The organism is Streptomyces sp. CB02959 (assembly GCF_002803155.1).
Taxonomy (GTDB): Bacteria; Actinomycetota; Actinomycetes; order Streptomycetales; family Streptomycetaceae; genus Streptomyces.
On record NZ_NNBP01000042.1, the window covers coordinates 1 to 57,367 of the forward strand.

The 57,367-nt window shown below is 71.7% G+C and carries 49 protein-coding genes and 3 pseudogenes (1 of these 52 cut by a window edge); 32 read left to right on the forward strand and 20 right to left on the reverse strand.

Features of this window, described 5'->3' with window-relative positions; translation table 11 throughout:
* The 7 genes from CG747_RS42025 to CG747_RS42055 all read left to right on the forward strand — a co-directional run.
* Positions 1-1,184, forward strand: a 1,184-nt coding sequence (locus CG747_RS42025; protein ID WP_257981092.1) for a glycosyltransferase, incomplete at its 5' end; no start/stop codon positions are given.
* A gap of 384 nt (positions 1,185-1,568) precedes the next feature.
* Positions 1,569-2,210 carry a dTDP-4-dehydrorhamnose 3,5-epimerase family protein gene (locus tag CG747_RS42030; RefSeq protein WP_100607173.1) on the forward strand — a complete coding sequence of 214 codons (642 nt, stop codon included), beginning with the start codon at positions 1,569-1,571 and terminating at the stop codon, positions 2,208-2,210.
* A complete protein-coding gene (gene rfbA / locus CG747_RS42035; protein ID WP_100607174.1) occupies positions 2,207-3,124 on the forward strand; it encodes a glucose-1-phosphate thymidylyltransferase RfbA in 918 nt (305 codons plus the stop codon). The genes CG747_RS42030 and rfbA overlap by 4 nt, the downstream gene beginning before the upstream one ends.
* Positions 3,125-3,180: 56 nt before the next feature.
* Positions 3,181-4,176, forward strand: a complete 996-nt coding sequence (locus CG747_RS42040) for an NAD(P)-dependent oxidoreductase (protein WP_100607175.1) — start codon at positions 3,181-3,183, stop codon at positions 4,174-4,176.
* Between the two features lie 39 nt (positions 4,177-4,215).
* A complete protein-coding gene (locus CG747_RS42045; RefSeq protein WP_100607176.1) occupies positions 4,216-4,992 on the forward strand; it encodes a class I SAM-dependent methyltransferase in 777 nt (258 codons plus the stop codon).
* 95 nt (positions 4,993-5,087) lie between these two features.
* Positions 5,088-6,332, forward strand: coding sequence for a class I SAM-dependent methyltransferase (locus CG747_RS42050; RefSeq protein ID WP_100607177.1), 1,245 nt, complete (start codon positions 5,088-5,090; stop codon positions 6,330-6,332).
* Positions 6,333-6,577: 245 nt separating this feature from the next.
* Positions 6,578-8,371: a carbamoyltransferase C-terminal domain-containing protein gene (locus CG747_RS42055; protein ID WP_100607178.1), complete on the forward strand. Its 1,794-nt coding sequence runs from the start codon at positions 6,578-6,580 to the stop codon at positions 8,369-8,371.
* A 57-nt stretch (positions 8,372-8,428) separates the two neighbouring features.
* On the opposite strand, the gene CG747_RS42060 is transcribed toward CG747_RS42055, so the two are convergent.
* Together CG747_RS42060 and CG747_RS42065 are read right to left on the reverse strand one after the other, a co-directional pair.
* Positions 8,429-9,163, reverse strand: coding sequence for a carbonic anhydrase (locus CG747_RS42060; RefSeq protein WP_180985954.1), 735 nt, complete (start codon positions 9,161-9,163; stop codon positions 8,429-8,431).
* Positions 9,164-9,312: 149 nt separating this feature from the next.
* Positions 9,313-9,951: a LysE family translocator gene (locus tag CG747_RS42065; RefSeq protein ID WP_100607226.1), complete on the reverse strand. Its 639-nt coding sequence runs from the start codon at positions 9,949-9,951 to the stop codon at positions 9,313-9,315.
* 275 nt (positions 9,952-10,226) lie between these two features.
* Between CG747_RS42065 and ribA the strand changes: the two genes are divergently transcribed.
* Together ribA and CG747_RS42075 are read left to right on the forward strand one after the other, a co-directional pair.
* A complete protein-coding gene (gene ribA / locus CG747_RS42070) occupies positions 10,227-10,925 on the forward strand; it encodes a GTP cyclohydrolase II (protein WP_100607179.1) in 699 nt (232 codons plus the stop codon).
* Positions 10,915-11,613 carry a dihydrofolate reductase family protein gene (locus CG747_RS42075; RefSeq protein ID WP_100607180.1) on the forward strand — a complete coding sequence of 233 codons (699 nt, stop codon included), beginning with the start codon at positions 10,915-10,917 and terminating at the stop codon, positions 11,611-11,613. The genes ribA and CG747_RS42075 overlap by 11 nt, the downstream gene beginning before the upstream one ends.
* A 67-nt stretch (positions 11,614-11,680) precedes the next feature.
* Here the strand turns inward: CG747_RS42075 and CG747_RS42080 are convergent, their stop codons facing one another.
* Positions 11,681-12,727 carry an alpha/beta hydrolase gene (locus CG747_RS42080; protein ID WP_100607181.1) on the reverse strand — a complete coding sequence of 349 codons (1,047 nt, stop codon included), beginning with the start codon at positions 12,725-12,727 and terminating at the stop codon, positions 11,681-11,683.
* 359 nt (positions 12,728-13,086) lie between these two features.
* Between CG747_RS42080 and CG747_RS42085 the strand changes: the two genes are divergently transcribed.
* From CG747_RS42085 to CG747_RS42115, 6 genes are all read left to right on the forward strand, one after another.
* The gene (locus CG747_RS42085; RefSeq protein ID WP_100607182.1) at positions 13,087-13,446 is read left to right on the forward strand and encodes a cupin domain-containing protein; all 360 of its coding nucleotides are present in this window, start codon (positions 13,087-13,089) and stop codon (positions 13,444-13,446) included.
* Positions 13,447-13,834: 388 nt separating this feature from the next.
* Positions 13,835-15,769 carry an ABC transporter ATP-binding protein gene (locus CG747_RS42095; RefSeq protein ID WP_100607184.1) on the forward strand — a complete coding sequence of 645 codons (1,935 nt, stop codon included), beginning with the start codon at positions 13,835-13,837 and terminating at the stop codon, positions 15,767-15,769.
* A gap of 147 nt (positions 15,770-15,916) precedes the next feature.
* Complete coding sequence (locus CG747_RS42100; RefSeq protein WP_257981093.1) at positions 15,917-16,576, forward strand: RNA polymerase sigma factor; 660 nt, start codon at positions 15,917-15,919, stop codon at positions 16,574-16,576.
* Complete coding sequence (locus CG747_RS42105) at positions 16,569-17,318, forward strand: zf-HC2 domain-containing protein (RefSeq protein WP_100607185.1); 750 nt, start codon at positions 16,569-16,571, stop codon at positions 17,316-17,318. Before CG747_RS42100 ends, CG747_RS42105 begins: the two co-directional genes overlap by 8 nt.
* A 225-nt stretch (positions 17,319-17,543) precedes the next feature.
* Positions 17,544-18,209, forward strand: coding sequence for a class I SAM-dependent methyltransferase (locus CG747_RS42110; RefSeq protein WP_257981094.1), 666 nt, complete (start codon positions 17,544-17,546; stop codon positions 18,207-18,209).
* Between the two features lie 322 nt (positions 18,210-18,531).
* Positions 18,532-19,233 (forward strand): metal-dependent hydrolase, encoded by a 702-nt coding sequence (locus CG747_RS42115; protein WP_100607187.1) that lies wholly within the window; start codon positions 18,532-18,534, stop codon positions 19,231-19,233.
* 31 nt (positions 19,234-19,264) lie between these two features.
* On the opposite strand, the pseudogene CG747_RS42120 reads toward CG747_RS42115, so the two are convergent.
* Positions 19,265-19,486 (reverse strand): annotated as a pseudogene (locus tag CG747_RS42120) (GNAT family N-acetyltransferase); the annotation flags it as partial.
* Here CG747_RS42120 and CG747_RS42125 point away from each other — a divergent pair.
* A complete protein-coding gene (locus CG747_RS42125; RefSeq protein WP_180985960.1) occupies positions 19,467-19,730 on the forward strand; it encodes a hypothetical protein in 264 nt (87 codons plus the stop codon). The pseudogene CG747_RS42120 and the gene CG747_RS42125 sit on opposite strands and share 20 nt — an antisense overlap.
* 20 nt (positions 19,731-19,750) lie before the next feature.
* Here CG747_RS42125 and CG747_RS42130 read toward each other — a convergent pair whose 3' ends face one another.
* Positions 19,751-20,794 (reverse strand): chitinase, encoded by a 1,044-nt coding sequence (locus tag CG747_RS42130; protein WP_257981095.1) that lies wholly within the window; start codon positions 20,792-20,794, stop codon positions 19,751-19,753.
* Between the two features lie 331 nt (positions 20,795-21,125).
* Here CG747_RS42130 and CG747_RS42135 point away from each other — a divergent pair, with 331 nt between their 5' ends.
* Both CG747_RS42135 and CG747_RS42140 read left to right on the forward strand, forming a co-directional pair.
* Complete coding sequence (locus tag CG747_RS42135) at positions 21,126-22,754, forward strand: helix-turn-helix transcriptional regulator (protein WP_100607188.1); 1,629 nt, start codon at positions 21,126-21,128, stop codon at positions 22,752-22,754.
* Positions 22,754-23,341 (forward strand): transcriptional regulator, encoded by a 588-nt coding sequence (locus tag CG747_RS42140; RefSeq protein WP_100607189.1) that lies wholly within the window; start codon positions 22,754-22,756, stop codon positions 23,339-23,341. Before CG747_RS42135 ends, CG747_RS42140 begins: the two co-directional genes overlap by 1 nt.
* A gap of 93 nt (positions 23,342-23,434) precedes the next feature.
* On the opposite strand, the gene CG747_RS42145 is transcribed toward CG747_RS42140, so the two are convergent.
* From CG747_RS42145 to CG747_RS42155, 3 genes are all read right to left on the reverse strand, one after another.
* Complete coding sequence (locus CG747_RS42145) at positions 23,435-24,196, reverse strand: pirin-like bicupin family protein (protein WP_100607190.1); 762 nt, start codon at positions 24,194-24,196, stop codon at positions 23,435-23,437.
* A 296-nt stretch (positions 24,197-24,492) separates the two neighbouring features.
* Positions 24,493-25,944: a carboxylesterase/lipase family protein gene (locus tag CG747_RS42150; RefSeq protein ID WP_100607191.1), complete on the reverse strand. Its 1,452-nt coding sequence runs from the start codon at positions 25,942-25,944 to the stop codon at positions 24,493-24,495.
* Between the two features lie 71 nt (positions 25,945-26,015).
* Positions 26,016-26,918, reverse strand: coding sequence for an MBL fold metallo-hydrolase (locus CG747_RS42155; RefSeq protein WP_100607192.1), 903 nt, complete (start codon positions 26,916-26,918; stop codon positions 26,016-26,018).
* A gap of 156 nt (positions 26,919-27,074) precedes the next feature.
* Here CG747_RS42155 and CG747_RS42160 point away from each other — a divergent pair, with 156 nt between their 5' ends.
* Positions 27,075-27,947, forward strand: coding sequence for a helix-turn-helix domain-containing protein (locus tag CG747_RS42160; RefSeq protein WP_100607193.1), 873 nt, complete (start codon positions 27,075-27,077; stop codon positions 27,945-27,947).
* A 128-nt stretch (positions 27,948-28,075) separates the two neighbouring features.
* Here the strand turns inward: CG747_RS42160 and CG747_RS42165 are convergent, their stop codons facing one another.
* The gene (locus CG747_RS42165) at positions 28,076-28,810 is read right to left on the reverse strand and encodes a trypsin-like serine protease (protein WP_100607194.1); all 735 of its coding nucleotides are present in this window, start codon (positions 28,808-28,810) and stop codon (positions 28,076-28,078) included.
* 144 nt (positions 28,811-28,954) lie between these two features.
* Between CG747_RS42165 and CG747_RS42170 the strand changes: the two genes are divergently transcribed.
* Positions 28,955-29,353: a DUF4232 domain-containing protein gene (locus CG747_RS42170; protein WP_257981096.1), complete on the forward strand. Its 399-nt coding sequence runs from the start codon at positions 28,955-28,957 to the stop codon at positions 29,351-29,353.
* Between the two features lie 61 nt (positions 29,354-29,414).
* Here the strand turns inward: CG747_RS42170 and mdlC are convergent, their stop codons facing one another.
* Both mdlC and CG747_RS42180 read right to left on the reverse strand, forming a co-directional pair.
* The gene (mdlC, locus tag CG747_RS42175; protein WP_100607196.1) at positions 29,415-31,013 is read right to left on the reverse strand and encodes a benzoylformate decarboxylase; all 1,599 of its coding nucleotides are present in this window, start codon (positions 31,011-31,013) and stop codon (positions 29,415-29,417) included.
* A 205-nt stretch (positions 31,014-31,218) separates the two neighbouring features.
* The gene (locus tag CG747_RS42180; protein ID WP_100607197.1) at positions 31,219-31,974 is read right to left on the reverse strand and encodes an alpha/beta fold hydrolase; all 756 of its coding nucleotides are present in this window, start codon (positions 31,972-31,974) and stop codon (positions 31,219-31,221) included.
* Between the two features lie 228 nt (positions 31,975-32,202).
* Between CG747_RS42180 and CG747_RS42185 the strand changes: the two genes are divergently transcribed.
* Positions 32,203-32,718, forward strand: a complete 516-nt coding sequence (locus CG747_RS42185) for a 2,4'-dihydroxyacetophenone dioxygenase family protein (RefSeq protein ID WP_100607198.1) — start codon at positions 32,203-32,205, stop codon at positions 32,716-32,718.
* Positions 32,719-32,862: 144 nt separating this feature from the next.
* Here the strand turns inward: CG747_RS42185 and CG747_RS42190 are convergent, their stop codons facing one another.
* Positions 32,863-33,435 (reverse strand): TetR/AcrR family transcriptional regulator, encoded by a 573-nt coding sequence (locus CG747_RS42190; RefSeq protein ID WP_100607199.1) that lies wholly within the window; start codon positions 33,433-33,435, stop codon positions 32,863-32,865.
* 139 nt (positions 33,436-33,574) lie between these two features.
* Between CG747_RS42190 and CG747_RS42195 the strand changes: the two genes are divergently transcribed.
* Complete coding sequence (locus tag CG747_RS42195) at positions 33,575-34,312, forward strand: SDR family oxidoreductase (RefSeq protein ID WP_100607200.1); 738 nt, start codon at positions 33,575-33,577, stop codon at positions 34,310-34,312.
* Positions 34,313-34,648: 336 nt separating this feature from the next.
* On the opposite strand, the gene CG747_RS42200 is transcribed toward CG747_RS42195, so the two are convergent.
* On the reverse strand, positions 34,649-35,413 hold the full coding sequence (locus CG747_RS42200) for an SDR family NAD(P)-dependent oxidoreductase (protein ID WP_100607201.1): 765 nt from the start codon (positions 35,411-35,413) through the stop codon (positions 34,649-34,651).
* Positions 35,414-35,877: 464 nt separating this feature from the next.
* Here CG747_RS42200 and CG747_RS42205 point away from each other — a divergent pair, with 464 nt between their 5' ends.
* Together CG747_RS42205 and CG747_RS42210 are read left to right on the forward strand one after the other, a co-directional pair.
* Positions 35,878-37,380, forward strand: a complete 1,503-nt coding sequence (locus tag CG747_RS42205) for a family 43 glycosylhydrolase (RefSeq protein WP_100607202.1) — start codon at positions 35,878-35,880, stop codon at positions 37,378-37,380.
* A 178-nt stretch (positions 37,381-37,558) separates the two neighbouring features.
* Positions 37,559-38,500 (forward strand): phosphotransferase enzyme family protein, encoded by a 942-nt coding sequence (locus CG747_RS42210; protein WP_100607203.1) that lies wholly within the window; start codon positions 37,559-37,561, stop codon positions 38,498-38,500.
* 118 nt (positions 38,501-38,618) lie between these two features.
* Here CG747_RS42210 and CG747_RS42215 read toward each other — a convergent pair whose 3' ends face one another.
* Both CG747_RS42215 and CG747_RS42220 read right to left on the reverse strand, forming a co-directional pair.
* Complete coding sequence (locus CG747_RS42215; RefSeq protein ID WP_100607204.1) at positions 38,619-47,018, reverse strand: type I polyketide synthase; 8,400 nt, start codon at positions 47,016-47,018, stop codon at positions 38,619-38,621.
* Positions 47,019-47,146: 128 nt separating this feature from the next.
* Positions 47,147-47,629: a MarR family winged helix-turn-helix transcriptional regulator gene (locus CG747_RS42220; RefSeq protein ID WP_257981097.1), complete on the reverse strand. Its 483-nt coding sequence runs from the start codon at positions 47,627-47,629 to the stop codon at positions 47,147-47,149.
* 43 nt (positions 47,630-47,672) lie between these two features.
* Here CG747_RS42220 and CG747_RS42225 point away from each other — a divergent pair, with 43 nt between their 5' ends.
* From CG747_RS42225 to CG747_RS50315, 5 genes and pseudogenes are all read left to right on the forward strand, one after another.
* Complete coding sequence (locus CG747_RS42225; RefSeq protein WP_100607206.1) at positions 47,673-48,614, forward strand: alpha/beta hydrolase; 942 nt, start codon at positions 47,673-47,675, stop codon at positions 48,612-48,614.
* A 424-nt stretch (positions 48,615-49,038) separates the two neighbouring features.
* On the forward strand, positions 49,039-49,203 hold the full coding sequence (locus CG747_RS48570; RefSeq protein WP_180985956.1) for a hypothetical protein: 165 nt from the start codon (positions 49,039-49,041) through the stop codon (positions 49,201-49,203).
* A gap of 121 nt (positions 49,204-49,324) precedes the next feature.
* The gene (locus tag CG747_RS42230) at positions 49,325-49,846 is read left to right on the forward strand and encodes a hypothetical protein (protein ID WP_180985957.1); all 522 of its coding nucleotides are present in this window, start codon (positions 49,325-49,327) and stop codon (positions 49,844-49,846) included.
* Positions 49,847-50,211: 365 nt separating this feature from the next.
* Positions 50,212-50,439 (forward strand): hypothetical protein, encoded by a 228-nt coding sequence (locus CG747_RS50310; RefSeq protein ID WP_257981098.1) that lies wholly within the window; start codon positions 50,212-50,214, stop codon positions 50,437-50,439.
* A 185-nt stretch (positions 50,440-50,624) separates the two neighbouring features.
* Positions 50,625-50,735, forward strand: a pseudogene (locus CG747_RS50315) (dTDP-4-dehydrorhamnose reductase); the annotation flags it as partial.
* 200 nt (positions 50,736-50,935) lie between these two features.
* Here CG747_RS50315 and CG747_RS42245 read toward each other — a convergent pair.
* From CG747_RS42245 to CG747_RS42255, 3 genes are all read right to left on the reverse strand, one after another.
* Entirely contained in the window at positions 50,936-51,979 is a 1,044-nt protein-coding gene (locus CG747_RS42245; RefSeq protein ID WP_100607207.1) for a PP2C family protein-serine/threonine phosphatase, read from the reverse strand.
* A 245-nt stretch (positions 51,980-52,224) separates the two neighbouring features.
* Positions 52,225-52,536: a hypothetical protein gene (locus CG747_RS42250; protein ID WP_100607208.1), complete on the reverse strand. Its 312-nt coding sequence runs from the start codon at positions 52,534-52,536 to the stop codon at positions 52,225-52,227.
* A gap of 201 nt (positions 52,537-52,737) precedes the next feature.
* A complete protein-coding gene (locus CG747_RS42255; protein ID WP_100607209.1) occupies positions 52,738-53,466 on the reverse strand; it encodes a helix-turn-helix transcriptional regulator in 729 nt (242 codons plus the stop codon).
* A gap of 107 nt (positions 53,467-53,573) precedes the next feature.
* On the opposite strand from CG747_RS42255, the gene CG747_RS42260 reads away from it, so the two are divergent.
* A complete protein-coding gene (locus CG747_RS42260; protein ID WP_257981099.1) occupies positions 53,574-54,134 on the forward strand; it encodes a GNAT family N-acetyltransferase in 561 nt (186 codons plus the stop codon).
* 172 nt (positions 54,135-54,306) lie between these two features.
* On the opposite strand, the pseudogene CG747_RS42265 reads toward CG747_RS42260, so the two are convergent.
* Positions 54,307-54,720, reverse strand: a pseudogene (locus CG747_RS42265) (RNA polymerase subunit sigma-70); the annotation flags it as partial.
* 106 nt (positions 54,721-54,826) lie between these two features.
* Positions 54,827-55,465: a glyoxalase gene (locus tag CG747_RS42270; protein ID WP_100607210.1), complete on the reverse strand. Its 639-nt coding sequence runs from the start codon at positions 55,463-55,465 to the stop codon at positions 54,827-54,829.
* A 234-nt stretch (positions 55,466-55,699) separates the two neighbouring features.
* Between CG747_RS42270 and CG747_RS42275 the strand changes: the two genes are divergently transcribed.
* Both CG747_RS42275 and CG747_RS42280 read left to right on the forward strand, forming a co-directional pair.
* A complete protein-coding gene (locus tag CG747_RS42275) occupies positions 55,700-56,716 on the forward strand; it encodes a hypothetical protein (RefSeq protein ID WP_100607211.1) in 1,017 nt (338 codons plus the stop codon).
* Positions 56,717-56,992: 276 nt separating this feature from the next.
* Positions 56,993-57,367, forward strand: partial view of a hypothetical protein gene (locus tag CG747_RS42280; RefSeq protein WP_100607212.1) — the 5' portion only. The gene runs 48 nt beyond the window's last position; only the first 375 of its 423 coding nucleotides appear in the window; it begins with the start codon at positions 56,993-56,995; the stop codon falls past the right edge of the window.

Here is a 57,367-nt window from a genome sequence, read left to right on the forward strand (position 1 = left end):
CACCCCACCACCCCACCACCCGTGAAGAAGGACCGATGAAAATCCTGTTCATCACCGGCGGCGGGCCGGCCACCGTCTTCGCCCTGGCCCCCCTGGCCACCGCCGCCCGAGGCGCCGGCCACGACGTCTTCATGGCCGGCAACGCCGACCTCCTGCCCGCCATCAACGCCTCGGCGCTCCCGGCGATCTCCACCACCGACCTGCCCATCCAGCACTTCACCACCCAAGACCGCACCGGCCGCCCGGTCGACTCACCCCTGGGCAAACCCCTGGCCGAACAAGGCCACTTCACCGGCCGCTGGTTCGGCCGCCTGGCCGCCGCAAGCCTGACCCCCCTGCGCCAGTTCACCCGACACTGGCGCCCGGACCTCATCGTGGGCGGCACCACCACCTACGCCGCCGCCCTCCTGGCCGCCCACCTCGACATCCCCTACGTCCGCCAAGCCTGGGACGCCATCGACGCCCGCCACATCCACCCCGGCGCAAACGAAGAACTCCAGCCCGAACTCACCGAGTTGGGACTGGACCGACTCCCCGAACCGGACCTGTTCCTCGACGTGTGCCCACCCAGCCTCCGACCCCACCAAGCCGCCCCCGCCACCCCCCTGCAATTCATCCTCGGCAACCAACACCGCCCCCTGCAGCCGTGGATGTACACCCGCACCCGCCGCCCCCGCATCTGCCTGACCGCCGGCAGCCAAGTCACCCGCGACGCCCGCCACCGCCTCTACGAATTCCTCACCCGCGCCATCACCGAACTCACCCCCCTTGACGCCGACCTCCTCATCGCCGCCCCCGACGCCCTCGCCCCCGACCTCCACGCCCAACACCCCCACGTCCACGCCGGCTGGGTCCCCCTGGACGTCGTCGCCACCACCTGCGACCTGCTCGTCCACCACGGCGGCGGCGTGACCAGCCTGACCGGCATGCGCGCCGGCACCCCCCAAGTCATCGTGCCCGGCGCCGAAATGCTCGCCGGCGCCGCCCGCACCCTGGCCGACCACGGCGCCGCCCTGACCCTGCCCACCGGCGACGACACCCCCGAACACCTCGCCCGCGCCTGCCACCAGGCCCTGACCGACGACACCTACCGCAAGCGCGCCCAAGCCCTCCGCGACGAAATCAACGCCATGCCCACCCCCGCCGACACCGTCCACACCCTCGAAGACCTCACCCACCACTGACCCACCCCCACCACCCCACCCGGCCACCACCCCCACCCCTTTGACATTCCTCTGACACCGCCTGACCTTCCCCTCACACCGCCTGACCTTCCCCTGACACCGGCCTGGGAATTCCCTGAAATCAACGCCGTTGACCCCGTACGCCCCCGAAGATAGATTTCCTAGCGTTCGCGGTATTCCACGCTCATCACCGAATACCGCACCGCGCAGTGCCCAGCACCGCGCCCGGCCGGCCGCGACGGACACCCACACGCCGCCCCGCCCCGGCCCACACCCCGCGCACCCACCACCGGCACCGCCACGCCACCCGCAGCGCGACCTTGGGGCCGTACACCGCATGCATCAGGGCCTTCAAGCCCCCATCCCGTAATCCGGAGGGACACCTTGCAAGCGCGAAAGCTCGCTGTACAAGGCGCATTCGAATTCACCTCGCAGACGTTCTCCGACGACCGCGGGGTCTTCGTCGCACCATTCCAACAAGACACCTTCCACGCCGCCAAGGGCGGACCACTGTTCTCCGTGGCCCAGAGCAACCACAGCGTCTCCCGACGCGGCGTCGTCCGCGGCATCCACTACACCGTCGCACCACCGGGCGCCGCCAAGTACGTCTACTGCGCCAGCGGCCGCTCCCTGGACATCGTCGTCGACATCCGCCAAGGCTCACCCACCTACGGCACCTGGGACGCCGTCCTCCTGGACCAGACCGGCTTCCGCTCGGTGTACCTGCCCGTCGGCGTCGGCCACGCCTTCATCGCCCTGACCGACCACACCGTCATGGCCTACCTGACCTCCGCCCCCTACGTCGCCGAACAGGAACTGGCCATCTCCCCCCTCGACCCGGCCCTGGCCCTGCCCCTGCCCGACGACATCGACCCGATCCTCTCCGAACGCGACAGCGCCGCCCTCACCCTCGCCCAGGCAGCCGAGGGCGGACTGCTCCCCGACTACCAGCTCTGCCAGGAACTCGAAGCCCGCCTGGGCACCCCCGCCCAGGCACAGCACGACCTGACCGGAACCCGGGCATGAAGGGCATCCTGCTGGCCGGCGGAAGCGGCACCCGCCTGCGCCCCCTGACCTCCGTCGTCTCCAAGCAGATCCTGCCCGTCTACAACAAACCGATGGTCTACTACCCCCTGTCGGTCCTCATGCTCGCCGGCATCCGCGAGATCCTGATCATCTCCTCGCCCGCCCACACCGAAAACTTCCGCAGCCTGCTCGGCGACGGCTCCGACCTCGGCCTGACCCTGGACTACGCCGAACAAAAAGAACCCAACGGCATCGCCGAAGCCTTCCTCATCGGCGCCGACCACATCGGCACCGACGACGTCGCCCTCATCCTGGGCGACAACATCTTCCACGGCCACGGCTTCTCCGACCTGCTGCGCACCACCGCCACCCACCTCGACGGCTGCGCCCTGTTCGGCTACCCCGTCAAGGACCCCTGGCGCTACGGCGTCGCCGAACTCGACGCCGACCGCCGCCTGACCGCCCTCGCCGAAAAGCCCCACCAACCCCGCTCCAACATCGCCGTCACCGGCCTCTACATGTACGACCACACCGTCGTCCAACTGGCCCAGGACCTGATCCCCTCCGACCGCGGCGAGTTGGAGATCACCGACATCAACAAGGCCTACCTCGAACAGGGCCGCGCCCACCTGGCCGAACTGGGCCGCGGCTTCGTCTGGCTCGACATGGGCACCCACGACTCGCTCCTGGAAGCCGGCCAGTACGTGCAGATGCTCGAACAGCGCCAAGGCATCCGCATCGGCTGCGTCGAAGAAGTCGCCTACCTCATGGGCTACATCACCGCCGAACAGTGCCACCGCCTGGGCCGGGAACGAACCGGCACCGACTACGGGGACTACCTGGTCAACCTCGCCGAGGAAGGCGGAGCCCTCTCCCGCACCGTCGGCGCCACCTGCTACCCCCGCACCGCCTGACACCACCACCCCACCGCCATCGCCCTCCCGCCCCGCCCACCCCACCCGGAGGACCCATGCACGACCGCTCACCGGCCCCGCCACCGGACCCCGAAGCCCCCGGCGTCGTCGTCCTGGGCGGCAGCGGCTGCATCGGACGGCACATCTGCGCAGCCTTCGCCCACCACGGCTACCGCGTCACCGTCGTGGCCCGCACCCCCGCCCCCCACCTCGCCCAACACGCCTTCCACCCCCTGGACCTGCTCACCAACCCCACCGACGCCCTCACCGACCTGCTGACCGAAACCGGCGCGCACGTCGTGGTCAACGCCACCGACATGGCCGGCGCCACCGACGTCACCAGCGCCGCCGACGGCGGCGCACAACGCGCCACCGAACTCCTGGCCGCCAACGCCGGCCTGTCCCACACCCTGATCCAGGCACTCCAGCAGTGCCCCAAGCCACCCCGCCTGGTCCACATCGGCACCATCCACGAGTACGGCCCCGGCCAACCGGGCATCCCCCTGGCCGAAGACCACACCCCCCGCCCCACCAACGCCTACGCCCGCGCCAAACTCGCCGGCTCACAAGCCGTCCTGGCCGCCGCCCACACCGGCACCCTCGACGCCGCCGTACTGCGCCTGGTCAACACCGCCGGCCCCTACCCGACACCGGCCAGCTTCCCCGGCAAACTCCTGCCCCGACTACGCGCCGCCGCCCACACCGGCGCCCCCCTCACCCTCGACGTCGCCCCCGCCATGCGCGACTGGGTCGACGTCCGCGACGTCGCCGAAGCCGCCGTCCAGGCCGCCCGACGCCCCCTGCCCAAACGCGTCTTCAACATCGGCAGCGGCATCGCCGTCCCCATGCGGGAACTGGTCACCCACCTCCTGGCCGCCGCCGGCCTCCCCGCCACCGCCATCAGCGAAGACCCCGGCACCGTCCACAGCCTGGGCGCCAACTGGGTCCAGGCCGACATCCGCCGCGCCCGCACCCTCCTGCACTGGCAACCGCGCATCCCCCTCCGACAGACCCTCAAAGACCTCTGGGACGCCGGCCACACCAGCCGCTGACCCCCCCCGCACCCACCGCCACCACCCGAAAGGACCACCATGACCGACACCCCCTACAAGGACCCGCGCGTCGTCCCGCACGAGTCCGAGCAGGAACGCGACTCCCGACTGCGCCTGACCGACCTCCTCGCCCACACCCCCATCCCACCCGAGTACCTGATCGACAACCTCCCCGTCTACCTGCGCCGCCCCCAACTCGCCGACCTCCTGGCGATGGACGCCCTCTACCGCAAGATCGTCGACGTCCCCGGCGTCATCATGGAATTCGGCGTCCTGCACGGCCGCCACCTCGCCGCCTTCACCGCCCTGCGCAGCATCTACGAGCCCTACAACTCGCTGCGCCGCGTCATCGGCTTCGACACCTTCACCGGCTTCCCCGACATCGCCGACGTCGACCGCGCCACCCCCAGCGCCGTCGAAGGCCGCTTCGCCGTCCCCGCCGACGAAGTCGACCACCTGCGCGCCGTCCTGGCCGCACACGAAGCCAACGAACCCTACGGACACACCCAGCGCAGCTTCGTCGTCCAAGGCGACGTCCGCAAAACCGTCCCCCAGTACCTCGACGAGAACCCCGAGACGATCGTCGCCCTGGCCTACATCGACCTCGACCTCTACGAACCCTCCCTGGAAACCCTGCACGCCATCCGCCCGCACCTGACCAAGGGCAGCATCATCGCCTTCGACGAACTCGCCCACCCCAAGTGGCCCGGCGAGACCAAGGCACTGACCGAATTCCTGGAACTGGGCAGCGTCAAACTCCACCAGCTGCCCCACCGCGAGTCCCCGATCATCTACCTGGTCTGGGGCGAGGACTGACCCCCGCACCCCGCACCCCGCGTCCCACCCCACCAGCGCCCCGCCGGAACCCCGACCCACCGCCCGTCGCCGGCCGAGCTCGACTTGGAGAACCCATGCCCATCGACACCTGCCGCGCCTGCGGCAACAGCGAACTGCTGCCCGTGCTGGATCTGGGCCCGCAGGCCCTCACCGGCGTCTTCCCCCGCAGCCGGGAGGAACACGTTCCCCAGGTCCCCCTCGAACTCGTCAAATGCTCACCCGCAGGCTGCGGCCTGGTCCAGCTGCGCCACACCGCCGACTTCTCCCTGATGTACGGCGAGGGCTACGGCTACCGCTCCGGCATCCGCGAGTTCATGATCAACCACCTGCACGGCAAGGTCGCCCAGCTCACCGAACTGGTCCAGCCCACCACCGGAGACCTGGTCCTGGACATCGGCAGCAACGACTCCACCCTCCTGCGCGGCTACGCAAGCGGCCCCACCCTGGTCGGCATCGACCCCACCGGCGAGAAGTTCCGCTCGTACTACCCCGCCCACATCGACCTCATCCCCGACTTCTTCTCCCGCCAGCTGTTCCAGGAACGCTTCGGCTCCCGCCGCGCCAAGATCGTCACCTCCATCGCCATGTTCTACGACCTGCCGCGGCCCCTGGAGTTCATGCAGGACGTCCACGACATCCTCGACGACGACGGCGTATGGCTGATGGAACAGAGCTACCTGCCGGCGATGCTGGAGGCCACCGCCTACGACGTGGTCTGCCACGAACACCTGGAGTACTACGCACTCCAGCAGATCGAATGGATGGCCCACCGCGTCGGCCTGAAGGTCATCCGCGCCGAACTCACCGCCGTCTACGGCGGCAGCATCAGCATCACCCTGGCCCGCCGCGACAGCCGGCACCGCGTCGACGAAGCGGCCCTGGCCCGCATCCGCACCCGCGAAGCGGAACTGGGCCTGGCCACCATGGCCCCCTTCGAGGCGTTCGCCAAGCGCTCCCACGCTGCCCGCGACCAGCTGCGGGACTTCCTCGCCCAGTCCCGCAAGGACGGCAAACTCACCCTGGGCTACGGCGCCTCCACCAAGGGCAACGTCATCCTCCAGTTCTGCGGCCTCACCGAGGAAGACCTGCCCTGCATCGGCGAGGTCAGCCCCGAGAAGGCCGGCGCCTTCACCCCCGGCACCACCATCCCCATCGTCTCCGAGGAACACGCCAAGTCCCACCGCCCCGACCAACTCCTGGTCCTGCCCTGGATCTACCGCGAGGGGTTCCTCGAACGCGAAGCCGACTTCATGACCGCCGGCGGCCAACTCGTCTTCCCCCTCCCGGAGTTGACCGTCGTACCCAGCCGCGGAAAGTAACCCCGCCCAGATCGCGCCCGCAGGCCGACACCCTCGGCCCACGGCCGGGGTCCTTCGCGACACACCCGTCCCGGTCACCGGTGGCACCGGCACCACCCGGCACCACCACCGCCCATCCGCCACTGCCCGACAGCCAAGGTCGACGTCGTTCCCCACCGGACGGAACGACGTCACCTCGCCTGCCCCGCAGGAGTCCCACCGCCCCTCCCGGCAACAGCACCGGGGGCATCCACGGAGGAATCCCGATGATCATCCTGGGCTACAACGGCTTCTCCCAGGTCGCCGACCTCTTCGCCCGGCTCTACGGCCACACCCCCGACGGCGTCGACCGACACAACCTCATCGGCCACGACGCGGCCGCCGCCCTGATCATCGACGGCGAACTGGTGGCCGCCGTCGAAGAAGAACGCCTCAACCGCAACAAGAAAACCAGCGCCTTCCCCCTCAACGCCATCCGCTGGTGCCTGGAACAGGCCGGCCTGACCTACGACGACGTCGACCACTTCGCCTTCGGCTGGAACCACGACAACACCTACGCCGACACCACCGTCACCGCCGTCGCGGGCGCCCCCCTGACCGCCGAGGAAAAACTCACCATCCTCTCCACCTTCGGCGAGCTCTACCTCGGAGCCCTGGGCCGCACCGCACTCATCGAGGACTTCACCCGCCACACCGGCTACGCCCTGCCCGACCACAAACTGGTCACCGTCCCCCACCACCGCGCCCACCTGGCCTGCGGCCGCACCTTCTCCGGCCTGACCGACGCCGCCTTCCTCATCAACGACGGCCAGGCCGAACGCGACAGCGCCATCATGGGCGAGATCCGCAACGGGAAAGTCGAAGTCTTCGACCGCTTCACCATCGACTTCGGCAACTCCATCGCCCAACTCTTCGGCGAAATCACCCGCTACCTCGGCTTCGTCCCCAACAACGACGAATACAAGGTCATGGGCCTGGCCGGCTTCGGCACACCCCCCGCCCCCGAGGACAACCCCCTGCTCGGCAACGTCGTCACCCTCGAAGAAGACGGCCGCTACTCCCTGGCCCTGGCCCACGACCGCCGCGGCCCCCGCGCCTACGCCGAACTCCTCGACAAGCTCTTCGACGGCCACGACGACAACCGCGAAACCTTCGACTTCCGCGTCCGCCTGGCCACCGCCGCCCAACAGATGATCGAAACCGTCACCGCCCACCAACTGCGCGCCCTGGCCGCCGCCACCGACCTCCGCGACCTGATCTTCGAAGGCGGCCTGGCCCTCAACTGCGTCAACAACACCAAACTCCTCCAGGACCTGCCCTTCGAACGCCTCGAAGTCAGCTTCGGCGCCAGCGACCCCGGCGTCTCCATCGGAGCCGCCGCCCACGTCGCCCACACCCACGCCGAACCCCTGACCACCACCGGATCCCCCTACCTCGGCCCCGCATACGACACCGAACAGATCCGCACCGCCCTGACCGCCTACACCTCCACCGTCACCTGGGAAGAACTCCCCACCGACCAGATCGTGGAGAAGACCGCCGAACTCCTGTCCGGCAAGACCGTCATCGGCTGGTTCCAGGGCCGCACCGAATACGGCCCGCGGGCGCTGGGCAACCGCAGCATCCTCGCCAACCCCTCCTACCCGGACATGAAGGACACCATCAACAACCGGGTCAAGCACCGCGAACCCTTCCGCCCCTTCGCCCCCCTGGTCCTGGAAGAAGACGCCCCCACCGTCTTCGACATGGGCAAGAAGCACCGCTCGCCCTACATGACCTTCGTCTTCCCCGTCCGCCCCGCCTACCAGGACAAGATCGCCGCGGCCACCCACGTCGACGCCACCTCACGCATCCAGACCGTCACCGACGACAGCAACCCCCTCCTGGCCCGCCTGCTGCGCGCCTTCACCGCCCGCACCGGCGTCCCCTGCCTGGTCAACACCTCCTTCAACGTCGCCGGCGAACCCATCGTCTGCGCCCCCAAGGACGCCATCGAATGCTTCCTGGGCACCGACATCGACCACCTGGTCATCGGCAACTTCCTGGTCACCAAGCGCTGACCGACAAACGGCCCGCCACCCCGGCGGGCCGTTTTTCCCCTTTCCAGACGGCGCCCGTCAGGACGGCGCACCGCCCAGAACCTCCACCGCGCCGGTGTCGAGCGAGTAGTAGGCACCGACCACGGCAAGCGCACCCCTGCTCACCAAGGGCCCCAGATCCCCATTGGCACGCAGCGCGGACGCGGTCAACGTGACCTGGGCACGCGCCATGGTCTCGACCGGGTCGGCACCGCCCTTGCGGACCGCCAGCTCATACGCCGGCCGCAGCGCCTGGACGATCGCCTGCAGATTGCCCGGCAGCGACCTCCCGTCCCGCAGGGACCTGTGCGCCGCCTCGACGGCACCGCAACGCTGATGCCCCAGGACCACGATCAGCGGAGTACCACTGGTCATCGGCCCGTACTCCACCGAACCGGTGACCACCGGATCGATCGCCTCGCCACCGGTACGCATCACATACAGGTCACCCAGCCCGGTGTCGAAGAGCAGCTCCGGCGGCACACGGGAGTCGATGCACGACAGGACCGCCCCGAACGGCTCCTGCTGCTGGGCCACCAGCTGACGCCGGTTCGGATCCCGATCGGGATGGTGCAGCGCACCACTGACCCACCGCTTGTTGCCCTCCATCAGCCGCGCGAACGCCGCACCCGGCGTGCTCGGCCGCGCCCGCGCCAAGGCGGTGGCCGCCGACGGCACAGCCCCCTTCGAGGAACACCCCGCAAGCGCGACCGCGGCACCGGCCACTCCACCGACCAGCAGAGCCCTGCGCTCCAGCCGTCCTGCCTCGTCCATCGCCGTTCCCCTCGCCGACACCCGGCCACGCCTACGCCGTGACCGGGCAATTGTTCAGCGCAAAGCGGGCAAGGAGGCCGGAGGCACGGGCCGGCACGGCCTACTTTGCCACCGACGGCCCAACGCGGCGGCCCCGCACCCCCGCACCCTCAGTCACTGCGGCCCGTCGCGGCGACGACGACACCCAGACCGATCATCGACAGGCCACCCACCCCACCGACCAGGGAAAGACGCCGCGGCGAGCGGGCGAACCAGGTCCGCGCGGCGGACGCGGTCAGCCCCCACACACTGTCGCAAACCACCGCGATGACGTTGAACACCAAGCCCAGCAGCAGCATCTGCAGCACGACATGCCCCCGAGCCCGGTCGACGAACTGCGGCAGGACCGCGGCGAAGAACACCATCGTCTTCGGATTGGCCACACCGACCGCGAAACCCTCCCACAGCGTCCGCACCCCACCGTGAGCAGGCCCCCGGCCCGCGAACGAAGCCCGCAACGCCCCGCGCCGACGCACCGCCTTGATGCCGAGGTACACCAGATATCCCGCGCCCAGCAGCTTGAGCGTGGTGAACACGATCGCGGAGCGCTCCACAACGGAACCCACCCCCAGCGCGACGGCCACCACCAGAACAAAAGCCCCCAGCGTATTGCCCACCACGGTGGTCAACGCCGCGCGGCGCCCCTGCGCCAAGGCCCGCCCGATCACGAACAGCACACTGGGACCGGGAACCACGATCAACAGCAACGACATGGCGCAGAACGCCAGGAGACGGTCGGTGGACAACATACCGATCAGGTAAGCACGCGGCCCGGCCACCGCTCAGGCTTTCCGCGCACCTGGCCGAAACGCCACCGCCAGAGCGCACACGGACCGCGATCCGCCACCGGCCTTCCCCGGGCCGAACACCGCACGTCCCGGCCAACCGCCCCCGCCCGAACGGCTTGACGGCTCGATACGGCGTGCGGAAGTGTGGCGCCCGGATCAAGGGCCTGCGGCAGGCGCGGTAGGTAGCGAGAAAAGCGGTTCCGGCAAGACGGGCAAGCCAACTTCGGATGGCGGGGATGTCATTGGAAAACCGTTCTTCCTACCCCCTCGGCAGGAACCAGGCACTCGACCGACCAGCGGGACGACAACCGGAACCGCCCCGGGTCCGCACCCGGGTCCGCATTCCACTGACAACAGCCGACGGCACCCCCGCACCGAGCGAAGTCATCACCTTCGACGGACTCGACGACGGACGCGAACACCTCATGGTCGTCTTCGGCGCCGCCCTGACCCAACCCGTACCGCTGGTCAGACTCCACTCCGAATGCCTGACCGGCGACGTACTCGGCTCCACCCGCTGCGACTGCGGACCACAACTGCGCGAAGCCATGACCCTGCTGCACGAAAAAGGCGGCCTCCTGCTCTACCTCCGCCAAGAAGGCCGGGACATCGGGCTGTACAACAAGATCGATGCCTACGCGCTCCAGGACACCGGCATGGACACCTTCGAGGCCAACCGCGCACTGAACTTCCTCGACGACCAGCGCACCTACTCCGCAGCCGCGCAGATGCTCCTCGCCATCGGCCTCGAAGAAATCGAGATCCTCTCCAACAACCCGGAAAAGACCCGACAGTTGGAAGCCGCCGGCATCACCGTCCACAGCCAACGGCGCACCGCCGTCCACGTCACCGAAGCCAACCGCACATACCTCCGGGCGAAAGCCCTGCACGCCGGCCACTCCCTCGACATCGACCGGGCCGCCGATGCCGACTGACCGCACCCCGGCCGGCACCCGCCCCTACGTGCTGATCAGCGCCGCGATATCCCTCGACGGATACCTGGACGACACCAGCAACCAGCGCCTGCGCCTGTCCAACCCCGACGACTTCGACCGCGTCGACGCCGTCCGCGCCGACTGCGACGCCATCCTCGTCGGCGCCACCACCATCCGCCGCGACAACCCCCGCCTCCTGATCGCCTCACCCACCCGAAGAGCCCACCGCGCCGCCCAAGGACGCCCCGAACACCCCACGAAGATCACCCTCACCACCAAGGGCCTCGACCCCTCCCTGGCCTTCTTCACCACCGCAGGGGACAAAATCGTCTACTGCCCCCAACCAGCCCTGCCCGCCCTGAAGAAGGAACTCGCCGACGTCGCGGACGTGACCACCACCGGCAACCCCCTGGACCTCGGCCTGATCCTCGACGACCTCGCCGGCCGCGGCATCCGCACCCTCATGGTCGAAGGCGGCGGAACCATCCACACCCAGTTCCTCACCCAGGACCTCGTCGACGAAATCCACCTCGCCATCGCCCCCTTCTTCGTCGGCGAACCAGGCGCCCCACGCTTCGTGGGCCACGGCACCTTCCCCCACAACCCCGCCCGCCGCATGCACATCGCCGAAGTCAGACAAATAGGCGACATCGCGCTCGTGCGCTACCTCGCCGCACACCGAAGATGACACCCGACCGCACGACACACCGGCGCCCACCCCGCGCCCGCACCCGGCACGCTTCAGCCCGCACCGCTCAACCGACAGCCCCCTTGCGCACACCGGACTGCGCCAGCAGACGCCGGAGCCAGCGCGTACGGGCATCGCGCGCATCCCGACTGAGAGCCGCCTGCGGCGCCAAACCGTCGAAACCGTGGTAGGCACCGGGCCACACATGCAGTTCAGCCTGCCCACCGGCCTGCCAGATCGCGTTCGCGTAAGCCACCGCCTCGTCCCGGAACATCTCGGCCGACCCGACCTCGACAAAGGCCGCAGGAAGCCCGGAAAGATCCGCGGCACGGGAAGGAGCCGCATAGGGCGGCAGATCCGCCGCACCGTAGCGGTCACCCAACAGCGCCTGCCACGCGGTCGCGTTGGAGGTCAGATCCCACACCCCCAGGCCCGACATCTGACGACCGGAGAAGGTGGCGCCGCGATCGTCGAGCATCGGGCACAGCAGCAACTGCCCCAGCGGCCGGGGACCACCGCGGTCACGGACCAGCAGGGCCAGCGCCGCGGCCAGCCCACCGCCCGCACTCTTTCCCCCGATGACGATGCGGTCCGCATCGATGCCCAGTTCGGCCGCGTGCCCGGCCGCCCAGACCAGCCCGGCGTAGCAGTCCTCCAGCGGCTCCGGGTACTGCGCCCGCGGCGCCAACCGGTACTCGACCGAAAAGACCGCCATCCCCAGCGGCAGCGCCCACTCGCGCAGGATCCGCGGCAGCACCGACCACGCGTTCCCCATGATCATCGCGCCCCCGTGCAGGTAGTACAGCACCGGCAGCGGCCCGACGAGCCCGGACGGCCGCGCGCCCACGAGCGTGACCTCCGGACCGCCCGGCGGCCCCGGCACACGCCACTCCGTCACCTCGAAACGGCCGTCGGCGCGCAGGTCCTGGACCGTCGGCCGGGGCCGGGACGCGGCATCCCGCTCCTGCCGGGCCGCAAGATTCTCCGGGGTCACCGGCTCCCTCGACTCCGCGCTCAACGCCGCCAACGCGACGCCCAGTTCGGGATCGAAGGGCGGCGCCGCCCCCGGCTCCGGGACCCCACCGGCCTGCGACGGCACACCAGCAGCACTCATCGACAACCCCCCGATCGGACAGCGGGAAACCGCCCGGCACCCCCGCCGGAACCACCGGGCCGCACACACCCGCACCCGGGGAACACACACCTGGAACCCATACGCCGTAGCCAACCACACCTGTTGGGCGCCACCACTGCCCGCACCAGCCGACCCCGCCCACCGCAGACAACGCCACAACCCACCCCCACCACACCCACGACCAAGCAGAACACCCCGCCCACCACCACAGGAAGGTTTTGCCCAACGGTCGACCAGCAGCCCGCCCCCGTGCCGTAGCGTCACCGCATCCCTTGATCACGATCGCGGACCCGCCGGCGGCACCTCGCCCCGGCGACCGGCCCGCCAGGAGGCATGCCATGAACGCCGTCGACATACGGAGCACCGCCGCAGGACTTCCCCACGCCTGGCACTCACTCCCGCTCGGACAGGTCGGGAAGGCGACGGTGAAAGTCCTGCGGATGGACGGACGCCCCATGGCAACCGAAACCCATGACACGCCGGAAGCCCTGATGGTGATCGACGGCACCCTGCACCTGCGGGCCGACGACATCGAAGTCGACGTACACGCGGGGCAGATGTACCTCGTCGAGGCGGGCATAGCGCACGCCGTACGCCCCGGCAGCCACGGCACCCTCGTCATCGTCGACATCGGCGGACACCCCCCGACACGGCCCGAGACGACCACCGGACACCCCGAGCACAGCTGCGCACCGTAGCCACCCGAGCCGGCGCGGAACCACCGCCGGACACCGGATCGGATCATCGGGTGCAGGACCCCTCATCAGTCCAATCCTTTTCGCGCTTCCTTCCGTATATGTCAGTGATGGATGGACGGGGGCCAGGAGGAAGGGGCGAGCATGGGAATCTTCACGAACCTGACGCCCGCGCTGGGCCGCAGCCGTCATGACCGCTCGACGGACAGGCGCGGGGACAGGGGCGGACACGACCACGACGGCCGTGGGCGCGAGGGCCATGACCGCGACCACGACCGGGACCGTGACGATGACCGCGATCGGGACCGGGACCGTGGAGGGAGGCACTGACACACCTCGCGTGTGCCAGCGGCCGGGCTTCCTGCCCGGCCGCAACGATCGGTGAGGCGACATGAACAGCGCGCGGCCGAACGCCCCCTCCCACGGCGACACCCCGGCCAACGGCGCGGACACACACCGAACGCGCCCCGCCGCCACGCGCCGCCTCGCCAAGGCGGCGCGCCGGCTGCTACCGGTCACCGACGACCCCGATGACGTGGACGCACTCGTCCAGGCCGCCCCACCGGTGCCCCTGCGCGACATCTTCCGGCGCTTTTGGCCGTACACGCGCGGCGGCCGACACCGGCTGGCGGTGATCTTGGCCTTCGTCGTGCTGGGACCCGCCGTCGACGCCGCCGAGATCTGGCTCTTCAAGATCGTCATCGACGACATGCTGATCCCGCGCAACCTCCACCTCTTCCTACCGATCGCCCTCGCCTACCTGGGCTTCACCCTCCTGGCCGGAGCCCTCGCCTTCGCCGACGACATGACCTCCACCTGGGTCGCCGAACGCTTCCTGCTGGCCCTGCGCTCCGAGGTGTTCCGCCACGTCGAAGGGCTCTCACTGGGATTCTTCGAACGGCGACGGCTCGGCGATGTGCTCTCCCGCATCACCGGCGACGTCGACGCGGTCGAGACCTTCCTGCTCTCCGGCATCGTCAACGCCCTCGCACACGTCATGAGAGCGGGCATCTTCCTCGGCGTGCTGCTCCACCTGCGGTGGGACCTGACACTCCTCGCCCTCGCCATCGCCCCCCTGTTCTGGCTCACCGCCCGGCACTTCTCCCACCGGGTGAAGGCCGTGTCACGGGAACGACGGCGCCGCACCGGCTCGATCAGCGCCATCACCGAAGAGACCCTGGGCAACATCGCCCTCGTCCAGGCATACAACCGGCAGCACTGGGAGCACAGCAGATTCCAACAGGAAAGCCTCGGCAGGTTCCGAGCCGCCATGGCCTCCGCCCGCCTCGGCGCCCTGTACACCACGATCGTCGACATCATCGAACTGGCCGGCGCACTCCTCGTGATGGGCCTGGGCACCTGGGAACTGACCCACCAACACCTCACCCTCGGCGGCCTGATGGTCTTCCTCACCCTGCTGAGCCGGCTCTACGGCCCCCTGCGCGGCATCTCCGGCCTCAGCAACACCTTCTACGCGGCCTCCGCCGCCGCGGAGCGCATCATCGAACTCCTCGACCAACGCCCCCAGATCACCCAGACCGCAACCCCCCGCCGCCTCGGCCGCGCCCACGGCGAGATCGAGTTCGACCACGTCTCCTTCCACTACCCGGGAACCACCCAACCCGCCCTGACCGACGTCTCGTTCAGCGTGGCACCCGGCCAGGCACTGGCACTGGTAGGCGCAAGCGGCGCCGGCAAGTCGACCGCCGCCAAGCTCCTGCTGCGCTTCTACGACCCGGACCACGGAACCATTCGCCTCGACGGAAACGACCTGCGCGACCTGCCACTGGAGGACCTGCGGGACAACGTCGCCCTCCTGCCCCAAGAGACCCTGCTCCTGCACGGCACCGTGCGCGACAACATCGCCTACGGCCGCCCGGACGCCGACGACGAAGCGATCGCCGCAGCCGCCCACGCCGCAGCCGCACACACCTTCATCAGCCAACTCCCCGAAGGCTACGACACCGTGGTGGGCCAACGCGGCCGACTGCTTTCCGGCGGACAACGCCGCCGCCTGGCCATCGCCCGCGCCATGATCCGCAACGCGCCCCTGCTCATCCTCGACGAACCGACCACCGGCCTCGACGCGGAATCAGGCCGCCGCATCCTGCAACCCCTACGCCTGCTGATGAGCGGGCGCACCACGATCCTCATCTCCCACAACCTGCTCACCGTCCACGACGCCACCCAGATCCTGCTCCTCGAACACGGCCGCGTCGCCGACCACGGCACCCACCACCAGCTGCTCACCCACAGCGCAACATACGCACGCCTCCACCACCTGCACCGCCCCGACGACACCCCACGGATCCAGGCCCCGCCCTGACCCCCACGACAGCCCGACCGCCTCGTCACGCTCGGTACACGGACGACCGCGCCCCACAGACAGGCGGCGGCGCCGAGGGAGAATGGGGGAGTGGTCTTCCGTAACCGCCAGGCAATCCCTTGGCCGGGGCGGACCGTATACAAGGGTGTGCAGAGATTGCAGCTCCCGGTCGGACGCATCCCCGACGAGGCGCTGCTGGCCGGCCTCGCCGCGGGTGACCCGGAACTCGCCGTCACGTTCGTGCGCCGCTTCCAACACACCGTCTTCGGCGTGGCCATCGCGGTCACCCGCGACACACAGCTCGCCGAGGACATCGCCCAGCAGACCTTCGAGCGCGCATGGCGGCACGCGCAGATCTACGACTCCCGCCGCGGATCGGTGACGGCCTGGCTGACGACCATCGCCCACAACCTCGCCATCGACGCCGTCCGCTCCCGCCGCCCCGAGCCGGTGGCCCCCCAGGACCTCGACGCCCTCCTGGACGCGGTGACCGACACCCCCGAGCGGCAGGCGCTCGCCGACGAGGCGTCCTCCACCCTGCGCGCCGCGGTGGCGCAGCTGCCCGGCGAACAGGGGCGCGCCCTGGTGATGGCGGGCATCTACGGGATGACCGCCCAGCAGGTCGCCGACTGGGAGCACATCCCCGTGGGCACCGCCAAGACGCGGATCAGAACCGCGATGGAAAAACTGCGCACCGCCCTCACCGCGCCCCGTCCCACCACCCCCCACCCCACGCCCGCGAACCCGCCGCCTGCCAACGCCCCGCACCCCCGGCCCACGTCTCCGAAGCGAGGAGGCCATGAATAAGGACCCGACCTGCCAACGGCTGCGCGAGACCGGTGCCGAGCTGGCGCTGGGCGTGCTCTCGGGCCGGGAGCGGGCTGAGGCGGCCGCCCATCTGGACCACTGCGCGGACTGCCGGGAATACGTCCAACAGCTCGCCCTCGTCGGCGACGGGCTGCTCGGCCTCCTCCCCGGCAGCGCACCGCCGGCCGGTTTCGAAGCCCGGGCGGCGCGGCGGCTGGCCCAGGCCCAGGCCGCACGCGACGGACGCGAGACCGCACGCGGCTTCGGGGCCCGGCACGCCGGGTTCCGCAGGGGCGTCCGACTGCGGATCGCCTCCGCCGTGGCCGTGCTCGCCCTCGGCTTCGGATTCGGCGGCTGGGCCCTGGGAACGGCCATCGAAGACGTGGTGGCCGGCCCCGCACACACCGCCCCGAGCACGACGGGAGTGCTCTATGCGCAGCTGACCGGAGCCGGGGCCGGACAGCACCGACCGGCCGGCGACCTCTACGTCCGCCCCGGGGAGCAGGGCTGGGTGTTCATGTCCGTCGACCTCGCCGACGCCGGAAACCCGTACAGCGGAAAGGTCACCTGCCTACTGGATCGTACCGACGGCACAACGGTCCGACTGGGCACCTTCGACCTGCGCGACGGAGACGGCTACTGGGTCGTCCCCGCCTCCGTGAGCCCCTCCATACTCTCCGGCATCCGTCTGACCTCGGCCGACGGCCACGTACTGGCCACCGCACACTTCACCGCGCAGTGAACACCGCAACACCCCCCACCGCCGGACCGAACCCCCGGCAGCCGGTCCTCACCACCCGGACCGCAAACATTTCCAACACGTTTCCTTCACCGCATCTGCCCGAACATTCCTCGGTAGCCCCGCCGGGCCAGGGGCACACTGATCCGCATGCCGTTGCCGAGCTGGGCCACCCCCGCACAACGCAACGTGCACTACCGAAATGTTCGCGATCGCAGTGGGTGAGTTGTGGCTGAAGTGACGCTGTTCCTCCGGGAGTACGCCAGGGCCCGTCGGGACGTGGGGGCCATCACCCCCAGCAGCGCCCAACTCAGCAGAGCCCTCACCCGATACCTGATCCCCAGTCCAGGCCACTCCCGCGCGGTGCTGGAGGTGGGACCGGGCACCGGAGCGGTGACCCGGCACATCGCCGGCTCACTCAGCCCGCTCGACACGCTGGACCTGATCGAGGCGAACCCCCGCTTCGCCGACCTGCTGCGGCAGACCTACGCCCGCGACCCCAGGCTCCGCATCCGCACGGGCCTGGTACAGGAGCACGAACTCGGCTCCTACGACACGATCGTGTGCGGCCTGCCGTTCGCCAACTTCGATGCCCGGACCACCGAAGAGATCTTCGACCGGCTGCTCGGAGCCCTGCGACCCGGCGGCACACTCTCCTTCTTCGGCTACGTGGGCGGCGAGACGATCCGCCAGACATTCGCCGACGGAGCGGACCGCAAGCGCACCCTCGCCGGCCACGGCGTACTGCGCCGCATCCTGCGCCGGCACACCTTCCGCACCGAGACGGTGCTCGGGAACCTGCCACCGGCCCGGGTCCACCATCTGGTGCCCGTCAGCCCACCGGCGCACGCCGCACGGCCACAGCCCTGCGACTGCCGCGAGGCATCCTCCTGAACGACCCGGCCCGACGCGCCCTGCCGGCACGAAGACGCTGGTAGGGCGGTCGACGCGGGGGCCCATGACGTGGTTGCCGCCTGCCGGGACGAGGTGCCCGGCAGGCGCCACGACGGGCCGAGCCCCCGCCACCGCCGCACGCAAGAACGACCGCACACCGCCCCCCCGGACCACGACCTGCGCAACCCCCGTCCCCTCCGGGCGGACGAACCGTCGCGCCAGGCGTCGTCCACGGCCCACCAGGGCCGATCACGCTGATAGCGTCTCGCCGTTGTTGAGGGCGTGTCACCTGCACGCACCGAACGGGGAGGACGAACGCACCATGATGGGCCATTCGCACGCGATGAGCGGTGCCCTGCTCTTCGCAGGCACCACACCCTTTCTGCCTCCACTGGTGATGCACGCTCACCTCGCCCCGCAGGAAATCCTGATGGGCACGGTGCTGTGCGCCGGCGCCGCGCTCCTGCCGGACCTGGACCACCACGACGGCACCATCGCCAACTTCCTCGGCCCCTTCTCCAAGGCCCTGTGCCGCTTCGTGGCCTGGATCTCGGGCGGCCACCGCCACGCCACCCACTCCCTGTTCTTCATCGCCCTGATGACCGCGGGCACTTGGGCCGGGGTGACGTACCTGGGCCGCCCCTTCACCCTCGGCCTGACCTTCTTCCTCCTGGCCCTCGCGGTCCGCGCGCTCAACCTCTGCCCGCCCGGCCACGGATTCTCCGCCTGGAGCACGATCGTCGCCATGGCCGGGATCGGCACCGCGGTCATCGCCAAGTTCATCCCCTCGGCCCCCGGCTGGCTGCCGTACGCCGTCGGCCTGGGCTGCCTGGCCCACCTGCTGGGCGACTCCATCACCAAACAGGGCGCCCCATGGCTGTGGCCCCTGAAGAACCGCTACGAGATCGTCATCATCAAGCACAGCGGCAACAAGCTGGAGACGGAGATACTCACCCCCATCATGGGCGTCGCCACCGTCGTCCTGCTGTGGTTCACCGCGCTGTCCCCGCAACCCTTCAACTGAAGCCCGCCGCGCAACCGCCCGGGCCCACCGGTCAGGTCAGCTCCTCGGCGAGCAGGTCCATGAGCAGTGCGTCCTGCCAGAGCCCCGTGCGGTGGTCGCGTCCGTACGCCCGCATGATGCCCACGGGTTGGAACCCGACCTTGCGATAACTGCGGATCGCGGCGGTGTTGGCCGCGGCGGGATCGATGGTCAGCCGGTGGTGACCGCGCTCCCGCACCAGCCACCGGGCCAGCGTGCGCACCGCGTCGGTCCCCCGCTACATCCCGCTGTCCCCACAGGAGTTCATCACCGAACTCACCGGGCGGGGACGGCCGACCACCGCGGCGCAGGACTACGCGGAGGCGGTCAGCCCGATCCGGCGCGGAATGGACAGCCACCTCTCCGACGGAGTGCAGCGCGCTCCTGGCCGCCAACCCAGGAACTTCACCGACTACGTCAAAGCCTCCGACCGGACATGGCACGACGGAGCAGGCAGGCCCGGCGCCGGACGGGCCTGAGGCCGGCGACGCCGCGGGCGTCAGCCTCTGCCGAGCGCGTCGGTGAAGGCGTACGGCGACTGGGAGACGCCGCTGCACACCGGAGAGGACGCCGGCTCCATGGTCTGCGCGGCGTCCATGCCGCCCCTGGCCGGCGCCTTCGCGGCCGCCGTACACGCCTGGTCGCGGCTGACGGACCAGAAGGACATCCGGCCGACCCCGTTGCCCGCCGCCCAACTCGCCACCGAGGCGGCGTCGGCCAGGCTGAAGGTGGAACCGTCGTCGTTCACACCGATCATCGGGGTGATGCCGAGGTTGGCGTAGGTGTAACCGGAGTCCACGGACTGCATCTGCGCCAGGGTGGCCTTGCCCGCGCTGATCGCGGCCGCACCCATGTCGGTGCCGGTGCCCTGCCCGTAGTCCATCGCCATGATGTTGACGTTGTCCAGCTTCACGCCGGCCGCCTTGGCGGCCTTCAACACGTTGACGCCGTCGGCGGTCAGGCCGGTGGGCAGCACCGGCAGCGTCACCGAGGCCGTCAGCCCGGAGTTGTTCGCCTTCAGGTCCTTGATCGCGGTCATCTGCCGGGCCACGCCCGCGGTGTCCGCGACGGCCGCACCCTCGATGTCGAAGTCCAGGGAATCGGTGCCGTAGGCGGTGATCTCCTTCTGGTAGCCCGCGTCGATCTGGCTCTGGTCGGTGCAGGTGAAGGCCAGCGGCTCCCCGCCTGCTCCGCCGGAGGAGATGATCACGCCGGCGCCCTCGGCCTTGGCCTTGGCGATCTCCGGATCGGTGTACGGGTCGTTGCCGACGGGGAGCGTGTCGCCCCAGATGTTGTTGCAACCGGCGCCGATGGTGAAAGCGGCGATGTAGGTCTTCACACCGTGGCCGGTGATGGCGGTGTCGAGCCGGCCTTCGGCGGAGTTGCTCATGTCCACGTACGGGGCGAACTGCGCCGCGTCGAAGCGGGCGGCCGGGCGGATCGCCCCCGGGTGCGTGGTGCCCGCGCCGGCGGCGGTGATTCCGGTGGCGGACAGGGCTTCGGCGGCCGCCGCAACCAGCGCTATACGGGTCGACATCCTCATCAGGCGTCCGGTCCTTCCGTGGGGGAGGAAGAAACAACATGACCGTTCACCGAAGAAAGCTGGACTAGACCAAGGCCGTCGTCAAGAGTCCCGCAACCCGCAACCACCCCACCTTTGCCACCACTTGGGACGTTCCTGAAGCCCGGGTTGCCCTCCGCACGCAGACCCGGGCGCCATTCGGCCCCGAGCGGCCGCCGCGTCAACTTCCCCGCGCCCCCGTCGTCCGGTGCCGGTCGGCCCGGCCCACCCCCCTCCTCCCACTGTCAAATTGATGCCTAATGACTGGCTAGATTCATGCCAGCATCTGCCTAAGGTGCGGTAGTTTTGGGGTATGAGCGAGGGTCAGCTGGACAGTGTCGAGGCTTTGCTGGAAGAGGCGCGCCTCATGGCGTGGATGCCGTCTCCCGTCGAGCGTCTGCGCCTGCGTGAGGCGGCGGGACTGTCGCGCGCCCAGGTCGCGGCCGCCGTCGGCGTGGGTCGGCAGACCGTCGCCAACTGGGAGTCGGGCGAGACGGACCCGCAGCCGCCCGGACGGGGAAAATACCTGAAGCTGCTGAAGGGTCTCGCCGAGATCCACCCCGCCCCGACCCCCGAGGCCCCCGGGAACGCCGGGATCACCGCACCGCAAGCCCCCGTCGCGCCGACCGCTCCGCAGTCACTGCCCGCCGCCGCGGAGCTGCCGCCGACCGCGTTCCGCCCCGACGGCCTGGTGGTGCAAGGCAATCCCGAACCGTGCATCCGCTGCGGCGTGGTGACCCCGTTCAAGGCCACCGACGGCCGCTCCCTGCACCCCGGCGCGATGTGCCAACCCCCCGCTGCCAAGCCCCCCGCTGCCACGCCCCGGGCCGCCACCCCCGCGGTCACCCGGGTTCCCGCACCGGCCGCACCCCTACAGCCGTCCCCAACCCCTGCGCGGGTCCCGTCCCCGACCCCGGCGCGGGTCCCGTCGCGACCGCAGCGCCGGGCCCAGTCCTCCGCCCGCGCCCAGGCCGAGACCAACACCTTGATCACCGGTGCCGTGCACGAGGAGTTGGAGCGTGCCGAGGGCGATGCGGATGTCGCGCTGCAGGCGTTGGTCAAGCGGGCGATCCCGGATGTGATGCGGCTGTTCGAGGAGACCCGGGCGACGGCGCGCTACCAGTACACCGCCTACCCCTCCCTGCCGGACATCCTGCACAAGCCCTCGAAACGGGAGCCGGACCAGATCTGGGAGGCCCGCCCCAACTTCCACCACCCCCACTACTCCCTCAAAGCCCCCGGGAACGTCCAGGTCACGGCCTTGGACGCCAACGCCGCCTATCTCAGTGCGCTGAAGTGCTGGCTCCCGATCGGCAAGTTGGAGCATCACGCGGGCAGCGACGGCGTGGATGCGAAGCGTTCCGGTGTCCACCTGATCACCCCCGCCCCGTGGAACCACCCGCACCTGCCCGACCCGCTCGGCGACCGCGAGGAACCCGGCGCCCTGTGGATCACCGACGCCACCCTGCGCCTGCTGCTGCGCCTGTCCGGTCCGAAGTACGGCCTGATCGAGGCGCCGACGGTGCACGAGTCGTGGACGTCGGGTGCGACGGAGAACTTCCTCGACGCCCTGCGCAAGGTCCTGGCCGCCGCCCGCGAGACCGCCCTTGCACAGGACGACACGATCACCGAGGGCTATGTGAAGGCGATGTACTCGAAGTTCATCTCGACGATGGGGGAGTCGATCCACAACCGCGAGATCCAGCGGCCGGACTGGATGCACATCATCCACAGTCAGGCGTACGCGAACCTGTGGGGCAAGGCGTACAAGGCCCACCAGGCCGGTCTGGAGGTGATCGCGATGATGGGTACCGACGAACTCCATGTGAGCGGCGACTGGAGGCAGGTCTTCACCGAAGGCCGCGGCCTGACCCAGATGAAGATCAAGCACAGCGACGCGAAAGCCTCCGGTGAGTACACCGTCGGCCAGGTGGCGCGCTGATGGCCCTGGACTCCCGGTGGCGCCGGATCGGCCACTACGGCGCACGGGCGCTGCCCGGCTGGGTGTCGGTGGCCGAAGGCATCGACCGGATGGTGACGGGTATCGAGTCCCCGGTCACCTCCGAGCGTGGTCTGGCGGCCCGCCTGCGTTACCTGACGGCCTCCGACGCCGGCTACGAGGCGATGGACCGCGCCGGTGTCCACGTCCGCCCCCGCACGCTGATCGCCTGGCTGGCGGAGGAGCGGACCCCCAGTAAAGCCAACCTCGCGCGCCTGGATGTGGCGTACTGGGACCTGCGTCGCCGCAACGTGGTCGCCGACCTCAAGCGCCGCCTCGCCAACGGTGGCCGCGGGACCCGCATCGAGATCGACCCCGCCGACCAGTCGCAGGTCGACCGCCGCTATCGCAGGGATGTGGAGACGCGTTCCATCAACGTCCGCGGCCTGATCTGGGACCGGGCCGTCGACGCCTGGATCGCCCATGACGCCCGTGAACTCGAAGCGATCTGGGACGAGACCATCCAGGGCGGCCTGGGTACCGACTGGGACGCCTACACCTACGTCTCCTCCGTCGGCTGGGCCGCCTGACCGCACCCTGCTGCCCGGCGGATACCGGGCAGCAGGGGCGCTGAGCGGCCGGGCCCGGCCGCCGCGCGTGCCGTCACATGCCTGGCCGCTTGCTCACCTCATCGCGACGGCGGCGTTCATCTCCCACATCAGGACCTCCGCGCCCTGGGGGCCGGCGGTGATGCGCTGACCTTCGGCGTGAGTGATGCGTGCCGCGTCTCCTGTGGCCAGCGGCCCGGAGCCTTCCAGGTCGACGGTGCCCCGGGCGACGAAGAGGTGCGCGAACGGAGCGGTGGCGGCCTGGAGGGTCTCACCGGGACGCATCCGGCTGACGTGGAGGGCGGCATGCTTCTGGCGGATGCCGATCGCCCGCTGGTCGGTGTGCTCGGGCATGCCGGAGGCCAGGGTGGCCCAGCCGCCGCGAGCGAGTTCGTCGTTGATGTCGAGCTGCTCGTAGCCCGGGCGGATACCGGCCTCGTCGGGGATCACCCACATCTGGAGGAAGTGGACCGGGTCCCGGTGCTCGGGCTGGCCGGTCAGGGTCCACGAGTCGTTCTTCTCGCTGTGCAGGATGCCGGCGCCGGCGCTCATCCGCTGGGCCAGACCCGGGTAGATCACGCCGTTGTGCCCCTCGGAGTCCTGGTGGACGAGACTGCCGTCGAGGACCCAGGTGACGATCTCCATGTCCCGGTGCGGGTGGGTGTCGAAGCCGGTACCCGGCGCGACGATGTCGTCATTGGAGACCAGCAGCAGCCCGAAGTGGGTGTTGTCGGGGTTCCAGTGGTGGGAGAAGGAGAAGGAGTGGTGGGACTCCAGCCATCCGGCCCGGGTGTGGAAGCGCTCGTCGGCACGACGGACGTCGAGGGTCGAAGCCATGGTGCGGTCCTTTCTGGCTGGCACAGGCGGTCTATCGCCTGTGGCCTGCGGTTTTGGGCGTGAGGTCGGATGCCTGCGGCCCGCGGGAGGGCCAATCTCCCGCTTGGTTGAATCATAAACTAAATAGGGGGGCGGGGCTATTCCCCACCCCCGCGCGACCGGTCCCTCGCCCGCCGCCGCCCCGGCCGCAGCCCGCCGCCCAGGCCCCTGGCCGTGCCCGTGGTTTCCGCTCCCGACCGGTCACTCCCTACCGGCCGCTCCTCCCTGGCCGCTCCTTCTCGACCGCCCCTTCCCGGTCACTCGTTCCCGGTGAAGTGGTGGGTTGTGGACCGGTGGGTCGTGGAGTGGCGGGTTTCGGACGGGGGCCAGCCGGGGTCGCCGGTGTGGGCGAAGGAGACCCAGGCGCCGTGCATGCGGGTGGCGAGGCGGGCCGGTGGCGGGGGCGTGCCGAGCAGGCCGCTGGGGCCGTGCAGGGCGGGGAGGTCCAACCGGTCGAAGACGAACGGCAGTTCCGTGGTGTGGGCCGCGCCGAGCCGGCCGTCCAGGGCGGGCGAGCGCCAGGCGAACGTGTAGGTGTGGGTGGGGGCGGCGCGGTGGGCCGCGTGGGCCGCGGCAAGGCGGCGGCTGCCGGTGCCGAACAGTGCGTCGCCCAGGAGGGCCGAGCGCAGGCGGCCCGCGCTCGCCCGCGGGTGCCTGGCGCGGTACTCCGCCACGAGCGCCGCCGGGTCGGGATCGATCCGGGCGGCGAGGGCGTACACGTCCCGGGTCGTCGAGGTGGCCAGCTCGCCCTGCGGCGCGAGGTAGAGGTTGCCCTCCTGGGTGGTGGTGCCGATGAGGAGGGCAACCCGGGCGCCGGCGCCCGCGGCGACCGCCTCGGCCGGCTGGCGGTCCAGTACCAGGCTGTAGGGGCTGAGCCCGAGCAGCGGATCGGACCGGGGGGCGGTGTGCAGGTCGATACCGGTGAGGGCGGGCAGGAGGGCGAGGAACCGTTCGTCGGGGACCGCGGCGAACTCCGCGACGGTCGGCGCGATGCCCAGGGCGGTGGCCGCCGCGTGGGTCACGCGTGCCGCCTGCTCGCGGGAGAACGCGCCCAGGCCGTTGCCGCTCTGGACGATCGCGCGGTGGAAGAGGCCCGCTGCGTCCGGTGCCGCCAGGACGCCGCAGGTGAGCGTCGCGCCCGCCGACTGGCCGAACAGGGTGACGTTGCCGGGATCGCCGCCGAACGCCTCGATGTTGCGCCGGACCCAGCGCAGGGCGGCCACCACGTCGAGCAGACCGCGGTTGGGCGGGGCCCCGGGAAGATCCAGGAAACCGGCGGCGCCCAGGCGGTAGTTGACCGTCACCAGCACCACGCCGTCGCGGGCGAAGGCGGTGCCGTCGTAGAGCGCGGCGCGGGTGGAGCCGGCCAGGAACCCGCCGCCGTGCACGAAGACCATGACCGGGCTGCGGCGGGCCTTGGGCGGAGCCCACACGTTGAGCGTCAGGTAGTCGGCGCCGGGGATCCAACCGGGGCCGAAGTACGGTGCCATGTCCAGGGTGCCGAAGCCGTCCCGGCGGGGCTGGGGCGCGGTCGGCCCGGGCCGGGTCGCGTCCCGGACGTCGCGCCAGGGCGGGTGGGGCGCGGGCGCGGCGAAGCGGGCGGCACCGGCCGGAGGCGCGGCGTAGGGGATGCCCAAGAAGACGTGGGCGGTGGCGCCGGCGAGGCCGCGCACGGGGCCTTCGGCGGTGGGGACGAGCGGGTGGGGCATCAGCTTCGCTTCTCCTGTCGTGCGCCGCCGCGGGCGCGGGGGCATCGGCTGCGGCGGGTGGGGTACGCTGCTCAGACGCGGGGGAACGGGGCCCAGTTCTTCAGGGCGAAGCGGTCGCCCTCGCGGACGACCTCGGCACCGCCGTGGCCACCGAAGTGCGCGGGCAGCACCAGCGCGTTGGTGTCGGCGGCACGGCCGAGCAGGCGCCGCCGGGTGGCCCTGGCCTGCTCCGGGTCCTCGCAGAAGCAACTGTTGAGGTCGGGCTCGACGACCTGCAGGGGAGTGTGCAGCAAGTCGCCGACGAACAGGGCCCGGTCGGTGCCGGATTCCAGGGCGAGGACCGCGGAACCGGGCGTGTGGCCGGGCGCCGGCTCCAGCCTCAGATGGGCGTCGATGCGCAGGCCGTCCTCCCACAGCACCGCGCGACCGGCCCGGTGCACGGGCGCGACGCTGTCCTCGAAGACGTTCTGGTTGCCGCGGCCCAGCCTGGGCCGGTGGCCGCCCGCGGGGTTCCAGAAGTCGAAGTCGGGTCGGGGCATGAGGTAGGTGGCGTTGGGGAACGTCGGGACCCATTCGTGCCCGTCGAGGCGGGTGTTCCAGCCGACGTGGTCCACGTGCAGATGGGTGTTGATCACCAGGTCGACGTCCTCCGGCCGGACGCCGGCCCGGGCGAGGTTGGCGAGGAAGTCGGTGTTCAGGTGGCTCCACACCGGGGAGGAGGGCCGCTCCTTGTGGTTGCCGACGCCGGTGTCGACGAGGATCGTGCGGCCCTCGCTGCGCAGCAGCCAGGTCTGCACGGCCGAGCGGCACAGGTCGGTCTCCGGATCGAGGAAGTCCGGCGCCAGCCAAGGGACATGGCGCTGCCAGGCCCCTTCGGGGCTTTCGGGGAAGAAGGTCTGCGGTGTCATCCCGACCGGACCGACGTACTCCATGACACGGGTGACGGTGACATCACCCAGGACGAGGTCGTGCATCTGCGCTCCCGTGCTCGCTGGTGGTGCGGCCAGCGTGCGGCCCCCGGCCGGGCGGAGCCAGCCCCCACCGTGCCCATCCCCACCGTGCCTGTCCCTGCCCCTGCCTATCCCGGGCAGGGACAGGCAGGCAGGCCGGCGGCGGGCGATACTGGCCGCATGGGTGTCACCGGCCAACTGGGCGAGTTCCTGCGTGCGCGGCGTGCGCGCCTGCGTCCCGAGGACGTCGGCCTGCCCGCCTTTCCCGAACGCCGCCGGGTCAACGGACTGCGCCGCGAAGAGATCGCGCACCTGGCCGGGGTGAGCCCGTCGTACTACACGCGCCTGGAACAGGGACACGCGGTCAACGCCTCGGAAGCGGTGCTCAACGCCCTGGCCGGGGCGCTGCACCTCGACCCGCACGAGCGCGCCCACCTACGGGAACTGGCCGCCCGGCGCCCCCGGACATCGCGCCGACCGACGCCCGAACGACTCCACCCGATGACCCGGGAACTGATCGGCTCCCTACGGGACGTGCCGGCGCTGGTCCTCGGCCGGCGGGCCGACGTGCTGGCCTGGAACGGACCGGGACACGCCCTGCTGGCCGGGCACACCGACCGCACCGCGCCCGAACGGGCCGCCGACCGGCCGAATCTGACCCGGATGCTCTTTCTCGACCCGCACACCCGCGAGCTGTACACCGACTGGCCGCGCAAGGCGCGCGCCGTGGTGGGCAACCTGCGACTGGTCGCCGGACGGCACCCCGAGGACGCGCTGCTGGCCGCACTGATCGGCGAACTGTCCATGAAGAGCCCGGAGTTCACGGCACTGTGGGGCGACCACCGGGTGCGGCCGTGCGAGGGCGAGGGATACGAGCTGCGCCATCCGCTGGTGGGCCCGGTCGCCGTCACCCAGCACTCGCTGGTGCCGCCCCACTCACCGCAGCAGTCCGTGGTCCTCATCACCGCCGCGGCGGGGGACGACGCTTCGCGGCACGCACTGGAACTGCTCGCCCAAAACTGCTCAACCGGACCGGCGGAGTGGACCGGCTGAGCGGACCGGCCGAGCGGGGCGGACGGCTCCCGTACGCGCCCCGCGAAGCACGGCTCGCCCGGTCCCACCGGGGCTTGCCCCCAGTCCCACCGGGGCTTGCCCGGCGCTTCGGCCGCCCGCGCTGCGCGCTACCCCCGGATGACCGAGCGGATCCAGGCGAGTTGCTGGGAGATCTCACCGGCCTGGGCGATCTCCTGCCGGTCGGAGCCGTCGAAGACGCCGAGGAGCGTCTCGGTGCCCTGTGGGGCGATGCTCATCACCGGACCTCCGGAGTCGCCGCCGGCGGGAATCCCGGACGCCTTCTCCATGCAGAAGTCCGAGCCGCCCGGTGCGGTGTAGCCCTCGCAACGGGGGTCGTCCGGCCGCACGATCCGCAGGTCCGACTGCTTGAGCACGGGGGACTGGCAGGTGTTCTCGTCCCCGGTGCAGGTGGCGCCCCACCCGTACTGGCGCACGGTCTGGCCGGGGTGGACGCCGGCGGTGGCCAGGCGCGCCGTGCGGATTTTCATCGGCGGGACCTTGATGAGCATCATGTCGGCTTGTGCGCTTCCCACGCGTTTGCCGGGCAGCGGGCGGACCGTGGTGCCCTTGCGCATGTCGAGGTTGCCGATCCGGAACGAGATCCGTTTGTCGGCGACCGGCTGCGCCTGCTCGAAGAAGCAGTGCGAGGCGCTGATGATCCACTGGGGTGTGACCGCCGTCCCGGTGCACGTCGGTTTGCCGTCGACGAGCATGCGCACCGCCCACGGCCCGTAGGCACTCTTCGATCCGCCGATGACGGCGGAGGCCGGCGCGGACGACATCACCGAGCCTGTCAGCAGCAGTAAGGCGGTCAGCAGCAGCACACGAAATCGACGCACCATCAGGAACGGTTCCTCTCTCGTCGGGGCACGTACTGGTGGAGATGCCCCGTCGGGCCGAAAAGTTCCGAATGATCAGTCCGGCGCGGGTGTTAGCCGGGTGTTTGCCGAGCGGCAGCCGTGCGGCAGGGGGTCGGAACACAGTGGGTGGAGGCGTCGTTCGCCACCGGTGGGGATGCCGCTCCGGACCCGAAGGCGGGCGGCGCGACGACCACCAGCGTCGTGCTGACCAACAAGAGCGGCCGCACCTGCGTGATCGGCGGTTTCCCGGGCGTGGACCTGACGTCCGAGAACGGGGGCGAGCGCTGGTCGCTGGCCCGCTCCTCGGCCAAGCACGGCTCGATCACCCTGGGTCCCGGCGACAGCACCGACTTCACGATCAACCTCGCCATGACCGAGGAGAACGAGGGCTTCTACCAGCCGGCCTGGGCGCAGATCACCCCGCCCAACGAGACCAAGTCGATCACCATCGCCTGGCCCTGGGGCACCCTCGTCGACCAGCGCGCCGCCACCCACCCGGGCACCTTCGTCAACCCCATCGGCTGACCACCCCATCGGCTGACCGCCTCGGCACCGCGATGCGGGCGCGCCACGTGCCACGCCCGGCTCACGTCTCGTAGAGCACGCCTTCGGTGTCGGTGACGCGCAGATGGAGCAGGTGCGGGCCGTCGTCGTCGCCGAGCGCTGTCACCGCGCGGTCCAGGGCCTTGCCCAGGTCGTCGGGGTGGTCCGCGTAGTCCGCCGGGCAGCCGAACGACGCGGCGAGCCCGGTGAAGTCGATACCGCCGAGGTCCGTGCCGGGCACCGGTGCGATGCCGAGCCGGCGGCCGAGCGCGCTCACCGCCCCGTAGCCGCCGTTGTCGAGCACGATGAAGGTGACCGGTGCCCGGTGCCGGGCCGCCGTCCACAGTGCCTGCACCGAGTACAGCGCCGAACCGTCGCCCAGCACGCACACCACCCGCCGCCGGTCGGCGAGCGCCCGGCCGACGGCCAGCGGCAGGCCCCAGCCGAGCGCGCCGCTGCCCGTGGTGAGGAATCCGCCCGCCAGGTCGACCGGCACCCGAGCGTGCAGCGCGTCGCGGTGGCTGGGGGCCTCCTCGACGAGCACCCGGTCGCGGGGCAGTCGGCGGTGCAGCTGGTCCAGGACCCCTTCGGGCGTGAGGTCGCTGCCCGGGCTCACCGGTGCCGGCCGTTTGCGTGCCGGTGGCCCTTCGCGGTCCGACCGGGCCACCAGCGTGGTGAGTTGGGCGAGGGCGGGGCGCAGTGTGGTGACCAGGCTCGTGCCCGTGGGCAGCCAGGCCGCCTGGGCCGGGTCGCAGTCCAGGTGGAAGAGTTCGGTGCCGGGCGCCAGCGGGGGACTGTCGTCCGCCACGTGGTACGTGAACAGGGGCGCCCCGAGCGTGACCACGACGTCGTAGGGCGCCAGGCGTGCGGCCAACGGGCCCGCGACCGGCGGCAGGAAACCCTGGAAGAGCGGGTGTGACTCGGGGAATCCGGAGCGGCCGGACAGCGGGCTCATCCAGACGGCCGCGCGGATCCGCTCGGCCAGCGCAACAGCGTGCGGCAGCGCGGCTTCGGCGTCGACGCCGGGGCCGATCACCAGCGCAGGCCGCCCGCAGACGTCGAGGCGGGCGGCGAGCGCGGCGAGCACGTCCGGGTCGGCGGTGAATCCGCTGTGCACCGCCCGGGGCTCGACCGGTTCGGCTGCCCGGTCCCAGTCGTCCTCCGGGACGGACACGAGCACCGGCCCGCGCGGATGCGTCATCGCGATGCGGTGCATCTCGGCGAGGACGGCCGGCACGTCGGCGGCGCGTTCGGGCTGGCGGGCGGACTTCACGTACGGGCGCGGGAACTGCTCTGGTTCGTCGGCGCCGAGGAAGGGGCGCAGCCGGATCAGGGAGCGTGCTTGCTGACCTGCGACGATCACCAGCGGCACCCGGTCGCGGTGTGCGTTGAAGACGGCGCCCAGCGCGTGACCGACACCGCCGGCGGAGTGCAGGCTGACGAACGCGGCGCGCCCGGTGCCCAGCGCGTGGCCCGCGGCCATGGCCACGGCCGAGGACTCCTGCAGCCCGAGGACGTAGGTGAAGTCCTCGGGCCAGTTGCGGAACATGCGCAGTTCGGTGGAGCCCGGGTTGCCGAACACGGTGGTCATACCGGTGTCGCGCAGCAGCCCGACGACTGCTTCCAGGACCGTTGTCGTCATGCCGTCCTCCCTGTGCCCAGTGCCCGGCAGTCGCTTCTCGACCACCGGCAAGCCGGTGTGGAGCAGATGACCCGAGGCGCCGCGCACCGCCGGCGCCACCCGGGCTGGGAACGGAGCCGAGCGCAACCGGGCGGCGGCGGTGCGCGGGAGATCGCTGCCGCTCCCGCAGCCCGGCGGCAGCTCTTCAAGGAACCGTCGTGGGCGGTCAGGCGCGCAGGAAGGCCTCCAGGGCGGTGGCGAAGGCCACGGGAAGTTCGTACATCGGGTAGTGGCCCGAGTTGGCGAGGACCTCCAGTTCGGCCTGGGGGTAGTGGGTCAGCCAGGTGGTGCGCATCGCTTCGGCGTCGATGGCGAGGTCGTGCTCGCCGACGAAGACCTTCACCGGGAGGGTGTTGCCGGCGACCTTGGCCGCGAAGTCCTGGGTGGTCCAGTCGGTGAGGTAGGCGGCGACGGCCTCGGGCCGGGAGCCGGCGACCGAGCGGCTGGTCATGGCGTCCAGCCAGCGGTCGCAGGCCCGGTTCCCGGTGACCAGGTCGAGGATGGCCCGCCGGTTGGCGGGGTTGCGCGCCGCGCCGTGGAAGAGGTCGTAGGCATCCCCCTCCAGCGGGTACGTGCTCGCCGGGACCGGCGCCACCCCGACCAGTTTGCGTACCTGGCGCGGCGCTTCGACCAGGATCCGCTGGGCTGCCTTCCCGCCCATCGAGTGCCCGACCAGGGAGAAGGTGTCCCAGCCCAGTTGGTCGGCCAGGGCGAGGGCGTCCGCGGCGATCTCGGCGAGCGTGAACTGCCCTTGGACGTCTCGCCGGTCGCCGTAGCCGCGGTAGTCCAGGAAGGCGTAGCCGAACTCGCCGGGGTCCAGGTGGTCCAGGAACTGGCCCCAGGCCGCGCTGGTGCCGAACCAGTCGTGGAGGACGAGGACCTTGTGCGTGCCGGTGCCGATGGAGCGGTGGCTGATCGTCATACCGGGACCTCCTGTTGGGTGGGTATCGGCCGATTCCTGCCCGACCTCGGCCGCGCTACTCCGCCCTTCACCCGCCGTTCGTCCGGTGCCGGGCCGCGGCCGCTCGACGCAAGGGGCGGCTTCGGTGGTGCCCGGCCGTCTTGGAAGTCACTGTTGCGCCGGGGCGGGGGAGTCGAACATGGGTAGGTGTGCGAGTCCGCCCCGGCACCGGCAGGAAGGACACCAGCCATGACCGACGGCTCGACCCCGGGTGTGGACGGCCTGGCCGCGATCGAGGCGAGGATCGACGCCCGCCGGGACCAGTACGCGCTGCCCGAAGGGCATATCGCGGAGGCGGCCTCCCCGTGGCTGCCCTTCGTCCCGCAGGTGATGATCAAGCACCTGACGTTCGACGTCCGCAGCAGCTCCGCCGCGAACGTCCTGTGGGTGCAGGCCGGCGGATCGCTGGGCCGCCACCGCCACCGCGGCCCGGTCTCGGGCTATGTGCTCGACGGCAGTTGGCGCTACCTGGAGTACGACTGGGTCGGCCGACCGGGTGACTTCATCCGGGAAAGCCCGGGCCGCACCCACACCCTGGTCTCCGACGCGGGCATGAAGACCGTCTTCTGGCTGAACGGGCCGGTGGAGTTCCTCGACGAGCAGGACCGGGTGACCGAGGTGGTCGACGTCTTCTGGTTCATCGACCACTACGAGCGCGGCTGCCAGGAGCAGGGCATCCCGATCAACCGCGCGCTCTACCTGTGACCCCGGCCGCGGGGACGGCGCGGGCGCAACCGGCCCCATGTCGCGGCGCGGAGGGGCCGGTTGCGCGCGGCCCCGCGGCAGGGGACACCCGAGCGAAAGGCGTCCGGGACGGGCTTCGCGCCCTGCCGAGCCGTGCGACCGCCTTCACGGACAGGTCTTCAGGCCGTCCAGGGTGAGGTCGAGCAGGCGCTCCGCCTGCGCTCGTTGTTCGGGCCGCGCCGAGGTCAGGGCGATGCCTTCGAGGGCGGCGCTAAGGTCGGTGGGGCTGATGTCGGTGCGGATCGTCCCGGCGGCCGCGCACGCGTCCATGAGGGAAGCGAGGGCGGTCCGGATCATTTCCCGGCTGTGGCCGTAGGGGTTGCTGCCCGTCGCGGCGATGGCGCGCAGGGCGTCGATCATGCCGTACTTGGCGGTGACGTAGTCCAGGAACAGGCGCGTCCAGGCGCGCAGGGCCTCGTAGGGAGGCTTCGCCGCAAGGAGGGTGGGGGCCGCGTCGCACAGTTGGGCCACCTCGTTGCGGTAGACCGCCTCGACCAGTGCCTCGCGGGTGGGGAAGTTGCGGTACAGCGTCGCGCTGCCCACGCCTGCTTCCTTGGCGATGCGCTCCAAGTGGGCATCGAGCCCCTCCGCCGCGAAGACGCGCACCGCGGCCGTGAGGATCTTCTCCCTGTTGCGCCGCGCGTCAGCCCGCAACGGTCGTTGCCCTGCGTCGACCATAAGTGCCTGCCATCCCTTCTCCCGCTCTCCACTTGCTAACCGGAGGCGCGCCCACTTAGCCTGCATTAAATGGAGGGGCCCCCACTTCCACTGTAGGTCAACGCACTGACCTGCGCACACCCCAGGAGAGGAAGCCCGCATGGCAGGCATCGAAGGCAAGGTCATCGCGATCACGGGCGCCAGCAGCGGCATCGGAGAGGCCACGGCGAACCACCTCGCCGAACGAGGGGCCCACCTGGTCCTGGGAGCCCGGCGCAAGGACCGACTGCACGCGGTGGTGGACCGGATCACGGCACAGGGCGGCTCGGCCGTCGGGACCGTCGTCGACGTCACGCGCCGCGAGGACCTCAAGCGCCTGACGGACACCGCGGTCGACCACTTCGGCCGGCTCGATGTCCTGGTCTCCAACGCGGGCACCATGGCGATCTCCCCGCTCGACGACCTGCGTCAGGACGACTGGGACGCCATGGTCGCCACCCACATCACCGGCCTGCTCAACGGCATCGGGGCGGCACTGCCCCTCTTCCGGCGCCAGCGCTGCGGACAGTTCGTCAACGTCGCCTCCACCGCGGCCTACGTCGTGAAGTCCCCCCAGGCCGTCTACGCGGCCACCAAGACGGCGGTGAAGGTACTGACCGAGGGCCTGCGGCAGGAAGCGGGACCCGACCTGCGCGTCACCCTGGTCTCACCGGGCTTCACCCACACCGAGGGCGTGGGCAAGGGAGCAAGCCCCCAGGCGGCGGCGGCCCTCGCCCGGCAGCGCGACGAGATCGCCATGCCGCCCTCCGCTATCGCCTCCGCCATCGGCTACGCGATCGAGCAGCCCGACGGCATCGACGTCGGCGAGATCGTCGTCCGACCCACCGCACAAGCCTGACCACCCTCTCCTGCGACACGAGGAAACGACACGACGACGAAGACCGCCGACCTGACGACGCCCCCGGAACCCGCGACCCGACCGGCCCTGCGTCCCGCTCAGCGCGATCCGTTCACACTCCTCGCCCCTCGCTTGACGGCACGCTCCAGCAAGAGGCCGAGCACGGTGGGCGCCGGACGCCGGGCGCGCCACAGGGCGGCGGTTCCCCGCCCGGGAAGGCGAAGCGCGGCCGGCGTGCAGTGTCCTTCCGCGAAGTAGCGATCGGCCACCGCGACGCCAACGCCCCTGGTCCGCGGGCCGCATGGGCCGGACCGTGCAGGGGCGAGGCCGGGGGCGCTACAGGTTGACGCCGCCGGTGACGTCGATCTTGGTGCCGGTGATCCAGCGAGCGTCGTCGGAGGCCAGGAAGGCGACCGCGTCGGCGATGTCCGGGACCTGGCCGATCCGGCCGAGGGCGGTCAGGCCGATGTTGCGCTCCAGGTTCGCCGGGTCGGCCAGCACTTCGGCGGTCATGTCGGTGCGGGTGAATCCGACGGCGACGGAGTTCACGGTGATGCCGCGGGGGCCGAGGTACTTGGCCAGGGTGTGGCTGAACACCTCCAGCGCGCCCTTGGTGAGCGGGTACCCGATGCCGTGGGCGGAGGCGATACGGGTGGAGACGGACGAGATGTTGATGATCCGGCCGCCGTCGCGCAGCAGGGGCAGCAGCCGCTGGGTGAGGAAGAACGGCGCCTTGACGTTGACGGCGACCATCTGGTCGAACTCCTCGGGGGTGAGGACCTCGATCGGTCGCCCCATGAGGTTGAGTCCCGCGTTGTGGACCAGGATGTCGACCGTCGATTCCCCTCGTGCGCGCAGTCCGGCCTCCAGCCCGGCCACGAGCGTGTCCACGTCGCCGGGAACGCCCAGTTCGGCGCCCACGATGAACGCCCGGCCGCCGGCCTCGGCGATCGTCGCGGCGGTCTCCTCGGCGGCCGCCTCGTTGCTGCCGTAGTGCACGGCCACCAGGGCGCCGTCCCGGGCCAGGCGTTCGGCGATGCCCCGCCCGATACCCCGGCTGCTGCCGGTGACCAGTGCGACCTTTCCCCTGAGGTCTCCCATGTTCACTCCTTGATCGTGTGCCGCAGAGCCCCCCGACCAATCAACTAAAGTTAGCCTAGCCTAAGTTGCCTGTGTTTTCGGTTGCCGACTCGACGCCCGCCGACCACCGCGACCTCCGCCCGCCCGGCTCCGCCCGCCCGGCTCCACCCGGCCACCGGTCCGGGCCGCGGTGTTAGTGGGGTGTTAGTGGCATGGCAGGACACCGGGGCAGTGTGGGGGCCGTACCGAGCAAACACCGACGACACCGACCCACGAAAGGCACGAGCGGGGATGCGATCTGCTGCCCGGCCCGGCGACGAGCCCGGACCGGAACAACCCTGCGGCAGACCGCCGTTGCCGTCTTTCCGCCCCGCGCGCTGCCGCTGTTCCACGACCGCCGCGCCGCGCCAGACTCTGTAGGGCGGGCATCCGTCCGGATGCCCGCCCGACGCCCAGCAACCGCGCCACGGTAAGGAGTGTCGCTGATGCCCCGTCAGCCGAAAATCGCCCTGCTGACAGCCCTGCTCACCCTGCTCGTCGGCCTGGCCTGCACCGTGCAGGACCAGGCGGGCGCACGGCAGCCGCAGCCGCCCTCGCAGCCGGCAGCGGCAGCCAGGGCGAGAGCGGCGCAGGGAAAGCTACCGGCGGTCAAGGCCGCAGGGACGTTCCGCAACCCGCTGAACACCGGGGCGGACCCCTTCATGACGTACGCGAACGGGGCCTACCACCTCACCACCACCCAGAACGACAGCATCAAGATGTGGAGTTCGCCCTCGCTGGGCACGCTGCTCGACGCGGACCCGGTGACCGTGTGGCGGGACACCGACCCCACCCGCAACCAGCACATCTGGGCGGCCGAGTTCTACCGCTTCGGTGACCACTGGTACATGTACTACACGGCCGACGACGGCGTGGACGAACACCACCGGCTGTACGTCCTGGAATCGGACGCCAAGGACCCGGCCGGCCCGTACCACTTCAAGGCGAAGCTGACACCGCCCAACCACGCGAACGACTTCGCCATCGACCCCAGCGTCTTCCAGCACAACGGCAAGCTCTACCTGGCCTATTCCGGCCTCAACCCCTACCAGCACAACGGCCTGAACATCGCCCCGATGTCCAACCCGTACACCGTCTCCGCGGACGCGGTGGCCCTTAAGGGCGACGGGGGCTGCCCCGAGGTCCGCGAGGCCCCCGAGTTCCTCCACCGCAACGGCCGCACTTGGCTGACGTACTCCACCTGCGACACCGGCAAGCCCGACTACCAGCTGTGGATGCTGTCCCTGCCGGACAACGCCGACCCGATGACGCCCGGCAACTGGCAGCAGCACCCCGGCCCCGTCTTCGGCCGCAACGACGCCAAGGGGGTCTACGGCCCTGGCCACCACGCCTTCTTCCGCTCACCCGACGGCACCCAGGACTGGATCGTCTACCACGCCAAGACGACCGCGGACTACACCTACGGCAACCGCACCACCCGGGCCCAGCCGATCGGTTGGCACGCGGACGGCAGCCCGGACCTGGGCCGGCCGGCCGCCCAGGGCGCGACACAGGACCTGCCCGCCGGCGACCCGGGCAACGGCAACTACTGGATCAACGACAACGGCCGTTCCAGCGGGCCCGGCCAGGTCTCCTACCAGGGCGCCTGGAACTCCGGGACGGGATGCGCGACCCAGTGCTTCTGGGGCGACGACCACTGGAGCGACCAAGCGGGCAACACCGCGACCTTCACCTTCACCGGCACCCGCATCGCGCTGCTGTCCGTACAGGACACCGGCAACGGCATCGCGGCCATCAGCGTCGACGGACGCCCCGAACAGCGCGTCGACTTCTACGGGGCGCCCCGGACGGGCGAGACACTCCAGTACCTCAGCCCGCGACTGCCCTCCGGCAAGCACACCCTGCGCGTTCGCGTCACCGGGGAACACCGCGCACCGTCCACCGCATCCTTCGTGAGCGTGGACCGGGCCGAGGTCTACACCGACTGAGACCACCCCGGCACCCTCCCGCCGAGCGGTGGCCCGCGCCCGGCCACCGCTCCGCCCGACCAGCCGCAATCCCACCGCCGCCCGCACCCGGAACGACAACAGCCCCACAAATCAAGTGAGTTGACGACCCGCCTGACTTAGCCTGGGAGGCCCGAGCCCCGCGCGGAGGACTGCCACGATGGCCGACCGCTGTTCCTCGCCCGACCACACCACCGAAGACGAGCCGACGTCCCGCCCTCTTCGCTCCGTAGCCCGCCTCCTCGCAGAACACTGGGCACTTCACGCCACTGACATCACCCCCCTCGAAGGCGGAATGAACTCCCTGACGTGGGAGGTCCGCTCGCAGAGCAACCGATGGGTGGCAAAGGCGGTGCCGCCGGAGGCCGAGGACGCGTTCGTCTTCGGCCTGGAACTGGCCACGCGACTGGAGGAAACGGGAATACCCGCCGGGGCTCCCGTGGCGACGGCCGACGGCCGGTCGGTCGTGCCCTTCGGCCGCCGGACGATGGCTCTGCTGCGCTGGGTCGAAGGCCGCGGCCTGACCGGCGAGTCGCACACCGAACTGGACGTCATGGGCACCACTTTGGCCCGCGCCCATCGCGCGCTCGGCCTCCAGGACGGCACGGCCACCGCACCCACCGGCCTGTATCTCCCCTCCGAGCACCTGGACGTACGCCCCTGGCTCAGGCCCGTGATCACCAAGGCCATGGCCCGGCTGGAAGAACTCGACCTGCGGTCCTTGACCTGGGGCCCGATACACGGGGACCTGGCTGCGGACGTCTTCCGCCTCGACCAGGTCAGTGGCGTCTGCGGCATGATCGACTGGAGCGGGGCCGGGATCTGGCCGCGGGCGTACGACCTGGCGGCGCTGGTGATGTACCAAGGGGCCCACACCATGCGACCGCTGATCGACGCCTACGCGGCGGGCGGCGCACTGACCCACGACGAGATCGAGCGGGCACTGCACCCCCTGCTGGACTACCGCTGGGCCGGCCAAGCCGTCTACTTCGCCGGCCGGATCGCCCGCGGGGACCTCACCGGCATCGACGGCCCGGAGGTGAACGAGGCGGGACTGGAAGCCGCACGCCGATGGTTCACCGACCACACCGACGACCACTGACGTCCGGCCGCGCCTTCCCCCAACCCGCGATCCTGACGGTCGGGACGGCCGGCGCGGGGCGAGTCGGACACCAGCCGCCCGCACTCGCACCCGCGCCCGCGCCTCTTCCGCGACGCCCTCAGACCGGACCGGCCCCCAGCCACCGATGGATGGCGAGGGCGGTGGTACGGGCATGTCCCTCCAGCATGGTGAAGTGGTCCCCGGACACGGTCACCTCGGCGTGCGGCAGGCCCCAGTCCGGCGCGGGTTCGGCGCCGGGCAGCAGGTCCCGGGCCCGTACGTACAAGGTGGGACAGGACAGCGGCGCGGGTTTCCAGTCGCCGAAGAGCGCGAAGTATCCGGCCATGGCGGTGAGCCGGTCGGGGCTGGCAGAGGCGAACTCCGCCGCCCGGCGCAGCATGTCCGACGACATCGCCGAGAGCGCCCCACCCCGGTCGCCGTGACCGGGAGGATAGGTGTCCACCAGGACGACGGCCGCCGGGCCGGCACCCTCGGACTCCAGACGCTCGGCCACCGCATGGGCCACCCAGCCACCGGCCGACCGCCCCAGCAGCACCAAAGGCCCTTCGGCCGCAGCCGCGCGGACGGCGAGGGCCTGGGCGGTGACCAGCGCATCCAAGGTGGCGGGCAGGGCCTCCCGAGACCCGAACCCCGGGTGCCGCACCGCGGAAACCGGCCGCAGCCCACGCAGCCCGGCACCCAGGCGCGCGTACTCCTGCGGTCCGGACACCGCGCTCAGCGCGGGGGAGCAGACCACGTGGGCCCCCGAGCCGCCCGCCGCGAGCATGACGGGCTCGCACGTCGCACCGGGCGCCCCGGCCCCCTCGAAGACCGGGCGCAGACGCGCGGCGACGGTCAGGAGCACCATGCCGTCCCAGCTCCGCCCCCGGGCGCATGCGGCACGGAAGAGCGCGCCCAGGGAGTCCGGAGCGTCTTCGGCGCGCGGTGCGTCGGCGGCCCGCACCCCGGCGTCCGGCACGGCGCCCGCCTCCCGACCGGCCTGCGGACCGCTCCCCGCCGCGGCGTCCGCCGGCCGACCCGGGAAGCCCGCGGGGCCGACGGCCTCAGACCGTGCCGGGCCGTCGGACGCGGCCCCCACCGCAGGTGCCTCGGCGGCATACCGCCGCGTCAGCTCGGTGGCGAGCGCACGCGGCGTGGGGAAGTCGAACAGCAGCGTGGACGGCAGTGCCAGCCCCGTCCACGCCGCCAGCTCGTTGCGCAGTTCCACCGCGGCCAGCGAGTCCAGCCCCAGGTCCGCCAGCAGGGCGTCCTGATCGACCTCGCCCGCCTCCTCCGCGTGGCCCAGGACCCGGGCCGCCAGGCTCCGGACCGTGGCGAGCAGCACCCCGCCCCGCTCGCCGGGGGAAGCAGCCGCCCACGCCCGGCCGAGGCCGTCCCCGCCCCTGACACCCGCGTCGGCAGCACGCGTTCGGAGCCGGCCGGCCGCCGGTTCGCCGCCGCGGAGCGCGGCCGGGGCCAGGCGGGCCGCCACCACCACGGGTTCGTCACCGGCCACGGCGGCGTCGAAGAGGGCCAGGCCCTCTTCCGGCCCGAGCGGACCGAACCCGGAACGGGCCATCCGCTGCCGGTCCGCGTCGCCCAGGTGCGCCATCATGCCGTCGTCCTGCCGCCAGGGGCCCCAGACGATCGACGTACCGGGCAGTCCGAGCCGACCGCGGTGACGCGCCAAGGCATCCAACACGCAGTTGGCCGCGGCGTAGTTGGCCTGGCCGGCGGAGCCGAAGGCACCCGCCACCGAGGAGAACAGCGCGAACACGGCCAGGTCGTGACCGCGGGTCAGTTCGTGCAGAGCCAGCGCGGCGTCCGCCTTGGGACGCAGCACCCGCCCCAGACGGTCGGTGGTCAGCGCCGTGACGACGCTGTCGTCCAGCACCCCCGCGGTGTGCACGACGCCGGTCAGCGGGTGGGCCGCCGGTACCGCGCCCAGCAGGGCGGCGAGCGCGGTCCGGTCCGCGACGTCACAGGCCCGCACGGTCACCTGGGCGCCCGCCGCACGCAGCTCCGCGACGAGTTCCCCGGCCCCCGGAGCGTCCGGCCCGCGCCGGCCGGCGAGCAGCAGATGACGGACGCCGTGCACGGCGACCAAGTGCCGCGCCACCAGCATGCCCAGCGAACCGGTGCCGCCGGTGACCAGGACGGTGCCCTGCGGGTCCAGCGGCCGCCGCCTGCGCGGCTTCGGTGCCGCCTGGGCCAACGGCACCAGCTTCGGCACGTATGCCGTCCCCCGGCGCAACGCTGCCTCCGGGACCCAGGCGGCCAGCAGCGCGGGCAGCGCACCGCAGGAGTCGGGGTGTTCGTCCACGTCGATCAGGGCGAAGCGGCCCGGGTGCTCGCGCAGCGCCGAGCGGACCAGCCCCCACACCGGTGCGTGCGGCGGCACGGACGCGAACTCGTCGGACCGGCCCTCACCCCCGCGACCGGCGGCACCGTCCGCGGGGAAACCGTCGCCGTCCCAGGCAACGGCACCGCACGTCACCAGGACGAGCCGGGAGCGGGCCAGGCGCGGTTCGGCGAGCCACTGCTGCACGAGCCGCAGCGCCCGGTCCGCCGCCCGCAGCAACCCGGCGGCCCGGTCCGGCACTCCGCCGGTCGCGTCGGGCGGTGGGCACGGCGCCACGACGACGGCCGCCGACGCGTCGCACGCCGCCACATCGCGGTAGACCGGCACGCCCGAGCCCGGGGGCGCGAGGGCGTCGACCAGCGGTGTGCCCGCCATGCCCAGAACCCCCCAGCGGGGCATCGCCACGGGTGCGGGCGGCTCGGCCGGCGGCACCCAGTCCGTCCGGTGGAGCGCACCGGCGCCTGCCCCCTGGAGGGGACCGGCGGCCGCGTCCGCCGCCGTCGAGCCGGTACGCGGCAGGGGCCGGAGCGTCAGCGAACGGACCGTCGCCACCGGTGTGCCCGCCTCGTCGGTCAGCTCCACTCCGGTATGCCCGTCGGGCCCGGGGGCCACCCGTACCCGCAGGCGCCGGACGCCGCTGGTGTGCACGCGCACCCCGCTGAAGGCGAACGGCAGGGACAGCCCGCCGGCCGCCCCCGAACCGTTGGTGACCAGGCCGTCCAGGGCCAGGGCGTGCAACGCCGCGTCGAGCAGCGCGGGATGCAGGACGAACTCCGGGCCGTCCGCCTCCGGGCGCGGCGCCCGGGCCGCCTCGGGCAGCGCGACGTCGGCGTACAACGCCTCCCCGTGCCGCCAGGCGGCGCGCATGCCCCGGAAGGCGGGACCGTAACGCAGCCCGTCGGCGGCCAGTTGCTCGTACGGACCGCTCCCCGGACCGTCGCCGGGCAGCGCAACCGCCGCCTTCGGCGGCCAGGGCGCGTGCGGCCGGGGCACACCGCCGGCTCCGGAGGCCGCTTCCCCGTCCGCGGGCGGCCGCTCCGGCGAAAGCGTGCCGACGGCGTTCCGCAGCCAGGGCTCCGCACCCGCCGCGGTGTGCGGCCGGGAGTGGAAGAACACCGCCCGCCGTCCCGCCTCGTCCGCCCCCGCCACCTTCACCTGCACCGTGACGGCACCTTCCGGGGGCAAGGGCAGCGGCGCGGTCAGGACGAGCTCGTCCAGGACGTCCGCGCTCGCCAACCCGCCGGCGTACAGGGCCATGTCGACGAAGGCCGTCGCCGGCAGCAGGATCTCACCGGCCACCACATGGTCGGCGAGCCACGGCTGGTCGGGCACCGACAGCACCCCGCTCAGCAGCACCCCGTCGTCGTCGGCCGTGCGGGTGCACGACCCCAGGAACGGGTGGACGGGCCCGGCCGCCGGGGACACGGGCGGACGCTCCGGGGTGGTCTCCAGCCAGTACCGGCGGCGCTGGAAGGCGTACGTGGGCAGTGCGACGCGCCGCCCGCCGCGCCCGGCGAAGACGGCCCGCCAGTCGACGGGCACGCCGTGCGCGTGCAGCGCGGCCAGCGTGTCGAGCAGGGCGTCCGGCTCGGGCCGCGTCCCGCGCAGGGTCGGCAGGACCAGCGGCGACGGGCCCCGCTCGCCGCCGCCCGCCTCACCCGCGTCCGGTCCGCCCGCGTCCGGCCCGGACGCGGCCAGGCAATCCCGCACCAGAGCGGTGAGCACCCCGTCCGGCCCCAGCTCGACGTAGTGTGCCGCGCCCCGCTCACCCAGGTGCGCCACCGAATCGGCGAAGCGGACCGGGCGGCGGACGTGGTCCACCCAGAACTCCGGTGTGCACAGCTCCTCGTCGGTGGCCGCCCGGCCCGCCACGGCGGTGACCAGCGGCAGGCGCGGCGCGGCGAAGGACAGGCGCCGGACCACGTCCGCGAAGTCGGCCAGCACCGGCTCCATCCGAGCGGAGTGGAAGGCATGGCCGACCCGCAGCGGCGTCACCGAACGGCCCCGCCCGCGGAAGTACGCGGCGACCTCCCGCACCGCGGCCTCGTCGCCGGAGACGACCACCGAGGCGGGCCCGTTGACCGCGGCGATCTCCACCGCACACCCGGTCCCGGCGAGATGGGCGGCCACCTCGTCCACGCCGGCGGCCACCGCCGCCATCGCGCCGCCCGCGGGCAGCGCGTCCATCAGCCGGCCCCGGGCCGCCACCAGTGTGCACGCGTCCGCCAGGGACAGCACCCCGGCGACATGGGCCGCCGTCACCTCGCCCACCGAGTGCCCGGCCACCGCACCGGGGCGCACCCCCCAGGACTCCAACTGCCGGAACAGGGCCGTCTCCAGGGCGAAGAGCGCCGGCTGCGCGAACCGGGTCGTCCGCAGCAGCGCGCCCGTCTTCGTACCGGGCCCGGCGAACATGACGTCCCGCAGCGGCACCGGCAGCAGCGGATCGAGCAGGGCAGCACACTCCTCCAGCGAACGGGCGAAGGCCGGATGCACATCCCGCGACGCGTACAGTCCACCGCCCATGCCGGCGCGCTGGCTGCCCTGGCCGGCGAACAGCAGGGCCGGCGGCCCGTGGTGGCGGGAGGTGCCCGTGTGCACCGCGGGCCGGCCGTCGTCGCCCTCGGCCACCGCCCGCAGCGCGCCGAGCAGTTCGGCACGGTCCCGGGCCACCACCACGGCCCGGTGCTCGAACGCCGCACGCGTCGTGGCGAGCGAGTACCCGAGGTCCACCACGGGCACCTCGGGGGCGGCGACCACCTGCTCGTACAGCCGTCGTGCCTGGGCCCGCAGACCCGGCGCGCTCCTGGCCGACACCGAGAAGGCCACCGCGGCCCGTCCGGTGCGTGGCGCGTCCTCCCGCGCCGCCCCGGGCCCGACCCGGCCGCTCGCGGCCCCGCCGTCGGCCACCGCAGCAGGTGCGAACTCCCCGTCGCCCGGAGGCTCTTCGAGCACCACATGGGCGTTGGTGCCGCTGATGCCGAAGGAGGACACCCCCACCCGGCGCCGGCGCTCGGTCGCGGGCCACGCAACCGCCCGGGTCAGCAGCGCGATCCGCCCCGGCGACCAGTCGACACGGGGGGTCGGCTGGTCGGCGTGCAGCGTGCGCGGCAGCACGCCGTGCCGCATCGCCTGCACCATTTTGATCACGCCGGCCACTCCGGCGGCCGCCTGCGTGTGACCGATGTTGGACTTCACCGAGCCCAGCCGGAGGGGACGTTGCCGCGCCTGGCGCCCATACGTCGCGAAGAACGCCTCCGCCTCGATGACGTCCCCCAGCCGGGTGCCGGTACCGTGCGCCTCCACCGCGTCGATGTCGCCGGGATCCAGCCCCGCGTCCGCGAGCGCCTGCCGGATCACCCGCTGCTGCGCCGGACCGTGCGGTGCGGTCAGCCCGTTGCTCGCCCCGTCCTGGTTCACCGCCGAGCCGCGCACCACGGCGAGGACCGGAAGTCCGGCGCGGCGCGCCTGCGACAACCGGCTCAGCAGCAGCATTCCGGCGCCCTCGGCCCACCCCGTGCCGTCGGCGGACGCGCCGAACGCCTTGCAGCGGCCGTCCGGTGCCAGCGCCCGCTGGCGGCTGAACTCCACGAACGACGAGGGCCCGGACATCACCGTGGCGCCGCCGGCCAACGCGAAGGCGCACTCACCCCGGCGCAGCGCCTGGGCCGCCAGGTGCAGGGCCACCAGGGACGAGGAGCACGCCGTGTCCACGGTGAGGGCCGGTCCTTCGAGTCCGAGGGTGTAGGCGATACGGCCCGAGGCGACGCTTCCGGCGTTGCCCAGGCCGAGGTACCCCTCGACCTGCTCGGGCGTCCTTGCCAGGCGGCGGGCGTAGTCGCTGTACATCAGCCCGACGTACACCCCGGTCGCCGAGCCGCGCAGGGTGGCGGGGACGAGACCGGCGTGCTCGAAGGTCTCCCAGGCCACTTCGAGCAGCAGCCGGTGCTGCGGGTCCATGGCCAGCGCCTCGCGGGGAGAGATGCCGAAGAAGGCGGGGTCGAAGCGGTCCGCACCGGAGAGGAAACCGCCCTCGCGCACATACGTCCGTCCGGGCCGCCCGGGGTCGGGGTCGTACAGCGCCCGGGTGTCCCAGCCCCGGTCGGTGGGGAAGGGGCCGATGGCGTCCCTCCCGTCGGCCACCAGCCGCCACAGTTCCTCGGGAGACGTCACCTCCCCGGGATAGCGGCACGCCATCCCCACGATCACCACCGGATCGTCGTCCGTCCGGGCCGCGCCGCGGTGCACGGGCCCGGCGTCGGCCGGCCCGGCGGCGTCGCGTTCCGCGAGGTGGGCGGCGAGCGCGGCGGCCGTGGGAAAGTCGAAGGCGACGGCCTCGGAGAGCGGCAGGCCGGTCACCGCCGACAGCCGCTCCCGCAGCACCGTCGCCGTCAGGGAGTCCATCCCCAGGTCCCGCAGCGCCGTACTCGGCTCCACCGCCGCGGGCGCACAGCCCAGCACGGCCGCCACCTGGCTGCGCACCAGGGCCAGCAGGTCCTGCGGCGGCATCCCGGCGGCCTCCTCGCCCAGCGGCCGCGCGGGCAGGCCGGCCAGTTCGCGCCGCAGGACCTTCCCGGAGGCGGTACGGGGAAGGTCCGCCACCTCGAACAGCTCGACCGGCACCTTGACGCCGGACAGTTCCGCACGGCAGGCGGCGAGGACGCGTCCCCTGTCCAGTTCGCCGTCACCGGGCGCGGCGACCAGGTAGCCGACCGGCACCTCCCCGAACAGGGGGTGCGGGCGTCCGGCCACGGCGGCGTCCGCCACCCCCGGGAGCCGCCGCAGCACCGCCTCCACTTCCGAGGGATGCACGTTCACCCCGCCGCGGATGATCAGGTCACTTGCCCGGCCGGTGACCGCCAGTTCACCGCGGGCATCGATCCTGACCAGGTCGCCCGTGCGGAACCAGCCGTCGCGCAGCACTTCGGCGGTGGCTTCCGGCCTGCCGTGGTAGCCGGCCATGACGCCGGGCCCGCTGACCCACAGCTCGCCCTCGCCCGTGTCCCGGCCGTCGATGCCCCCGCCGACCCGGACCCGGGTGCCGGGCAGCACCCGGCCGCACGCCCCGGAGCCCGTCGCCTCGCCCGGCGCCACCATGGTGACCGGGCCGGCCTCCGTGCTGCCGTAGTGCTCCAGATAGGGGACCTGGCAGACCGCCTCGAAGGACTCGCGGAACCCGGGCCCGGCCGCGGCCCCGGCGCTGACGCAGCCCCGCAGCGCCGGGGCGCCGAGACCGCCCTTGCCGCCTGCCTCGCCCCGGACCGCGTCGAGCAGCGCCGCATACGTGGTCGGGACGCCGCCGAGCAAGGTGAACGAGGCGTCCCCGCGGTGCAGTTCGCCGAGCACACCGGCCACCGAGAAGCGGGGGAGCAGCACCGCGCTCGCCCCCACCGCGGTCACCCCGAGGAAGCACACCACCTGGCTCATCGCGTGATGGAGCGGCAACGGCCACAGCACACGGTCCCGTTCGGACAGGTCCAGGACACCGACGAGGCCCATCGCGACCGGCGAGAGGCGGTTGCGCTGGGTGGACAGGACGCCCTTGGGGGTGCCGGAGGAGCCCGAGGTGTAGAGCAGCCAGGCCACTTCGTCCAGTGCCAGATCGTCCCGGGCCGGCATCGGCGGCTTCGTCCCCGCCAACTCCTCGTACCGCAGCACCCCGCCCGCGCCGGTCCCGTCCGCCGGTTCCTCGACGTCCGCACACGAAGGCGAACCCCCCTCCCCGGCCTCGTCCCCGGCCTCGTCTTCGTCGCCGCCTTCGGCCATCACCACGGTCAGCCCGGGCCGCGACGACAGTGTCGGCCGCCGCGTCAGGCAGGCGCGGTCGGTGAGGAGCATCCGTGCCCCGCTGTCGTCCAGCAGATGGGTCAGCTCCTGCTGCGAGCTCCCGGGGTCCAGCGGCACGCCCACGCAGCTCGCCCGGGTGACGGCGAGCAGGCTCTCGACCGCCTCGACGCGGTTGCCGAGCAGGACGGCCACCCGGTCACCGCGCGCCAGGCCGAGTCCGGCCAGGTGACCGGCCAGCCGTGCGGTCCTGCGTGCCAGCTCCCGGTAGGTCACCTGCCTGAGCCGGTCCTGGAAGCAGACCTTGTCCCCGAGGCGGCGGGCGTGGTCCCCGAGCAGTTCCGGCAGCGGTTTGACGATGTCGGTGTGCATACCCACCGCATAACCTCCTTGAGACAACCCGTCGTTGAGGACGACGGTGCGATCTCCCCGGTTGCCGGCCGACGGTGGTGCCGGGGATCCGGCCGCCCGGGCGGCGGCCGGATCGGCCCGGGCGCAGGTCAACCGCTGGGTGTGCCGACCTGGTCGTCTTCGAGTGCGGACCGCAGGGTCGAGAGGGCTCGCGCGACCGCCGACAGCGAGGGGGTGTCCAGGGTGCCCGCGAGCAGTTCGGCCAGGCCGGCGGTGAAAGTCCGCTCCGCCTCCTGGACGAGCCGCGCGCCGTCGTCGGTCAGGGCCAGCAGCGAGGACCGGCGGTCGGCCGGGTTCGGCCGGCGGGCGGCCCACCCCTGCTTCTCCAGGCGGTCGATGCCCTTGCTGGTCGCCCCGACGCCGATGGCGAACTCGGCGGCGAGGTCCGCCACCCGGCACCCGGGGTGGTCGCGCAGGTAGCTCAGGAACTCGTACTGCGAGGTGACGATCCCGTGCCGCTCGCGAAGACGGTCGCCGAGGGCGTTGTACAGGCGTGTCTCGCACCGGACGAGGTCGGCGAAGAGCCCGGAGAAGTCGGCTGCGGCGCGGTCTCCGCGCAATGTATATTCCACGGAATATAGTGTACGGGAAGCTACTTCTGGCAGGAGTGTGCCCATGAGCAGGGAACAGCGCATCCGAGTCGACGAGATCCTGCGGCAGCCGGCCCCCGAAGGACCCCGGTCGGTGGAGGAGATCCGGGCCGGATTCAGGCAGTTGATGGCCCAGATGATCGTGCCCCACCACAGCATCCGCACCGCACCGACGACGCTCGGCGACCGGCCCGCGCTGCGCGTCGAGCCGTCAGAGGCACCGGGCCGCGGGCCGGACGGCGGCCCCGGCACCGGGACGATCCTGTACTTCCACGGCGGCGGCTGGGTCTTCGGCTCGCCCGAGACCGCTCTCTCGCTGACCGGGAACCTCGTGGCCAGGACCGGCCTCGGGGCGTACTCACCGGACTACCGGCTCGCCCCCGAACACCCCTTCCCGGCCGCCATCGAGGACACCCTGAGCGCCTACCGCGCCCTCCTGGACCGCGGCGAGGACCCCTCGGCCATCGTCTTCGCGGGAGACTCCGCCGGCGGCGGCCTCGCCGTCACCACCTGCCTCGCCGCCCGCGACGCGGACCTCCCCCTGCCCGCCGCCGTCCTGGCCTTCTCCCCGGGCACCGACGCGACCCGGACCGGCGAAAGCATGGACACCAAGGAAGGCATCGACCCGATCTTCACCCGCGCCGCCCTCGAACACACCGGAGCCATGTACCTCGCCGGAGCCGACCCGCACCAGCCCCTGCTCAGCCCGGCCGTCCACGCCGACCTGACCGGCCTTCCCCCGATGCTGATCCAAGTCGGCGCCAACGAGGTGCTGCTGGACGACTCCACCCGCCTGGCCGCGCGGGCACGCGCGGCGGGCGTGGACGTCATCCTCGACGTCACCGCAGACGTCCCGCACGTGTTCCAGTCGTTCGCCGGCGTCCTCGACGAGGCCGACGAGGCATTGGACCGCGCCGCCCTCTTCCTGCGCCAGCGCATCCACGCCGCAGCCACCGCACGGACGTAGGAACGCCCCGCCCAACCGCCGTTCGGCCGGCGCGCCCGCAGACCGTCACACCCGGGCATGCCGGCCCCGGCCGGGCGCAACCGGTCGACCACCCCGGTCGACCAGGCACCTACAGCCCCACCGACCCGCCCGAGGCCCGCCCGATCAGCGCTCCGTGTGCACGGCCGAGGCCGCGGCGGCCCGCGTGCGGCCCCGGGCGGCGCCCCGTCCGGGGCCGACAGGCACCGACCCCGCTCGGGCGTCCAGCCCGGGAGCAACCACCGATCCCGCACACGGCAGGCACCCATGACCCCCTGAGCCCTCATCCGATAAACCAGCCAAGGGCCGTTCCGTTTTCGTATGCGGCACCAATAGTGCGCGCCACCGGGGCACTGCTTCAATCGGCTCCGCCCTCAACCGCCCCCCTGAGCACAGAGGATCTGGCATGGATCTGCGCACATGGCCGCGTCCGGCAGCGGCCGTCGTGGTGATCCCCCCACAGCCCGGCGACCCCCGCGGCGGCAGCCCGCGCCGCGGCACCCCCACGTCCCCGGCTCCCCGGCTCCCCGGCACCCCACCGGCCACCGCGCCGGCGCACCCGGCCGACTGAGCCGACGTCAGCAGCACCAGGCCGCACAACGCAAGGCCCGCCGAGCAGGAACGCAAGGCCCCCCGCGCAAAGTAACGACCGGCGCGGTCCCCGCGGTGGTGGGCGCGTTCAGGCCGAAGTCGTGTGCGGCGTCGTTGAAGTAGCCGCCACGGACCAGGAGACCAACCCCGACTCCTGGACCGCCGTCGGAGGAATCGGCGGCGGACGCGACAGCGGCAACACGACCTACGCCTACGCGATCTGCAGCGGAGACGACGTCAACGTCCGAGGCATCACCACAACAGTCCGCTTCCGCGAGCTGAGCGGCCCGACCACGGCAGGCACGAGCCAGCGGGCAACAGCCGGCTGCGCCGACGGGGCCGGGGAAGGCGACGGCGCGAGGCAGCATCAGGTGCTGGTCGGCGGCGGCGCCGCCGCCAGCGGAGGCAATGTGACCACCACCGACTTCACCAAGGCAGGGTCGGGTGGAACCCACCTCATCGGAAGCTTCCCCAGCGACTCCGACGGCAGCCCGGTCGGTGACGGGACCAGCACGGCCGCACATTGGACAGCCGACATCCACGTCGGGGGATCACCTTCGCCCGACACCTACTCCGACGTCTGGGCGCTCTGCCTGAACCTCGATCACGGGCACGAAGAATGATCGGTGCGCAGATCGGCGATCACGACGCAAAGGAGCCCAGCCCCCAGGCCGGATCCTGGGCCGATCGAACTCCTCCCAGTCATCCGACGCCGACACCGACGCTGAACACCCCGGGCAGCCCGGAAAACCACCCGCAACGGCAACGAACCGGACTCCGCCGCCCCCGCCCTGCCCCTGCGATCGCCATCGCCATCGCCATCGCCATCGCCATCGCATCGCGGACAACGGCGCCAGCAGGGCCTCCTGGATGACTCGTCGGGTAGACACCCTTCGAGCCGCCACGAGGCACTGTTCCTACGAAAGTAGGGGATGTTGACCGCCAACTGGCCGAGGTGGCAAGGGTGTTGCGTACCTATGCTGGCCTGGTGAACAAGGTGGCGGGGCGGGGCTGGCCGTGGTGGGCCGAGGCACTGATGATCTGCGTCGTCGGCGCGGGAACGGTGCAACAGGCGTATGCGGGTGCGGGTGCCACACTGCTCAGCCCCCGCGTCGCTCAACGGCCGTCTGGAGTGCGGACCTACGGGGTCGGGGGGGGCTGGCGGGTGGCGGCCACCATCCCGCTCGATGACCAGCACGGCAAGGGGGCGGCGTGATCCACACGATGATCGTCGACGACGACGGACAGGAAAGCAGGTCCACCACCCGCTCACCGGGCCACCGGGGATTCCCTGAAGCGCGTCACGGGCCGAACGCCCCTCAGCCTTGAACGACCCAGTCGGCCTGCGGGGAAGACGGAGCTCTGTCGAAACTCGGCCGGGCGGGTCTACGGTGTCATATCGTGACGGTTCTGATCATCGGTGGTAGCGGCTTCCTGGGCGCCGAGCTGGTCCGGCAGGCAGTAGCGGCCGGGCGACCGACCGTCGCGACATACGCGACCAGACCGGGTAACACGGCCCGAGTCTCCGCGGCGCCCGCAGGTTCCTCGCGGCAACAGAGTGACCCCGGCCTCGGCAATCCTGTCCTTGATGGTCCAGGCCGGGATGGAGGAGCCCTTGTGACCGGGTATTCCCCTGGCCCGACGACGCTCCCCCTCGGGCACCCCCGGCACACCGACCTGGAGGCGCCACACGGCCGCGACCTGCACCGGGTCTACTCCGAGGGTTCGCGCAGGCGCACGGCGAGGGCGGCGATGTCGTCGTCGAGGCGTCCTTTGCTGTACCGGAGCAGGTCGTGGTGCAGAGTCGTGAGCAGTTCGTGGGGCGGCGTCGGGGGCTGTCGGCGCATCCAGGACGCCAGCGGGAAGAACTCGCCGTCGCGGGCGCGGGCCTCGGTGACCCCGTCGGTGTAGAGAAGCAGCAGGTCGCCGGGGGAGAAGTCGAAGGTGTCGATGGTGTAGTGATCGCCGATCAGCTCCGCGAGGTTGAGCAGCGGCGAGGGGGCGGTCGGTTCCAGGGTGCGGACTCCCCCGTGGTTCAGGAGCAGTGGCGTGGGGTGTCCGCAGTTGAGGATCTCGATATGCCTGCCCCCGTGCGGCATCTCGGCCAGAAGGGCGGTGGCGAAACGCTCCACCGGCCCCTCGTGGGGGAAGGCGGCGTTGTAGCGGCTGCTGCTGGCGTCCAGCCGGCGCGCGACACTGACCATGTCGGCCTCGCTGTAGGCCGCCTCCCGGAAGGAGTTGACGATCGCCGCGGCCGCCCCCACTGCCGGCAGGCCCTTGCCCCGCACATCACCGATGAGCAACCTGACCCCGTATCGCGTGTCGACCACCTCGTAGAAGTCCCCGCCGATACGGGCCTCCGCCGCGGCCGCGAGATACAGCGACTCGATCTCGATGCTCCCGAAGCGGCGCGGCATCGGACTGAGCACCACCTGCTGCGCCGCATCGGCGACGAGCCGCACCTGAAAGAGGGTCCGCTCCCGCTGGAGCCGGACATGACTTCCGTACGCGGCCGCCACGGTGACCGCGATGATCCCCGCAGCCGTCCACCACGTCCCCAGGCCGGGGAACACGAGGCTGAGGCCGATCATCAAAAAGAGGCAGACCGTCCCCAGCAGCACGGTGGGCAGCACCGGCCACATCGCGGCGGCGAGGGCCGGCGCCGCGGGCAGGAGGCGGCTGAAGGCCATTTCCGGGGGAGTGGAGTATGCCAGGCCGGCGATGACCACGGTCAGCACGACCGGCGATAGCCGCACAAGCCTCCACCGGCCGTGTCGAAGGAGCCGTGGCCGCCCAGACTTGATCACGTTCCACAGAATATCTATATAAAGAGGACAAAGCGCTCTGACGGATCGGAGTCGGCAGCCTGTCGTTGACCGGCCTTGGCGTGCCGCTACCGCTTCGACCCCTCACATCCCCCGCGGCGGAAGGCCGAAGCCGCTCGAAGCGGACGAGCTCACGCGCCTGGCCCCCGCCGCCGTCACCCCGTATGCCGACGTCCTCACCCGGCAGGCTGCCCGCGAGCAACCGCCGCGCCCCCGTCGCCTCCCCGGGCGGCTCGGACGCGGCAGATGGGGGAGTGCCGTCTTGACCCGGCGCGGACACCTGGACGCTTACGCCGGTGCCGGTGCCGCGAACGGGGGCGCCGACCTTTTCCCGCTGTGCGCTGCTGCTCCCAGCCGACCTGGGGGTGCGCGGCGGGCACCGCGTCGACGGATGCCGTGGCCTGGAGCGCGACATCGACGAACATGACCAGGGGGGCGACGGTCAACTTCCGCTTCTCCAGGGCCAGTTCGAGTTCCGTCCAGCTCATGCCATGACCCCGTTGGGGAGTTGTCCTGGACGGCCATGACCGGCCTGACGATTCGGCCGCTCGTGAGGTTGTGGCTGTGGTTGTGGTTGTGAAGGCCCGCCGCCGGGGCCAGGCGCGTGAGGACTACGCGCCGGAGGGAGACCGCGGGACGCCGGCACGGCCCGGCTGCTGTCCGGGCTCCTCGGCGCGCAGGATCAGGCCCTAGAGGGAGAGCCGGTCCTGCGGGACGTGGAAGTGGTCGTGGAACGCCTGGCGGCCGGTTTCCGTCAGTGCCAGGGCGCGGCCCGTGCCGATTCTGGTGACCCAGCCCGCGTCCAGGGCGTGGGCGCAGATCGCCGCTCCGACGGCGCCGCCGAGGTGGGGGCGGCGCTCGGTCCAGTCCAGGCACGAGCGCACCGGCGGGCGCCGGGTGGCGGTGGGGAGCGCGAAGCCGTGCTCGGCGAGACGGGCGGCTCCGGCGGGGGTGAGCCGGGGTTCCGGTTCCCAGACGATCAGGCCATCCGTGACCAGGGCGTCCGTGACGGCCAGGCCGAGGGTGCCCGCGAGGTGGTCGTAGCACAGTCGCGCACGGGCCAGGGCCCGCGCCCGGCCGGTGGCGCCCAGCGACGTGGGGCGGGCGGGGCGGCGCGGCGCGAGTTCGGCCAGACTCTCGATCAGCGCCGTCACCTTGGGTCCCGCGAGCCGCAGGTAGCGGTGCCGGCCGTGCCGTTCCTCGGTCAGGAGACCGCCGCTGACCAGCAGGTTCAGGTGCTCGGTGGCCGTCGAGGGCGCCACCGCGGCATGCCGGGCCAGCTCGCGTGCCGTCCAGGCACGGCCGTCCAGCAGGGCCAGGCAGATGTCGGCACGAGTGTCCTCCGCCAGCAGCCGCGCCACCGCGGCGAGGTCCACGCCGACGTCCTTGTGCGCCTTGTCCCCCTTGCCCGCCGCCATACCCCAAGTATCCCGAGCCTCGATTCGGCCCGCACCGAACCGACGGCGTTCTACGCTCCCCGCCCTGACCGCCCCGAACCCCGCCGCCCAAGGAGCACGAACACCCGATGAAGCGACTCATCACCCAGTACCTGCGGCGCTGCACGGTCCCCGGCGCCCACGCCGCCAGCCCACTGGCCCCACCCGCGGACACCGCTCTCGCCATGGCCCGCACGCCCTCACACACACCGGACCTGCCGAGCAGGCCCACACCGGAGCTCGTCCTCACCGACGCGCCCCGCCCCTGCGACACCGCGGCGATCTCGAACGCCCTGGACCTCTTCAACACCGACATCACCGGCATCGACGACCGCCGCCCCCTGGCCGTCCTGGTCCGCGACCCCGGCACCCGCCGCATCCTCGGCGGCCTGACCGGCCGGACCTCCCTCGGCCTGCTGTTCATCGACCTCTTCCACCTGCCGCCCGAACTGCGCGGCTCGGGCCTGGGCAGCAAGATCCTGCACCGGGCCGAGGAAGAGGGGCGGGCACGAGGCTGCCAGGCCGCCGCCCTGTACACCATCAGCTTCCAGGCACCCGGCTTCTACGAGCGCAATGGCTGGCGCCGCATCGGCGAAGTGCCGTGCGCACCGGCCGGCACCAGCCGCGTCTTCATGACCAAGGAACTCTGAGGCCCAGGAACACACCTACGAGCTGCCCGCAGACAAAGGCAAGCACAGCGATGATGCCCGCGGCCGGCATCCGCCCGCCGCCACGGCTCCGACCCGCCCACCCGGTGTGGCACAGGAGCCAAAGGCACACCGCTCCCACTCCGACCCACGTCACCGGCTTCCGGCGCTCCGCTCACCACGCGTCGACCATCGGCGCGCCGGGCTCGTACCGCCGCCAAGCCGCACCGAGGCGCGCCAGCCGATCCACGGCGGCAATGCCGCGCAAGGACACGACCTTGCCGTCGCCGACGTCCAACACCACAGCGCCCACGACCCGGTCACCGACCACGGCGACAACCGCCGGGGAGCCGTTGACCAGCGCGAAGTGGAGCGCGGGGGAGCCACCGGCCAGCCGCCGCTTCGCCGCAGTGGGCCGGAAACCCGCCCGCACATAGGAGGCGATGCGCTCACGCGTCGTGTACCGCAGCAGCCGCCGGGCCAGCCCGGCGCCGTCCGAGACCGCGGTCGCGTCAGCGGTCAGCATCGCCACCAGCCGTTCGGTACGCCCCGACATGGCCGCGGCGAGGAACTCCTCGACGATCCGCCGACGATGTTCGCGCCACCACCGAGCGATGTTCGCGCCACCACCGACAGGCTGCCGGCCGAGCACGACGTACGGGAAGGCCCCGCCGGCAGGGAAAAGACGGCCCCGCTCAGGCAGTGGCGGTCAACGGCGCGCCGGCACTGGCCTCCCAGGCGAAATCGTCCAGGTCCTTGCAGGGGCCGGCGGCGCCGGAGAGCACGATCCGGTGGGATCCGGTGCCTTCGGCGGAGACGCCCACGTCTTTGGCAAGAGCCCGGCGCTTGTACAGCGCGAACTTCACACGGCCCGGGTCGCCGGCGAACTCGACGTACTTGCTGCCGAAGCTCTTGCCCACGCTCAGGCCCCGGTCGATGTAGAACTGCTTGCTGGCCTTCACGTCCTCGACGCCCAGCAGCAGCACCAACTCGTCGAAGCCCCCGGTGACCGGGCCGGTGTCCTTCTTCGCCGACGTCGCGATCTTCACGATCGTGCCGTCCGGGGCCTGGACGACGCCGCCGTAGCCCCACAGCGACTTCGAGGCGGCCTTGAGCGCAGTGGCACCGGCCTCCAGAGCCCCGCCGACGAGGGCGTCGACGTCGCCCGGCTGGGACACCACCAGCGACAACGCGAATCCGCGGAAGCCGGTCGTAGCATCCCCAGAGGCCCGTAGACGCAGGTGCGGCGAGTCGGGCCCAAGGACGGTGGAGTAGAAGCGGGTGGCGGCCGAGAGGTCGGCCACCTCCAGGATGACGGTGTCGATGGAGTTCATGCCCCCGACGGTAGGGGCGGCCCGGCAACCGGCGCTTCTTGAAAACTGATCGCTTCCGCAGGACACCGGAACGCCGCCACCACACGCACATCCCACCGAGGCCGCGGCCCGACATCCGCCGCCGACCCAAGTTGCCGAACTGGTGATCCACAGGCTTCGATGAACCCCGTGTCCCGCCCCTACGCCACGCCCGCACGCCCACATCGACCGGTCCGGCGAACGATTCTCGCGGCCGTGAGGACCACGATGCTCGGCCTGCTGACGCTGACCGGCTGCACCCGATGGGACGAGCCACCACCCCTTCCACCCGCCGGCGCATACAAGCACGACGCAGCCGCTGAGAACTCGCAGGCCCAGCCGATCCCGCGCGACGGCATCGCAGCGGCCCTCACCCGGCCGTTGAGGAAGGCCGGTTGGTTCTGCGCGCAGGCCCGGGCCAATGCGGATGGCCGTGCACTGTGGTGCCGGATCGCTCACCACGGCGCGGCAGACACGGTCCAACCACAGGTGGCGCAGTTCCTGCTCGACCGCGACGACCGACTCGCCTGGGCGTGGTTCCCGCCCACCGAGGCGGACCCCGAAGACCACAAGGTCGCCGCGGCCGCCGCACCGGCACTGACCGCGATCTGGCCCGACGCCGGTGCCCAACTCCGGACGGAAATCAACGACTTCGACGACGACCACCGCACCAACACCGCAGGCGACGACGACGAAATGCCCCGCACAGGCTGGCGGGACACGCACGCGGAGTACAGGTACGACTGGCTCAACGGACTGGTCGTCACCGCCCAGGACACCCCCGTACGGCGCTGGCCGTTCGGCTCCGATCACTACGCGACCTCGATGAGCTCCGCTGTCGACGATCTCCGCGCCGGCGGTTACGACTGCTCCTATCCACCCCAGCAGAACTGCAATCGCTCCCAGTCGAACGGCTACTTCCGTGTCACCCTCCGCGGCGACCAGATCGTCTCGGCCCAGTTCGGCATCGGCAGCCGGATCGAGTCCGGGCGGCAACAACACCCGCTCGGCCAGGAGTTCCCGCACGGCCTCACCTTTCTCACCGAGACAGTCCGCCGCCCCGTCACAGAACGCATCGAACAGTCCCGACGAACCGGCACCAGCTTCGCCGGCATCGTCGCCGGAACACTCGTGACCATCGACGCGCGCTCCAGCACTCTCGACAGAGGCGACCTGGTGGCCTACCTCGACATCCAGATCGGCGCACCGCTGGCCGCAACCCTCCCCGTCTGACCACGCGACCAGGACAGGCACCGCCAACGGACGCGCGTGACGACGACGGCACCCGTCCCAGCCCGCTGCGCGACCTGCATTCCGACCGGACTTCAACGGGATTTGATGGCTGCTGGTGCGATCAGCCATGGGCAGCATGTTTTGTCATGGATTCGTAACGGGCGGAGGCAGGGTGCAACGAGCAGGATGAACGGCCCGTCTGGAAGATCAGCAAAGCGCACAAGGCGCTTTGGCGAACGGATGGATCCCGGGGGAGATCCATGGGAGGGGAAGTCCATGACCAGGACGAAGAAGACCAGGATGACAACGCGCGGCGGCCGGATGGCCGTGGTCGGCGCACTGGGCCTGGCCGCAGTGACGCTGGCCGCCGGGCCGGCGTTCGCCAAGGGCACCGTGGACATCACGGCGCCGGGCACGGCGCAGGTCGGCAAGACCATTACGGTCAGCGCGCAGGGCGACGACGACAGCGCCGGTTACCTGCACCAGCTGTGCCTGGAGGAGAACGGCTTCGGCGAAGGATGGCACCAGGAGACCTGTAGCGCCGCCGTCAAGGGCGAAGCGAAGGTCACCGCACAGGGCACCGCCGCGCGCCGCGGCGACCTGCAATTCCGTGCCGTGCTGTACGGCCTGACCAGCGCGCACGACCAGCAC

Bases quoted from the DNA above. Each gene is read 5' to 3' on its own strand.
- CG747_RS42140 (WP_100607189.1), top strand. From the start codon at position 22,754: ATGGCCCTGGACTCCCGGTGGCGCCGGATCGGCCACTACGGCGCACGG.
- CG747_RS42180 (WP_100607197.1), bottom strand. From the start codon at position 31,974: ATGACGATCAGCCACCGCTCCATCGGCACCGGCACGCACAAGGTCCTC.
- CG747_RS42060 (WP_180985954.1), bottom strand. From the start codon at position 9,163: ATGGACGAGGCAGGACGGCTGGAGCGCAGGGCTCTGCTGGTCGGTGGA.
- CG747_RS42260 (WP_257981099.1), top strand. From the start codon at position 53,574: ATGAAGCGACTCATCACCCAGTACCTGCGGCGCTGCACGGTCCCCGGC.
- CG747_RS42215 (WP_100607204.1), bottom strand. From the start codon at position 47,018: ATGCACACCGACATCGTCAAACCGCTGCCGGAACTGCTCGGGGACCAC.
- CG747_RS42270 (WP_100607210.1), bottom strand. From the start codon at position 55,465: ATGAACTCCATCGACACCGTCATCCTGGAGGTGGCCGACCTCTCGGCC.
- rfbA (WP_100607174.1), top strand. From the start codon at position 2,207: ATGAAGGGCATCCTGCTGGCCGGCGGAAGCGGCACCCGCCTGCGCCCC.
- CG747_RS42255 (WP_100607209.1), bottom strand. From the start codon at position 53,466: ATGGCGGCGGGCAAGGGGGACAAGGCGCACAAGGACGTCGGCGTGGAC.
- CG747_RS42045 (WP_100607176.1), top strand. From the start codon at position 4,216: ATGACCGACACCCCCTACAAGGACCCGCGCGTCGTCCCGCACGAGTCC.
- CG747_RS42160 (WP_100607193.1), top strand. From the start codon at position 27,075: ATGGGTGTCACCGGCCAACTGGGCGAGTTCCTGCGTGCGCGGCGTGCG.
- CG747_RS42105 (WP_100607185.1), top strand. From the start codon at position 16,569: ATGAATAAGGACCCGACCTGCCAACGGCTGCGCGAGACCGGTGCCGAG.
- CG747_RS42200 (WP_100607201.1), bottom strand. From the start codon at position 35,413: ATGGGAGACCTCAGGGGAAAGGTCGCACTGGTCACCGGCAGCAGCCGG.
- CG747_RS42165 (WP_100607194.1), bottom strand. From the start codon at position 28,810: ATGGTGCGTCGATTTCGTGTGCTGCTGCTGACCGCCTTACTGCTGCTG.
- CG747_RS42155 (WP_100607192.1), bottom strand. From the start codon at position 26,918: ATGCACGACCTCGTCCTGGGTGATGTCACCGTCACCCGTGTCATGGAG.
- CG747_RS42065 (WP_100607226.1), bottom strand. From the start codon at position 9,951: ATGTTGTCCACCGACCGTCTCCTGGCGTTCTGCGCCATGTCGTTGCTG.
- CG747_RS42085 (WP_100607182.1), top strand. From the start codon at position 13,087: ATGAACGCCGTCGACATACGGAGCACCGCCGCAGGACTTCCCCACGCC.
- CG747_RS42075 (WP_100607180.1), top strand. From the start codon at position 10,915: ATGCCGACTGACCGCACCCCGGCCGGCACCCGCCCCTACGTGCTGATC.
- CG747_RS48570 (WP_180985956.1), top strand. From the start codon at position 49,039: ATGGATCTGCGCACATGGCCGCGTCCGGCAGCGGCCGTCGTGGTGATC.
- CG747_RS42130 (WP_257981095.1), bottom strand. From the start codon at position 20,794: ATGAGGATGTCGACCCGTATAGCGCTGGTTGCGGCGGCCGCCGAAGCC.
- CG747_RS42095 (WP_100607184.1), top strand. From the start codon at position 13,835: ATGAACAGCGCGCGGCCGAACGCCCCCTCCCACGGCGACACCCCGGCC.
- CG747_RS42150 (WP_100607191.1), bottom strand. From the start codon at position 25,944: ATGCCCCACCCGCTCGTCCCCACCGCCGAAGGCCCCGTGCGCGGCCTC.
- CG747_RS42115 (WP_100607187.1), top strand. From the start codon at position 18,532: ATGATGGGCCATTCGCACGCGATGAGCGGTGCCCTGCTCTTCGCAGGC.
- CG747_RS42190 (WP_100607199.1), bottom strand. From the start codon at position 33,435: ATGGTCGACGCAGGGCAACGACCGTTGCGGGCTGACGCGCGGCGCAAC.
- CG747_RS42195 (WP_100607200.1), top strand. From the start codon at position 33,575: ATGGCAGGCATCGAAGGCAAGGTCATCGCGATCACGGGCGCCAGCAGC.
- mdlC (WP_100607196.1), bottom strand. From the start codon at position 31,013: ATGACGACAACGGTCCTGGAAGCAGTCGTCGGGCTGCTGCGCGACACC.
- CG747_RS42080 (WP_100607181.1), bottom strand. From the start codon at position 12,727: ATGAGTGCTGCTGGTGTGCCGTCGCAGGCCGGTGGGGTCCCGGAGCCG.
- CG747_RS42050 (WP_100607177.1), top strand. From the start codon at position 5,088: ATGCCCATCGACACCTGCCGCGCCTGCGGCAACAGCGAACTGCTGCCC.
- CG747_RS42250 (WP_100607208.1), bottom strand. From the start codon at position 52,536: ATGAGCTGGACGGAACTCGAACTGGCCCTGGAGAAGCGGAAGTTGACC.
- CG747_RS42205 (WP_100607202.1), top strand. From the start codon at position 35,878: ATGCCCCGTCAGCCGAAAATCGCCCTGCTGACAGCCCTGCTCACCCTG.
- CG747_RS42135 (WP_100607188.1), top strand. From the start codon at position 21,126: ATGAGCGAGGGTCAGCTGGACAGTGTCGAGGCTTTGCTGGAAGAGGCG.
- CG747_RS42185 (WP_100607198.1), top strand. From the start codon at position 32,203: ATGACCGACGGCTCGACCCCGGGTGTGGACGGCCTGGCCGCGATCGAG.
- CG747_RS42145 (WP_100607190.1), bottom strand. From the start codon at position 24,196: ATGGCTTCGACCCTCGACGTCCGTCGTGCCGACGAGCGCTTCCACACC.
- CG747_RS42210 (WP_100607203.1), top strand. From the start codon at position 37,559: ATGGCCGACCGCTGTTCCTCGCCCGACCACACCACCGAAGACGAGCCG.
- CG747_RS42040 (WP_100607175.1), top strand. From the start codon at position 3,181: ATGCACGACCGCTCACCGGCCCCGCCACCGGACCCCGAAGCCCCCGGC.
- ribA (WP_100607179.1), top strand. From the start codon at position 10,227: ATGTCATTGGAAAACCGTTCTTCCTACCCCCTCGGCAGGAACCAGGCA.
- CG747_RS42225 (WP_100607206.1), top strand. From the start codon at position 47,673: ATGAGCAGGGAACAGCGCATCCGAGTCGACGAGATCCTGCGGCAGCCG.
- CG747_RS42055 (WP_100607178.1), top strand. From the start codon at position 6,578: ATGATCATCCTGGGCTACAACGGCTTCTCCCAGGTCGCCGACCTCTTC.